This window comes from Pseudoalteromonas sp. TAP-3C, assembly GCF_059888565.1.
Map to the genome: position 1 here is coordinate 57,672 of NZ_JCBFEM010000002.1, position 57,671 is coordinate 115,342.

At 40.6% G+C, this 57,671-nt stretch carries 48 protein-coding genes and 6 pseudogenes (2 of these 54 cut by a window edge); 29 read left to right on the forward strand and 25 right to left on the reverse strand.

Going from position 1 to position 57,671, the window contains the following annotated elements; all coding sequences use genetic code 11:
• Nucleotides 1-121, forward strand: the 3' portion of a protein-coding gene (udp, locus tag AC6H44_RS16220) for a uridine phosphorylase (protein WP_500738858.1). The gene continues 635 nt to the left of window position 1, outside the view; the window shows 121 of its 756 coding nt (coding positions 636-756); its start codon lies beyond the left edge, outside the window; the stop codon is at nt 119-121.
• On the opposite strand, the gene cdd is transcribed toward udp, so the two are convergent.
• Both cdd and ppc read right to left on the reverse strand, forming a co-directional pair.
• A complete protein-coding gene (cdd, locus tag AC6H44_RS16225) occupies nt 110-1,039 on the reverse strand; it encodes a cytidine deaminase (protein ID WP_500738859.1) in 930 nt (309 codons plus the stop codon). The two genes, udp and cdd, sit on opposite strands and share 12 nt — an antisense overlap.
• Before the next feature lie 122 nt (nt 1,040-1,161).
• Nucleotides 1,162-3,807: a phosphoenolpyruvate carboxylase gene (gene ppc / locus AC6H44_RS16230; RefSeq protein WP_500738860.1), complete on the reverse strand. Its 2,646-nt coding sequence runs from the start codon at nt 3,805-3,807 to the stop codon at nt 1,162-1,164.
• 120 nt (nt 3,808-3,927) lie between these two features.
• Between ppc and AC6H44_RS16235 the strand changes: the two genes are divergently transcribed.
• The 5 genes from AC6H44_RS16235 (at nt 3,928) to AC6H44_RS16255 (ending at nt 7,812) form a co-directional block, all read left to right on the forward strand.
• Nucleotides 3,928-4,326, forward strand: coding sequence for a thiol-disulfide oxidoreductase DCC family protein (locus AC6H44_RS16235; protein WP_500738861.1), 399 nt, complete (start codon nt 3,928-3,930; stop codon nt 4,324-4,326).
• Nucleotides 4,323-5,048 (forward strand): SDR family oxidoreductase, encoded by a 726-nt coding sequence (locus AC6H44_RS16240; RefSeq protein ID WP_500738863.1) that lies wholly within the window; start codon nt 4,323-4,325, stop codon nt 5,046-5,048. The genes AC6H44_RS16235 and AC6H44_RS16240 overlap by 4 nt, the downstream gene beginning before the upstream one ends.
• A gap of 11 nt (nt 5,049-5,059) precedes the next feature.
• Nucleotides 5,060-5,668 carry a flavin reductase family protein gene (locus AC6H44_RS16245; RefSeq protein ID WP_500738865.1) on the forward strand — a complete coding sequence of 203 codons (609 nt, stop codon included), beginning with the start codon at nt 5,060-5,062 and terminating at the stop codon, nt 5,666-5,668.
• Nucleotides 5,669-5,815: 147 nt separating this feature from the next.
• A complete protein-coding gene (locus tag AC6H44_RS16250; RefSeq protein ID WP_500738866.1) occupies nt 5,816-7,036 on the forward strand; it encodes a M24 family metallopeptidase in 1,221 nt (406 codons plus the stop codon).
• A gap of 116 nt (nt 7,037-7,152) precedes the next feature.
• Nucleotides 7,153-7,812 carry a DsbA family oxidoreductase gene (locus AC6H44_RS16255; protein ID WP_500738867.1) on the forward strand — a complete coding sequence of 220 codons (660 nt, stop codon included), beginning with the start codon at nt 7,153-7,155 and terminating at the stop codon, nt 7,810-7,812.
• Nucleotides 7,813-8,005: 193 nt separating this feature from the next.
• Here AC6H44_RS16255 and AC6H44_RS16260 read toward each other — a convergent pair whose 3' ends face one another.
• Nucleotides 8,006-8,506 (reverse strand): hypothetical protein, encoded by a 501-nt coding sequence (locus tag AC6H44_RS16260; RefSeq protein ID WP_500738868.1) that lies wholly within the window; start codon nt 8,504-8,506, stop codon nt 8,006-8,008.
• A complete protein-coding gene (locus AC6H44_RS16265; protein ID WP_500738869.1) occupies nt 8,506-8,901 on the reverse strand; it encodes an SPM autocatalytic domain-containing protein in 396 nt (131 codons plus the stop codon). Before AC6H44_RS16265 ends, AC6H44_RS16260 begins: the two co-directional genes overlap by 1 nt.
• A 213-nt stretch (nt 8,902-9,114) precedes the next feature.
• On the opposite strand from AC6H44_RS16265, the pseudogene AC6H44_RS16270 reads away from it, so the two are divergent.
• Nucleotides 9,115-9,282 (forward strand): annotated as a pseudogene (locus AC6H44_RS16270) (DsbA family oxidoreductase); the annotation flags it as partial.
• A 67-nt stretch (nt 9,283-9,349) separates the two neighbouring features.
• Here the strand turns inward: AC6H44_RS16270 and ppiC are convergent.
• From ppiC to AC6H44_RS16290, 4 genes are all read right to left on the reverse strand, one after another.
• Nucleotides 9,350-9,628, reverse strand: coding sequence for a peptidylprolyl isomerase PpiC (gene ppiC / locus AC6H44_RS16275; protein WP_500738870.1), 279 nt, complete (start codon nt 9,626-9,628; stop codon nt 9,350-9,352).
• 80 nt (nt 9,629-9,708) lie between these two features.
• On the reverse strand, nt 9,709-10,128 hold the full coding sequence (locus tag AC6H44_RS16280) for a thiol-disulfide oxidoreductase DCC family protein (protein WP_500738871.1): 420 nt from the start codon (nt 10,126-10,128) through the stop codon (nt 9,709-9,711).
• 9 nt (nt 10,129-10,137) lie between these two features.
• Nucleotides 10,138-10,665 carry a response regulator transcription factor gene (locus tag AC6H44_RS16285; protein ID WP_500738873.1) on the reverse strand — a complete coding sequence of 176 codons (528 nt, stop codon included), beginning with the start codon at nt 10,663-10,665 and terminating at the stop codon, nt 10,138-10,140.
• Entirely contained in the window at nt 10,662-11,900 is a 1,239-nt protein-coding gene (locus AC6H44_RS16290) for an ATP-binding protein (protein WP_500738875.1), read from the reverse strand. The genes AC6H44_RS16285 and AC6H44_RS16290 overlap by 4 nt, the downstream gene beginning before the upstream one ends.
• A 362-nt stretch (nt 11,901-12,262) precedes the next feature.
• On the opposite strand from AC6H44_RS16290, the gene AC6H44_RS16295 reads away from it, so the two are divergent.
• Both AC6H44_RS16295 and gloA2 read left to right on the forward strand, forming a co-directional pair.
• On the forward strand, nt 12,263-13,342 hold the full coding sequence (locus tag AC6H44_RS16295; RefSeq protein ID WP_500738876.1) for a ketoacyl-ACP synthase III: 1,080 nt from the start codon (nt 12,263-12,265) through the stop codon (nt 13,340-13,342).
• Between the two features lie 70 nt (nt 13,343-13,412).
• Nucleotides 13,413-13,806: pseudogene (gene gloA2 / locus AC6H44_RS16300) on the forward strand (SMU1112c/YaeR family gloxylase I-like metalloprotein).
• Between the two features lie 29 nt (nt 13,807-13,835).
• On the opposite strand, the gene AC6H44_RS16305 reads toward gloA2, so the two are convergent.
• Nucleotides 13,836-15,197: a leucyl aminopeptidase family protein gene (locus AC6H44_RS16305; RefSeq protein WP_500738877.1), complete on the reverse strand. Its 1,362-nt coding sequence runs from the start codon at nt 15,195-15,197 to the stop codon at nt 13,836-13,838.
• A gap of 83 nt (nt 15,198-15,280) precedes the next feature.
• The gene (locus AC6H44_RS16310) at nt 15,281-15,703 is read right to left on the reverse strand and encodes a hypothetical protein (protein ID WP_500738878.1); all 423 of its coding nucleotides are present in this window, start codon (nt 15,701-15,703) and stop codon (nt 15,281-15,283) included.
• A gap of 102 nt (nt 15,704-15,805) precedes the next feature.
• Here AC6H44_RS16310 and AC6H44_RS16315 point away from each other — a divergent pair, with 102 nt between their 5' ends.
• The 3 genes from AC6H44_RS16315 (at nt 15,806) to AC6H44_RS16325 (ending at nt 20,436) form a co-directional block, all read left to right on the forward strand.
• Nucleotides 15,806-15,964, forward strand: coding sequence for an oxidoreductase-like domain-containing protein (locus AC6H44_RS16315; RefSeq protein ID WP_500738879.1), 159 nt, complete (start codon nt 15,806-15,808; stop codon nt 15,962-15,964).
• Between the two features lie 336 nt (nt 15,965-16,300).
• On the forward strand, nt 16,301-18,871 hold the full coding sequence (locus AC6H44_RS16320; RefSeq protein WP_500738880.1) for a TonB-dependent receptor plug domain-containing protein: 2,571 nt from the start codon (nt 16,301-16,303) through the stop codon (nt 18,869-18,871).
• A gap of 122 nt (nt 18,872-18,993) precedes the next feature.
• Nucleotides 18,994-20,436: a tetratricopeptide repeat-containing sulfotransferase family protein gene (locus tag AC6H44_RS16325; protein WP_500738881.1), complete on the forward strand. Its 1,443-nt coding sequence runs from the start codon at nt 18,994-18,996 to the stop codon at nt 20,434-20,436.
• On the opposite strand, the gene AC6H44_RS16330 is transcribed toward AC6H44_RS16325, so the two are convergent.
• Complete coding sequence (locus tag AC6H44_RS16330; protein WP_500738883.1) at nt 20,405-21,313, reverse strand: alpha/beta fold hydrolase; 909 nt, start codon at nt 21,311-21,313, stop codon at nt 20,405-20,407. The genes AC6H44_RS16325 and AC6H44_RS16330 overlap by 32 nt on opposite strands.
• A 137-nt stretch (nt 21,314-21,450) precedes the next feature.
• Between AC6H44_RS16330 and rlmF the strand changes: the two genes are divergently transcribed.
• Both rlmF and AC6H44_RS16340 read left to right on the forward strand, forming a co-directional pair.
• On the forward strand, nt 21,451-22,383 hold the full coding sequence (rlmF, locus tag AC6H44_RS16335; protein ID WP_500738885.1) for a 23S rRNA (adenine(1618)-N(6))-methyltransferase RlmF: 933 nt from the start codon (nt 21,451-21,453) through the stop codon (nt 22,381-22,383).
• Between the two features lie 18 nt (nt 22,384-22,401).
• Entirely contained in the window at nt 22,402-22,986 is a 585-nt protein-coding gene (locus AC6H44_RS16340) for a threonine aldolase family protein (RefSeq protein ID WP_500738886.1), read from the forward strand.
• On the opposite strand, the gene AC6H44_RS16345 is transcribed toward AC6H44_RS16340, so the two are convergent.
• The 7 genes from AC6H44_RS16345 to AC6H44_RS16375 form a co-directional block, all read right to left on the reverse strand.
• Nucleotides 22,969-23,553: a thymidine kinase gene (locus AC6H44_RS16345; RefSeq protein WP_500738887.1), complete on the reverse strand. Its 585-nt coding sequence runs from the start codon at nt 23,551-23,553 to the stop codon at nt 22,969-22,971. The two genes, AC6H44_RS16340 and AC6H44_RS16345, sit on opposite strands and share 18 nt — an antisense overlap.
• Before the next feature lie 68 nt (nt 23,554-23,621).
• Nucleotides 23,622-24,095, reverse strand: coding sequence for a methylated-DNA--[protein]-cysteine S-methyltransferase (locus AC6H44_RS16350; RefSeq protein WP_500738889.1), 474 nt, complete (start codon nt 24,093-24,095; stop codon nt 23,622-23,624).
• On the reverse strand, nt 24,092-25,450 hold the full coding sequence (locus AC6H44_RS16355) for a DNA-3-methyladenine glycosylase 2 family protein (RefSeq protein WP_500738891.1): 1,359 nt from the start codon (nt 25,448-25,450) through the stop codon (nt 24,092-24,094). Before AC6H44_RS16355 ends, AC6H44_RS16350 begins: the two co-directional genes overlap by 4 nt.
• A 93-nt stretch (nt 25,451-25,543) precedes the next feature.
• On the reverse strand, nt 25,544-26,152 hold the full coding sequence (locus AC6H44_RS16360; protein ID WP_500738892.1) for a superoxide dismutase: 609 nt from the start codon (nt 26,150-26,152) through the stop codon (nt 25,544-25,546).
• Nucleotides 26,153-26,183: 31 nt separating this feature from the next.
• On the reverse strand, nt 26,184-26,690 hold the full coding sequence (locus AC6H44_RS16365) for a DUF2753 family protein (RefSeq protein WP_500738894.1): 507 nt from the start codon (nt 26,688-26,690) through the stop codon (nt 26,184-26,186).
• A gap of 91 nt (nt 26,691-26,781) precedes the next feature.
• A complete protein-coding gene (locus AC6H44_RS16370) occupies nt 26,782-27,273 on the reverse strand; it encodes a GNAT family N-acetyltransferase (RefSeq protein WP_500738895.1) in 492 nt (163 codons plus the stop codon).
• A gap of 54 nt (nt 27,274-27,327) precedes the next feature.
• Nucleotides 27,328-30,171 carry a UvrD-helicase domain-containing protein gene (locus AC6H44_RS16375; protein ID WP_500738896.1) on the reverse strand — a complete coding sequence of 948 codons (2,844 nt, stop codon included), beginning with the start codon at nt 30,169-30,171 and terminating at the stop codon, nt 27,328-27,330.
• A 191-nt stretch (nt 30,172-30,362) separates the two neighbouring features.
• Here AC6H44_RS16375 and AC6H44_RS16380 point away from each other — a divergent pair, with 191 nt between their 5' ends.
• The 8 genes and pseudogenes from AC6H44_RS16380 to AC6H44_RS16415 all read left to right on the forward strand — a co-directional run bounded on the left by AC6H44_RS16380 (nt 30,363) and on the right by AC6H44_RS16415 (nt 39,095).
• Nucleotides 30,363-30,716 carry a hypothetical protein gene (locus AC6H44_RS16380; RefSeq protein WP_500738897.1) on the forward strand — a complete coding sequence of 118 codons (354 nt, stop codon included), beginning with the start codon at nt 30,363-30,365 and terminating at the stop codon, nt 30,714-30,716.
• Nucleotides 30,717-31,074: 358 nt separating this feature from the next.
• Nucleotides 31,075-32,313: a TolC family protein gene (locus AC6H44_RS16385; RefSeq protein WP_500738899.1), complete on the forward strand. Its 1,239-nt coding sequence runs from the start codon at nt 31,075-31,077 to the stop codon at nt 32,311-32,313.
• Nucleotides 32,314-32,329: 16 nt separating this feature from the next.
• Nucleotides 32,330-33,622 carry an efflux RND transporter periplasmic adaptor subunit gene (locus AC6H44_RS16390; RefSeq protein ID WP_500738901.1) on the forward strand — a complete coding sequence of 431 codons (1,293 nt, stop codon included), beginning with the start codon at nt 32,330-32,332 and terminating at the stop codon, nt 33,620-33,622.
• Between the two features lie 15 nt (nt 33,623-33,637).
• A complete protein-coding gene (locus AC6H44_RS16395) occupies nt 33,638-36,835 on the forward strand; it encodes an efflux RND transporter permease subunit (protein ID WP_500738903.1) in 3,198 nt (1,065 codons plus the stop codon).
• Nucleotides 36,836-36,904: 69 nt separating this feature from the next.
• Nucleotides 36,905-37,816: a cation diffusion facilitator family transporter gene (locus AC6H44_RS16400; protein ID WP_500738904.1), complete on the forward strand. Its 912-nt coding sequence runs from the start codon at nt 36,905-36,907 to the stop codon at nt 37,814-37,816.
• Nucleotides 37,817-37,886: 70 nt separating this feature from the next.
• Nucleotides 37,887-38,069, forward strand: a pseudogene (locus AC6H44_RS16405) (YnfA family protein); the annotation flags it as partial.
• A gap of 41 nt (nt 38,070-38,110) precedes the next feature.
• Nucleotides 38,111-38,338 (forward strand): annotated as a pseudogene (locus AC6H44_RS16410) (cation efflux transmembrane domain-containing protein); the annotation flags it as partial.
• Between the two features lie 313 nt (nt 38,339-38,651).
• On the forward strand, nt 38,652-39,095 hold the full coding sequence (locus AC6H44_RS16415) for a hypothetical protein (RefSeq protein WP_500738905.1): 444 nt from the start codon (nt 38,652-38,654) through the stop codon (nt 39,093-39,095).
• Here the strand turns inward: AC6H44_RS16415 and AC6H44_RS16420 are convergent.
• The 3 genes and pseudogenes from AC6H44_RS16420 to AC6H44_RS16430 form a co-directional block, all read right to left on the reverse strand.
• Nucleotides 39,018-39,833, reverse strand: a pseudogene (locus AC6H44_RS16420) (IS1634 family transposase); the annotation flags it as partial. The gene AC6H44_RS16415 and the pseudogene AC6H44_RS16420 overlap by 78 nt on opposite strands.
• 18 nt (nt 39,834-39,851) lie before the next feature.
• Nucleotides 39,852-40,985 (reverse strand): ISAs1 family transposase, encoded by a 1,134-nt coding sequence (locus tag AC6H44_RS16425; protein ID WP_500737093.1) that lies wholly within the window; start codon nt 40,983-40,985, stop codon nt 39,852-39,854.
• 95 nt (nt 40,986-41,080) lie between these two features.
• Nucleotides 41,081-41,881 (reverse strand): annotated as a pseudogene (locus AC6H44_RS16430) (IS1634 family transposase); the annotation flags it as partial.
• Between the two features lie 491 nt (nt 41,882-42,372).
• On the opposite strand from AC6H44_RS16430, the gene AC6H44_RS16435 reads away from it, so the two are divergent.
• From AC6H44_RS16435 to bfr (AC6H44_RS16445), 3 genes are all read left to right on the forward strand, one after another.
• A complete protein-coding gene (locus AC6H44_RS16435) occupies nt 42,373-44,511 on the forward strand; it encodes a TonB-dependent receptor (protein ID WP_500738906.1) in 2,139 nt (712 codons plus the stop codon).
• Nucleotides 44,512-44,733: 222 nt separating this feature from the next.
• Nucleotides 44,734-45,207 (forward strand): bacterioferritin, encoded by a 474-nt coding sequence (gene bfr, locus AC6H44_RS16440; protein WP_500738908.1) that lies wholly within the window; start codon nt 44,734-44,736, stop codon nt 45,205-45,207.
• Between the two features lie 11 nt (nt 45,208-45,218).
• The gene (gene bfr / locus AC6H44_RS16445) at nt 45,219-45,683 is read left to right on the forward strand and encodes a bacterioferritin (protein WP_500738909.1); all 465 of its coding nucleotides are present in this window, start codon (nt 45,219-45,221) and stop codon (nt 45,681-45,683) included.
• A gap of 56 nt (nt 45,684-45,739) precedes the next feature.
• On the opposite strand, the gene AC6H44_RS16450 is transcribed toward bfr (AC6H44_RS16445), so the two are convergent.
• Nucleotides 45,740-45,934: a (2Fe-2S)-binding protein gene (locus tag AC6H44_RS16450; protein WP_500738911.1), complete on the reverse strand. Its 195-nt coding sequence runs from the start codon at nt 45,932-45,934 to the stop codon at nt 45,740-45,742.
• Nucleotides 45,935-46,006: 72 nt separating this feature from the next.
• On the reverse strand, nt 46,007-47,344 hold the full coding sequence (locus AC6H44_RS16455; RefSeq protein WP_500738913.1) for a putative bifunctional diguanylate cyclase/phosphodiesterase: 1,338 nt from the start codon (nt 47,342-47,344) through the stop codon (nt 46,007-46,009).
• A gap of 219 nt (nt 47,345-47,563) precedes the next feature.
• On the opposite strand from AC6H44_RS16455, the gene AC6H44_RS16460 reads away from it, so the two are divergent.
• On the forward strand, nt 47,564-49,177 hold the full coding sequence (locus tag AC6H44_RS16460) for an IS1634 family transposase (RefSeq protein WP_500737386.1): 1,614 nt from the start codon (nt 47,564-47,566) through the stop codon (nt 49,175-49,177).
• Here the strand turns inward: AC6H44_RS16460 and AC6H44_RS16465 are convergent.
• Together AC6H44_RS16465 and AC6H44_RS16470 are read right to left on the reverse strand one after the other, a co-directional pair.
• Nucleotides 49,074-49,847: a hypothetical protein gene (locus AC6H44_RS16465; RefSeq protein WP_500738914.1), complete on the reverse strand. Its 774-nt coding sequence runs from the start codon at nt 49,845-49,847 to the stop codon at nt 49,074-49,076. The two genes, AC6H44_RS16460 and AC6H44_RS16465, sit on opposite strands and share 104 nt — an antisense overlap.
• Before the next feature lie 28 nt (nt 49,848-49,875).
• Nucleotides 49,876-51,495 carry an IS1634 family transposase gene (locus AC6H44_RS16470; protein WP_500735278.1) on the reverse strand — a complete coding sequence of 540 codons (1,620 nt, stop codon included), beginning with the start codon at nt 51,493-51,495 and terminating at the stop codon, nt 49,876-49,878.
• 866 nt (nt 51,496-52,361) lie between these two features.
• Between AC6H44_RS16470 and AC6H44_RS16475 the strand changes: the two genes are divergently transcribed.
• The 3 genes from AC6H44_RS16475 to AC6H44_RS16485 all read left to right on the forward strand — a co-directional run.
• Nucleotides 52,362-53,333 (forward strand): calcium/sodium antiporter, encoded by a 972-nt coding sequence (locus AC6H44_RS16475; protein ID WP_500738915.1) that lies wholly within the window; start codon nt 52,362-52,364, stop codon nt 53,331-53,333.
• A gap of 125 nt (nt 53,334-53,458) precedes the next feature.
• A complete protein-coding gene (locus AC6H44_RS16480; RefSeq protein WP_500738916.1) occupies nt 53,459-56,752 on the forward strand; it encodes a bifunctional diguanylate cyclase/phosphodiesterase in 3,294 nt (1,097 codons plus the stop codon).
• Nucleotides 56,753-57,028: 276 nt separating this feature from the next.
• Nucleotides 57,029-57,671, forward strand: the 5' end (the start) of a protein-coding gene (locus AC6H44_RS16485; protein WP_500738918.1) for a SulP family inorganic anion transporter. It continues 842 nt past the right edge of the window; only the first 643 of its 1,485 coding nucleotides appear in the window; its start codon is at nt 57,029-57,031; the stop codon falls past the right edge of the window.

Here is a 57,671-nt window from a genome sequence, read left to right on the forward strand (position 1 = left end):
CTGTGTTGCGGGTGTGTTAGTTAACAGAACTCGCCAAGAAATTCCAAATGTAGACCACGGCGAAATTGAAAAAAAATCAGTCGCCGTGGTACTTGAAGCCGCTAAAGTATTACTCGCTTAGTAAAGCGCTTATTACTTCAAGTGTTGGTAAGCCCTCAAAGCTTGCCAACACTGCTTTTGCTACCTCTGCCTGATTTTCATGACCAGCCGTTTCTAATAACGTAATCGATTTTATAGTCTGCTTATCAAAGCTCAAACCGGCTAAAAATAGCTGGCTCAGTGCACTTTGTAATGGCGATAAACTTGGGCTGTATGCTGCATTTTCAGCATAACTGCCGTAAAAATCACCCTGTTCAAAGGTACTAATTTTAACCGCACTGTAATTTTGACTATAAGGCACATAAGCCGACAAAGCATAACTCTTCAGCTTATTATCAACCTCAGCCCCCTCGAAGCGCTTAGTGTGCTCAGCCGGATTAAATAAGCTGTGCTCATTGCCTAAATCCGTTGGCCCAAATGAATGCGGTAATAGCTCTGCTAACTTAAATTGTTGGCTTGGCAGTAAAATATCCAGCTCTTTGGCATCTGCCAGTTCATTCATAAATTGACGACAATACCCACATGGTGCATCGCTAATCGCTATTTTTAGCACTTTTTTAGCACCATTTAACCATGCATTATTAATTGCCGATTGCTCGCCATGCACCACCAAGCTCAGTGCTTGATGAGCAAATTCTGCATTAGCACCAAAATAAAAATTAACATTACCCTGTGCATCTTGTGCTTTTACAATTGCCCCGACATGAAATTGAGAAATAGGTGCAACCGCAAACTCAGCAGCCAGCGGGATTAAGCCTTGCAATAATGCATCGTCGTTCACATTAAGCAGGGTGCAAAGCGATGTAATATCGTTTGAGTATAAAATACCGCGTTGAGTTTTTAATTGACTGCGTAGGGCTTGCGTTTGCACTACGTTTAATGAAATGTGTGAATTGCTAAGTGCTGTATTATGTTGCACTTTAAAAGTTGCTGAAGCCATAATAGTTTTTAATTGTTCAATGGCCAGGTAGTGTAAAAGGTTGACAAACTAAATACCAGCCCATTTAACGTAAAAAAAGGGAACATGTCGCCTGCTCCCTTTTAAATTTAACCCATTACGGATTAACCTGTATTGCGCATTCCGGCTGCAATTCCCGTCATAGTGATCATCAAGGCATTATCTATATCGCTTTCATTGCCCTTATCATCGCCACGAGAACGGCGTAATAACTCCACTTGTAAAACATTAAGCGGATCGGTATATGGGTTTCTAAGCCCGATAGACTCCTTGATCCAAGGTTGATCGGCTAATAAGCTTTTTTGCGGGCTTAATGATTGCACTAGCGTAATGGCCTCGCCAAGCTCTTCACGTAAGGCAACACCTAAAGGCTTGTACATGTCTTCCACCAGCGCATTATCGTAATGCTCGCTTAACCAACTATCTGCTTTACTAAATACCATTTCTAGCATTTCTAAACGTGCTCTAAAAAATGGCCATTGCAAGCTCATCTCACTTAAAGTGTCAATACCGTACTTTTCAAGCGCCGCTCTAAGCCCACTTAATGCACCTAACCAAGCAGGTAACATTAAGCGATTTTGGCTCCAGGCAAAAATCCAGGGAATAGCTCGTAAGCTCTCCACTCCCCCGTTTGGATTGCGTTTAGCTGGCCTTGAGCCTAATGGCAACTTTGATAGCTCTAACTCAGGCGTCGCCATTCTAAAATAAGGTACAAAGTTTTCATCATGGCGCACCACATTACGATAATGTTCGCACGACACATCGCTGATTAAGGCCATCACTTCGCGCCATTGTGCTTTAGGCTCTGGCGGTGGCAATAGGTTACTTTGTAGCACCGCACCCGCGTATATGTTTAAGCTTTGTAATGCCACATTGGGTAAGCCAAATTTAAAGCGGATCATTTCGCCTTGCTCTGTTACCCTTAATCCGCCTTTTAACGATCCTGGTGGCTGTGAATGCAAGGCTTGCGCTGCAGGCGCACCACCACGGCCAACCGTGCCACCTCGGCCATGAAATAAAACAAGCTCAATACCGCGTTCATCTGCTAATTGCACCAGTTTATCCATGGCTTCATATTGTGCCCAGCCAGCGGCCATCATGCCTGCGTCTTTCGCTGAGTCTGAATAACCAATCATCACATTTTGGGTATTTTTAATATGCCCACGATACCACTCGTTATCTAATAATGTGGCAATGACATTATGCCCATCATTTAAATCATCTAACGTTTCAAATAACGGCGCAACCGGTAACTCAAAGCCACAACCAGACTCTTTGAGTAAAAGTTGCACTGCTAAAATATCTGATGCCGTTCGCGCCATAGAAATAATGTATAAGCCAAATGTTTTTGCATCTTGCTGCGCAATAACATCAAAGGTATCGAGTACTTCTTGTACCTCAGGGCTAGGTTGCCAATGCTTGGGAATAAGTGGGCGACGTGAATTAAGTTCAGTCAGTAAGAATGCTTGCTTGTCTTGCTCTTGCCATTGGCTGTAGTCACCAATCCCTAAATAACGAGTCAATTCAGAAAACACATCACTGTGCCTTGACGAATCTTGACGTACATCCAGTTTTGCCAAACGCAGGCCAAAGCTATTTATTCTGTGGATCGTATCAAGCAATAAGCCATCGGCCACCACCTGCATATTGCACTTTAACAATGAACGATAACACACCTCAATGGGATGCTTAATTTGGTTAATATCGGTAATTAAGTCTTGCGAGTCGGAGCGCTTATTTTTAATTTTAGCGCTTAAATGCATTACGGTTTCGGCTACTTGATTTTTAATATTTTTTAGAACGGCACGATAAGGTTCAAACGCTTGCCCTGCCAATTTAATTAGCTCATCGCTAGCATCAGACATAGAAAGTTCAGCACATAGCGTTTCTAAATCACGCTGGTATAAATCCAACGCCATCCAGCGGCCATGATCAAGCACTTGCTCAGTGACTTGTGCGGTAACAAACGGGTTACCGTCGCGATCGCCGCCCATCCATGAGGTAAATTCTATTGGGCTGTAATTAGTGGGCAATGCTAAGCTCAAATGCTGTTTAACCTGCTGGCTAAACTCTCTTAAAAACCGCGGCACGGCATCCCATAAACTATTTTCAATTACCGCATAACCCCATTTTGCCTCATCAACGGGGCTTGGCCGTGAACGACGAATGTCATCAGTATGCCACGCTTGGCTAATTAGCTGCGCAATACGGTTAAGAATAGCTTCGCGCTCTTGTTCAAGGTTATCAGTGCGTTCAAATGACGCCAAACAATCGCTTAGTTCAACATGTTTATTAATAATAGTGCGGCGAGTCACCTCAGTTGGGTGAGCTGTTAACACTAAATTTATGTGGAGTTTTGAGAGGGTGTCGGCTAAGTGGTTATGATTAAGCTGACCTTGTTCAGCCTTTGCTGCTAACGTTTTTAATGTTTGAGTGAGAGGATTTAGTTGGCAAAAACCAACATCATTAAAACGTGATACGGTATGAAACTGCTCTGCAACATTCGCTAAATTTAAAAAATGATTAAATGAACGGGCAACCGGTAAAAGCTCCTCGTCACTGAGCGCATGCAGTACATCTATAAGCGCTTGACGATCGGCTTCATTGCCACTGCGGGAGGATTTTGATAAAGCCCGAATTTCTTCAACTTTATCTAAAATTGCTTGGCCTTGGGCATCTTTAATCGTTTGCCCTAATAATTGCCCAAGTAAATTTACATTACCTCGCAAAGCGGCATATTGTTCACTCATTTCTATCTCTCCTTTATTAAATCCAGCACTATTAATATCATTATGTTCACTTATTTAATAGATCGATTTACACTGGCATGTCGTAAAAAGGCATATGTAAAATAAATACAAAGCGATAACATGATCATTTTTTACGATGGTAATTGCCCACTGTGCAATGCAGAAATGCAACACTTAAAACGCGCTGATGTTGATCATAAAATCAGCTTAGAAGACTTAAATGCTAACGACTTTAGCACTCGCTATCCTACCATCGATAAACAAAAAGCCATGAACCTATTGCACGCTCAAACGGCTTCAGGGCAAATGATTTATGGTTTAGACGTAACTTATCAAGCGTGGCGCACCGTGGGCAAATATCGCTGGCTAAAAATAATTCGTTTACCGGTTATTCGTTTTTTTGCCGATCATGCCTATACTTTCTTTGCAAAATATCGTCACCATATTAGCCGTTTTTTGATGCCTAACGCGCAGTGTAATAATGGTCAATGCAAAATCAAATCAAAGGATGAAAAATGAAAACCGTGATTTTATTTGGCGCCAGTAGCGCCATCGCACAAGCCTATGTTAACCACTTAAACCAACAAACAGAGCAAATTAATATATTGTGTGTCAGCTCATCGACGTTAAATCAAGGCGATGACAACATAACCTATTTTCAGAGTGACTATTCAGCGAAAAGCCTTGATGAATTTACCCAATGGTTAAAATCTCAGCCGATAGAGCTGGCTCAAGTGATTATATTTAATGGCATTTTACACAATAGCCAGTTTATGCCGGAGAAAAAGCTAGAAGAAATCAACAGCGAATATTTTATGCAGCTTTTGCATTCTAATACACTGGTTCCACTGTTGTGTTTACAGAGCGTAATGCCCCTACTCAACCATAAAACGCATTGCACTATTACAGCCTTAAGTGCCCGCGTTGGTAGCATAAACGATAACAAAATAGGCGGCTGGTACACTTACCGTGCTTCTAAGTCGGCACTTAACATGCTCTTTAAAACAGCTGCCATTGAGCTTGCTCGTCGTGCCAAAAATACCAAACTTGTTTTATTTCACCCGGGCACCACAGACACTAAACTCTCGAAACCATTTCAAAAAAATGTGCCTGCAGATAAACTGTTCACCCCCGAATTTGTAGCACAACAATTATTTGAACTCACATACAATAACCCACAATTAGAACTTAACGGCGAACCTGCCTACCTAGATTGGCAAGGCAACACCATAAAATGGTAAGGACTCAACACATGCATTTTTCTAAAGAGCGCATAGCCGCACTTGAAAAACACACGCGCACACATTTTATTAACTCACTGTCTGGTTTTAAAAGTGCAAACTTAATTGGTACACAAGATGGGCATGGCAACACCAACCTTTGCATTGTCAGCTCAGTCATTCATTTAGGCGCTCACCCACCGCTGGTTGGCATAATAATGCGCCCGCACAGCGTACCTAGGCATACGTTTGAAAATATTATCGAAACAGGCGTTTACACAATTAACCAAGTTAATAGCGACATATATCAACAAGCCCATCAAACTTCTGCCCGTTATGCCAAAGATGAGTGCGAGTTTGAGGCAACAAGTCTTAATAAAGAATACTTGAATGATTTTAATGCCCCATTTGTAGCGCAAAGCCGACTAAAATACGCGGTAAAATTTGTAGAAAACCAGCATTTGGCTGTGAACGGCACAGAACTGGTTATTGGTGAAATAATCGATGTTTATGTCGATGAAACAGCACTGCAAAGCGATGGTTTTTTAGACTTACAAGCCATTGATACCGTTGCCGTAACAGGATTAGATAGCTACCACACAGCAAATAAACTCAGCCGCTTACCCTATGCAAAAAAGTAGCCTAACTGCTGCCAAGTGTTTTTAGACACATTCACTTGGCAGCTCAATTATTATTTTCTCCCTCAAAACGCCTGCCCGCTAATCGCAATTAATTTGAATTAAAACCATAAAGCCTACACACTGTAAAAAATTTTGTAGGAGAAAAAAATGACCACAGTTGGTATTGGTACTCACCCCCCCGAACAAGCACTTGCTAGTTTAAGCAATATGACACACTCAGTAGCGCCTATTAAAGCGGATGAATATTTAGTGCGTATGGCCAAAGCGCAAGCCTATATGCAAGCTAATAATATTGATGCCATTTATTTAAACGCAGGTAGCAACTTAACCTACTTTACAGGTATGAAATGGTACGCCAGTGAGCGACTTGTCGGGGCTATTTTACCTGCTGTTGGTAAGGTGCAATACATTGCGCCACATTTTGAAATTGGCTCGCTTAATGGCTTTAAGGTGATTGATGGCCCAATACACGGCTGGCAAGAGCATGAAAACCCTTTTGAGCTGTGTGTTAGTGTACTTCAACAACTAAATATTAGTGATACTGCAACGGTTGGTATCGATGAAAGCGCACAATTTTTTATTTTTGATGGCATTAATAAAGCCAGTTCTAGCCTAAAACTTGTTAACGCACAACCTGTCACTGCACATTGTAGGATGCATAAATCAGCCAACGAAATAGCCTTAATGCAATGCGCCATGAATATGACTTTAGCGGTTCATAAAGCCACCGCCAGTATGCTTTATGAAGGGATCAGTACTGTTGAGGTAGAAGCGTTTATAAAAAAAGCGCATCAAAAAGTAGGTGCGCCGGGAAATTATTTTTGCATTGTGTTGTTTGGACTTGCCACCTCATTCCCACATGGTGTAAAAGATCCGCAAATTTTGAAAAAAGGCGACATGGTGCTTATCGATACTGGCTGTAAAGTACACGATTACCTCTCTGATATCACCCGTACTTATGTGTTTGGCGAAGCAACCAGCCGTCAACGCCTATTTTGGGATTTTGAAAAAGCGGCACAACTCGCTGCCTTTAATCAAGCCGCTATTGGCAAAACCTGTGAATCGGTCGATGAAGCCGCTCGCAATTACCTAGCCGCACAAGGCTTAGGGCCTGAATATCAAACACCGGGTTGCCCACACCGTACCGGCCATGGAATTGGTTTAGATATTCACGAATGGCCTTATTTAGTGGGCGGTGATAAAACCCCACTTGCTACAGGCATGTGTTTTAGTAATGAGCCCATGCTAGTGATACCTGATGAATTTGGTGTGAGATTAGAAGATCACTTCTACATGACAGACGACGGTCCGCGCTGGTTTACCCAACCTAGTCACAGCATAGACGACCCGTTTGGCCTAACTAGCTAATATGATAAGAAATTGAATAAAGAGCACCACCTTAGCGGCTCTTTTTGTATGCTATATTGATTAATAACAAATCATCCCAATATGTTTTATTAGACACAATGCTCAAAAGGATAAACATGACTAATTTTAAAATTGATATCGTTTCCGACGTAATGTGCCCATGGTGTGTAATCGGGTATAAAAACTTAGAAACCGCTTTGGCCGAGCTAAAAGACGAAATGAGCGCAAACATTACCTGGCACCCTTTTGAGCTTAATCCAGATATGCCCTCCGAAGGCCAAGAGTTAAACGAACACTTGCAGCAAAAATACAGCTTAACCGAAGAAGACAGCGCGCGAAATCGTGAAAACATGGCAGATGCGGGGGAACGAGCTGGTTTTACCTTTAATTTTGACGGTAAACGCATCATGATCAACAGCTTTGATTTACACCGCTTACTCATGTGGGCCCGCGAAGAAGGCAAGCAAACCGAGTTAAAACTGGCATTTTTTGACGCACACTTCACCGATTTAAAATATTTAAATCAAGAAGATACATTACTGGATATCGTAGAAGCAGTCGGCCTTGATAAAAACACAGCCCGAGATATTTTACACTCAGATAAATACGTACAAGCCGTTCGCCAAGCGCAAAATGACTTGAAACAAATGGGCATTACCTCAGTGCCAACGTTCATTATAAATGATAAATACGCACTTACCGGTGGGCAACCAAGTGAATCGTTTATTCAAGCACTTAAGCAAATAAGCGAAGAAGAAGCAAAGCAAAACACTTAAAAAATAAAGTTTAAAACCAAAAAAGGCTGCACATCATTGCAGCCTTTATTTATCTCAGTTAGCATTTTGTTAAGAAGCGTTTAAGCAGCGTGATCAATATTTAAAAATTTAATCTGACACTGAATTTTGAACGCCCACTCTATAGATGCTTAACAGTTAGATACTTCAAAATTAAATCTCCCTATGGTGCAAATTAAATAATGCTGCCTTTTAACGGACTCGTTCTTTTTCTGGATATACTAAATTTTTTATCTGTATTTTTAGCATAGTGATAGAAATTCAAGCTAGTCAGTGTGACATCTTCAATAAACCACCCTGGTATCTTAACTAAAGAATAACCATGTTTAGAAAAATGTATCTCAATTGATTTAATCACGGGCTTTTCAATAATCGTGATATGGTCAGCTTTACTTATATCTATAACTTCTCTACCACGAATCAATGTTTGCTCATTTAAATCGACAATAATCGGTTTATGATTAAAAAAATCAACGAGAAAATAAATAATAAATACCGGTACGAGAATAATTGATAATTGACGCATTGTTACTGCTCTAAAGTAGGTCGCTTCATGAGACCAAGTATCAGGCGTAGTAAACCACACTATTAAGATATAGACGACTACCGCTAGAGTCCAACGGTGCAGACGCAAAAGCTTTTTAAGATCAAAAGTCAATGTCATTTCTTTTAGCATTAATTTAATCTCACTTTCATTCGTATGCTATATGCGTTCCCCTCATGTGTAAGTGACTTAAATTTAAATATTTGATCAATTTCACTATCGAGTTTAAAGTTTATAGCACTTTTTAGTTCTTTTTCAGTAAAATACAAGTTAATTCCGAGGCTACTTAAGCTATTAATCTCGTCATATGTCTGCAATCCATCTTCGTTTTTGTCATTCCAAATAAATAACTTTTCAAAAATTGGATCCAAATTGTTTATTACGTTATTACTATCATAATCAAACGTCATTAAGCCCTCTAAATCAGTAGCAGATTTCTTCGGAGAAAATAGAGAAAACATAAATTCAGTGCGTTTGTCTATTACACTTTTGACTCTCAATTTCGATATTGCAGTCCATTGCAGCATAACTATTTACTGAGAGCAATGTAGCCAATGATAAAGCTGATAATTTTTTCATATTTAAAATCCTTTTTTATTATATCCATATATTAAATGTTTTTATTTTGTTTATTATGTTAATTCTATGCAACAAAGTAAAGCGGCAAATTAATACAATATCACAATAAGTACATAGAGATGATTTAAATTAGGGGGTATATCAGTATTATTTCCTCAACTCAAGAAGATACATTACTGGATATCGTAGAAGCAGTCGGCCTTGATAAAAACACAGCCCGAGACATTTTACACTCAGATAAATACGCACTTACCGGTGGGCAACCGAGTGAATCGTTTATTCAAGCACTAAAGCAAATAAGTGAAGAAGAAGCAAAGCAAAATAACTAGTCTCACATTGTTAGGCTGTATTTTACCGCCTAACATTATTAATTTTTTAAATTAATGTTTCGTTACTTTATGTACGATACAGTACTTTTATCACATGCCAACCAAATTTGGTTTTTACTAAATGCGGCTCTAAAATTGCGCCACTAAAAGCCACCTTATCAAACTGCGGTACCATTTGACCGCGTCTAAACTCACCTAAGTCTCCGCCTTTTTTACCCGATGGACATGACGAATACTTTTTAGCTAAGGTTTGAAACTTTACGCCTTTAGCCAATTGCTTGATGATGTCTTCTGCAATTTCTTTATGTTTTACTAAAATATGCAGTGCGTGCGCGGTATTTGCCATGTAAGTGCCTTTTAATACTTAAATTTAAACGCCGCGATTTTAGCACAGCCTAAGTGATCCAGCACTTGCTAAAAATGTGGTTATAAGAAGTGTTCTTCATCTTTTTGTTGAGGAATTCGACAGTATTGGTATCTACCAAATAATGTATAACGGTTTTTAGCCACTTTGTTATAAAACCAATCAGTCAGCCTTCGTGGTAATAGCTTAAATACGCTAAGCAACTTCCACGGATACCCTAACTGGCTAAACACTCGAAAAACGGCTTGGCTGCGGGTATATGGTTTTTGTGCTTCTATATAAACCATCGAAGTAAAATCGGTGGTGGAAAAACCAAATTGAGCAAGTAGCGTTTGCCCTGCTGGCGATTGAACGCTACATAATTTAAATTTTATAGTCGGGTCGTGAGCTATAATAAAGTTGCACCACGCACTGCAAAGCTTGCACTGGGCATCAAAGAGTATAATTTTTTGGCTTTGTATTAATGCGGTTGTATCAATCACTACAATCTCCTAATGCTGCACTGGCTTTTTTTGTAATTTTCGCTGTAGCGTCCGCCTATGCATATTCAGCTGTCTGGCAGTCATAGACACATTACCGTTATTGCTGTGCAGTACGTGCTGAATATGTTCCCACTCTAGGCGCTCTGGCGACATCACCTCTTCTATAATTTCAGCCACGGCTGTATTGGCAGGCTGTATTTTAAGTGCCTTTAACAAGCTTGCCATATCTACAGGCTTAGTTAAATAGTTATTAGCGCCCAAACGCATCGCCTCTACTGCTGTTGCTATACTTGCAAAGCCGGTGAGCAATACAATATGTGTACTGGGTAATAAGTGTCGCAGTGGTGCAATAAGTGCTAATCCATTCTCATCGGCTAATTTCATATCCAATAAAATACAATCAGGTTGCTGCTGACGAGCCTTAAATAATGCGTCAGTTTGGTTATGGGTGATCTCGCAGTTAAAACTGTGTTTAGTTAAGCGCCGCGATAAGGTTGTAGCAAGGTGTATATCATCTTCAATAATGAGCAGTTTCATGATTTATGCTCTGTCGTTAAAAGCGGCATTTGTATCTTTGCTACCGCCCCACCCTCAGGGTGATTGTAAACAGTTAACGAGCCATTTAAGCGCTCAAACGTAACATTTGATAACATCACAGCGACCCCCATTCCTTGCTCGCTTGGCATAAGTTGCCCGCCTAACTGCGCTAATTGCGAAGATGAAAAACCAGCGCCAAAATCCCGAATAATTAAAGCAATACTGTGCGTATGCGGTTGTTGCCAACTTAGATCTAACTGCATTTGAGCATTTTTTTCGTTAGCAAATACTGCATTTTGTAATAAGTTTAAAATAGCAGGTAACAGCATGGCATCACTTTTTAATCTGGCTTTAGGTGCCTCGTTAAGCCAATTTATTTGTTGATTAGGGTACTGTAATAGTAACGCATCATTTATTTGTACTTGTAGCTGCCTAGCCTCGATAGGCGTTTGCGTATTTTTATTTCGTAACTGCATTGAGAGCTTTCTAAAGTCATCAAGTTGGACGCGGCATTGCAACAAAGGCGCCTGCATGTGCCGAACAATGTCATTGCTCGGGTGCTCTTCTAATAGCTCTTCAAACAATAATTGTAAATTAGCAATTGGCGTTGCTAATTGATGGGTAATTTGCACCGCTGCGCCATCAAGGGTAACCAGCTGTTCACTGCGCAATTGCTTTTCTCTAACCTGAGCAATCGTGCGCTCACGTTGCTGTAAGGCACGGTTCATAGCACCAATAACCAACGCAATTACGCAGGCACTTATAACAAAATTAACCCACATACCAATAAAATGACCGCTCATATCCATTTGGTGCATGCTGTGTTCGGGCATTTTAATTAATAACAGGCTGTAGGCGGCAATAGCTAACACAGCAATATAAGCAAGCCCACGAGCGCTCAAAGTAATCGCCGCTATCATAATCGGCAATAATAATAACGATACAAATGCGTTAGTTGCACCACCACTTAAAGACAACAAAATAGTTAAAAAAACTACGTCAGCGGTGAGTTGCATTAGCATACCAGCAGGCTTTGCTTGGCTTACATGCCTGTAAGCAAACACACTTACTAACTGAAAAACCGCCTCAAGCGTAATCACACCGAGCAATGGCATAAGTGCAATTTGGTGATCCAGTAAAAAATAAACACTGAGTACCGCAATAAGCTGCACAGCAATGGCACCACTGCGCAGCATTAATAATCGGCTAATTGCAGGGTCGGTTTTAATTAACACAATAAAGTTCGCTTAACTGAATAAACATTGCTTTGGTATCCATTATAAATAATGCTTTGTTTTATCTTGCACAATAAACGCCTCATAGTAGCCGCACTCAAGCAATCTCACCATCAACATAATAGCTATTTCACAATATTTTGAGAGCGAACAGTTAAATTGTAAAAAACAACTCTTTTTAACTACCACTTTGTTAACACAACAAAATCAATCAGTTTACTTTTATAATAAAATGCAATAAAAATCCGTAAAATAGCAGTAATTACAGTGCTAAGCATGCTATAAACTAGTGTTAATGACCAATTTTTGATATAACGTCCCAATTAGATGAGCACGTCATACCACTTTTAAGAGAACACACTATGCCTTACGCACATATCACAGGTTGGGGTAAATGCATTCCACCAGCAAGCATCAGCAACGACGAAATAAGCAAAATTGTTGATACCACCGATGAGTGGATCACCACACGAACAGGTATCAAGTCGCGTAGAGTGAGCCATGTAAGCACCGCCGAGCTTGCTAGTGTGGCTGCAAGGCATGCCATTGCGTGTGCAGGCATAGACGCAAAAGATATCGATTTAGTTATTTTAGCAACCTGTACACCGTCAACAGTGGTAGCCAATACGGCGTCACTGGTGCAAAAAAACATAGGTGCTACTGGGGCTGCCGCAATGGACACTAACGCTGCGTGCTCTGGCTTTTTATATGCATTACAAGCAGCCACAGCGCAAATTCAAGCGGGAATGATAAAAAAAGCGGTGGTCATTGCAGCTGAGCGTATGACGTGGTATGTAAACTGGGCACGTCGTGATAGCGCGGTATTATTTGGTGATGGCGCAGGCGCGGTTGTGCTTGAAGCCGCTGAAACACCCGCCGGTTTACTCGGTACTAAAACCGGCTGTGACAGCGAAGATCGTGATATTTTACACATTACTAATTTTGGTAGTAATTTGAATAAATATGAGCCAATTGGCCCCTCTGATCTTTTATTTGAAGGCCGTGAAATATTTAAACGTGCCGTTAAAGGTATGAGTGAAGCCTGTGACGACGTGCTCGAACAAGCTAATCTGAAGTTAGACGATATTGATGTGCTGGTTCCGCATCAAGCCAACCTTCGTATTATTCACGCTATTCAAAATCGTTTAAAAGTTGAAGATGACAAAGTAATGGTGAACATTGATAAGTACGGTAATACATCTGCCGCCACCATTGCTATTGCACTGTGCGAAGCGGTTGAACAAGGTTTAATTAAACCCCATTCAAATATTATGTCGGCTGCATTTGGGGCAGGACTTACGTGGGCAGCAAGTTACATAAAATGGGGCGAACGCGTAACACCTATTGCAATCAGTGATGCACAACTTCCAACATGTGATAAAACCGGTTTAGAACTTGTTGCGCCTGCGGTTAAAGCGTGTAAAGACGCAGAGCCTAGCTAAATAGAAACGAATAAACGTATAACAAAAGCGCACTGCTAAAGTGCGCTTTTTCTTTTTTAAGGACACTTTTATGCAGTTACTAGGCATTCACCACGTAGCCATTATTTGCAGTAACTACCCACGCTCTAAATATTTTTATAGCCAAATATTAAAGCTCGCAATTATTAATGAACATTATCGAGCAGCGCGTCAATCCTACAAGCTCGACCTTGCCTTGCCTGATGGCAGCCAATTAGAACTATTTTCATTTAACAGTGCGCCTGACAGGCCAAGCTATCCCGAGGCACAAGGACTAAGACATCTCGCATTCAAGGTTAAAAGTGTAGAAAACAGTAAAAAGTAAAAAGTATTTAGAGTCGCATGGAATTGACGTAGAAAACATAAGAACTGATGAAATAACCGGCAAAAAATTCACTTTTTTTGCCGATCCTGATGGTTTACCCCTTGAGCTATATGCGTTTTAACTCATATAGCTCAGGTGGTTTTCTCGTGGTTAATTAAATCGATTTTGCAGGTAAGTAAACACAGCACGAATACCCAATGCTTCACCACCAACAGGGCGCCCTGGTAAAGCACGTAAATTCCATGCCATGACATCAAAGTGAACCCACGGCGTGGTTGGTTCAACAAACTCTTTTAAATAAAGCGCAGCAGTTATTGCACCACCAAATGGTGTGCTCGCGCAGTTTGTCATATCAGCCACATCGCTTTTGAGAAATGGTTTGTATTGCTCAAATAATGGTAATTGCCAAACGGGGTCATTTACCTGCAAACCTGAATCCATAATAGCATTCGCTACATCGCGATCAGTTGAGAAAAACCCAGGTAGCTCAGTGCCTAAAGCAACACGACATGCCCCTGTTAAAGTAGCAAAATCAATAATTAACTCAGGATCATCGTTTTGCGCTTCACTTAATGCATCACATAATACCAAGCGCCCTTCAGCATCGGTGTTATCTATTTCGACCATAATGCCTTTGCGGGTTTTTACTACATCGCCTGGGCGAAATGCGTTACGCGAAACAGCATTTTCAACAGCAGGGACTAATACACGAAGACGAATTGGCAAATTAGCAGCCATAATAAGTTGTGCAAGCGCAATAACATGTGCTGCCCCACCCATGTCTTTTTTCATATTACGCATGCCTGAACTTGGTTTTAAATCAAGTCCACCCGAGTCAAAACACACGCCTTTACCAACCAAAGTAATTTGTGGCGCATCAACCGCTCCCCATTTTAAATCGAGTAACCGTGGTTTATTTTCACTGGCACGGCCAACCATGTGAATAGTTGGGTAGTTTTGCTCTAACAACTCATCGCCTATCCACTGGGTAAACTCACCATCGAATGTATCTGCTAAATCACTCATTACTTGCGATAAATGTTGCGGCATCATATCGGCCGCAGGTGTATTAACTAAATCGCGAGCCAGATTAATAGCATCGGCTTGTTGTTTTACTTGTTCGTATAATGTTTTATCAGCAATACCGAGCTGGGCTTTAGCCGTGGCCTTTTGTTTATATTCGCTAAATTCATACCCGCCGAGTACAAACCCTAGTGCAAGATCAGAGACTCGTGACTCATCACCTTGAATTTGATAGCAGCCAATAGGTAATTTGCTGGCAAGCTCACCCGCGGCCCAAAAATCATTAGCCGTTTGCATAATACAAAATACGTGGCTTAATTCACCGGTTTCTGGGTTTGGAACGAGCGCTAACCCTGATTTTTCAAAATCTGTATTTGCAAGCCATTGCTTTATAAAGCTTGGTTGTTGGCTAAGCCAATCTGATAATTCATTTTTAACGATGAATGATAAAGGAATTCCTGAAGAGGTATGATGAAGTAAAGTGCTCATTAAATGACTCACATAATAGAAAATGATGTCCTAGCATAACAATAAGCATTATTAAAAGGTATAACTAATTCGGCAATAAAATATTACTTTTTTGTAGAAGGCGTCGAATTTGGCTTTTGATTTTGTTGAGCTATTTCTTCGTCGATTTCTTTAATCGGCTTATTCATATTAAATGAACTTGGCAGTACATCAACCCCAACTAACTGACCAAGCTTAACAACCAATGGAATAGTTAACGGCGCAAATGGTAATAACGCAAAAACGCCTAAACCCAGCCCCTTTAAAATGTCAACAAACTGCTCATTAGCACGTTTTAGCTCTATCTTAGTTGTTTTTCCTTGGGTATAACGTCTATATATTAAAAGCATTTCTTTGGTTTCTTGCTTTTCTTGGGCAAGTGCTATTTTAAGCGCAACCATTGCACGGCGAAAGCGCAGTTGCTGCCGTTTTTTACTTATTTTAGCAACCCGCCAGGGCGCACGATGTATAACTTTATATATTCGCATAAGCTACATTCTCACACAGCAGGCAAGGTTCACAAAGAATAATTTACACTCTTTATTTAATCATTTATTCTTAATATCATTTTCCACAGTTTTAATTAAAAAATGCAAAAAAACATACCGAACACTAAACCACAAAGACCAAAGCCTGATGAGTGTTGTGGTGGCGGTAGTTGTTGCCCATGTGTATGGGATGAATACAAAGAAAAACGTGCACAATGGAAAAAACACCATAGTGAAAATATCAATAACAACTCAGTTTAATTCAATAATAGAAAATAACTAAAATAGCTTATTTAGTTAACAACTATGTATTAAAGCCTGCTTTTAATCTCTTTCCCTGCCTTACTTACAATTAACCCCGCGTTATATTTAGATAAACCATTTGTTTCAAGTTGTTAAATAGTGGTTAATTAGCCATTGCCCTATTTAGGTTTTTTATCTATAGTCTGTGTTGAGGACTCACAGGATGTGGGCTTAATTAGTTAAGCTTTGAGGAGTCAATGAGTAATACTTACTCCCCATTGAATGTGAACCGTCCACAATAAAAAGTCTTTAAATAAAGACACTATAAATCAATTCTAACTGGGGATATTTAGAATGAAATTAAAAAGTAATGCGCTTCAACAAGCCATAAAATTTGCTCTAACTACAACAGCCGCAGGCTTGTTTGTTTCTGGCTCGGCAATCGCTCAAGAAGATTCAACAGAAATTAAAGTAAATAAAAATGTAGAAAAAATTGCCGTAGTAGGTACGCGTTCAGCGCCTCGTTCTATTGGTGATTCTCCAGTGCCTATTGATATTATTGGTGGTGAAGAGCTAAGCAAATCAGGTAATACTGACATGCTAGAGCTGTTAAAAGGGGCTATCCCTTCTTTAAATGTACATTCAATGCCAATCAGTGATGCGGCTTCTTTGGTGCGCCCAGCTAACTTACGCGGACTACCTTCAGACAGTACACTCATTCTATTAAACGGAAAACGTCGTCACCGCGCGTCTGTTATTGCCTTTTTAGGTGGTGGCATTAACGATGGCGCTCAAGGTGCTGACATTTCAGTTATTCCAAGTATTGCACTTAAACAAGTTGAAGTACTGCGTGATGGCGCTGCTGCACAATACGGTTCGGATGCAATCGCTGGGGTATTAAACTTTCAATTAAAAGATGCCTCTGAAGGCGGCTCACTTGAGGTTCGTAAGGGTGAATATTACGAAGGTGACGGCGACACCACACAAATTTCAGGTAATGTGGGCTTACCATTTACCGATGATGGGTTTGCAAACTTAAGCTTTCAATATAAAACCGCCGATGCAACCAGTCGCTCGGTACAACGCTATGATGCCGCACAACTAATTAGAGATGGAGTACCCGATATTCCATCTATCACCCAAGTTTGGGGCGCACCAGAGGTAGACGACGATATTTCAATTTTTGGTAATGTTGGTTTAGCACTTACTAACGATTCACAATTTTATATGTTTGGTAACTACTCAGAGCGTGATGTACGCGGTGGTTTTTATTACCGTAACCCACATACTCGCCCGGGAGCTTACTCAAATGATGGTGGTGAAACCTTGTTAGTTGGCGACTTAACTGGCGACATGAGCGGCAACTGCCCTACTATTTTCATTGATGATAATGTTCTTGATAACCCTGACTACATCAACGGTGTGGCGAATAATCCTGATTGTTTTGCATTTAACGAAATGCTACCAGGCGGTTTTACACCAAATTTTGGTGGTAATATCACCGATACATCATTAACTATCGGTACCAAAGGCGAGTTTACTGGGGGCTTTTTAGAAGGCGCCTATTATGACTTGAGCGGTACAGTGGGCTACAACGAGTCACGTTACTTTATTTACGACACCATTAATGCTTCATTGGGTCCTGACAGCCCGCGTGACTTTAGTCCAGGCAAATACGAACAATTAGAAAAAAACTTTAATTTTGATATTTCTAAAGGGTTTGATTTTGGTTTTGCTTACGATGTTAATATTGCCGGTGGTTTGGAATGGCATGAAGAAACATTTACTGTTGTCTCCGGTGATGAAGCTTCATTCATTGCAGGGCCGTTAACCTCTCAAGGCTTTAGCATTGGCTCTAACGGGTTTCCTGGTTTTAAACCCTCAGATGCTGGCGAGTACGACCGTCGAAACTACGCAGCTTATGTAGATATTGAGGCGCCATTTACTGAAGAATTTTTAATGGGCTTAGCAGTACGCTTTGAAGATTACGACTCATTTGGAACGGCAACCAACTATAAGTTAATGGGTCAATACCACTTAACTGAAGATTTAAACGTTCGCGGCTCTATTAGCACAGGTTTCCGTGCACCTACCGTAGGCCAAGCCAATGTAAGTAACGTACAAACTAACCTAAGCAGTGGTGTACTGGTTGACTCTGCATTATTACCACCAACAAACCCTATTGCCGTACAGCTAGGTGGTACGGAGCTTGAACCAGAAGAATCACAAAGCTATACATTTGGTGCGGTATACACTATTGGCGATTTATTTTTAACGGTTGATTACTACAATATTAAAGTTGATGATCGTATTAGCCAATCAGATAAAATCGAACTTAGCCAAGCAGACAAAGACACACTTGAAGCTGCGGGTGTACCTAACGTACAAAACCTAGCGCAAGTAAGCTTTTTTACTAATGACTTTGACACCACAACACAAGGTGTTGATTTAGTGGCTAACTACTCTGCCGAATTGTTCAGTGGCAGCTCTACATTTAGCTTAGCTTACAACTGGAACGAAACTGAAGTAACACGCTCAAGTGATATCACCGGTGCATTTAAAGTAAGTCGCCTTGAAAATGACTTACCCAATCACCGTGGAACACTTAGCTGGGCACAACAATGGGAAAGCTTCTCAGCATTTACCCGCCTTAATTACTTTGGCGAATACCAAGGTGTTCACGTAGATTATGATGAAACAGCTAAAACAGCTGACGCGGCAGTGACATTAGATGTTGAAGTAACCTACTTTATGAATGATTCGATTAGCTTCTCATTAGGTGCACAAAACTTACTGGATCAAGAAGCTGAGAAGCTTGATTTTACAGTCGCACCAAATAACAATTGGGGCGGTAAGTACTACGAAACATCACCATTTGGTATTAATGGTGGCTTTTACTATGCTAAAGCAACTTATACGTTTTAACATGTATTAACAATACACAAAGGCGAAATGTATGATGCATTTCGCTTTTTTATTACCCTTAAAAATGACCTTTACACTCACCGTTTTAAGGTTATAGTAAATAAAAAAATATTCATTGTATTATGCTACTAAAAAAAGCGGAACAGTTACTATCGCAAAACAAGCTAAGAGACGCTGAGTTTCATTACAAAACGCTTTTACAGGCAGAGCCTGACAATGGCGACGCCCTGTTTGGCCTAGGTAAAATAGCACTGCGTTTAAAGCAGTTTGATGCCGCTGTATATCTACTTCAACGAGCGTGTCAGCATCTCCCCTATGCTTTAGAACCTTTGTATGCACTAAGTGATGCTTTTAATGCGGTAAACTCCTTCGATGATGCGTTAAAAGTGCTGGAATATGCAAACAGCATTGCTACAGATAACCCCGACACTCACTATTATTTGGCTCAGCACTATTTAACCTTTGGCGAGCTTGATAAAGCTCATTCCACGCTTGAACAGGCATTAAAGCTTGGAATAGCGCCAGTCACGGCCTATATTTTATTTGAATTGGTACAATTAGGGCGCTTTGATAAAGCGAATAATTATATTGATCAACTGCACCACTTTTTAACGCAAACAAACAACGTGCGTTTAAAAATGGTCTGCTACTACGCTTTAGCTAAAAGTTACGACACGTTAGACGATACCAACCAAGCGTTTAACTATTTTGTGATTGCCAATCAGCAGCAACACAAACTCAGTGAATTTAATACTAAGGAGTTAGTTGCGTTTTATGAACAACTCATTGAGTATAACAATAGCAGTATACTTAATTTAGCCAGCCTAAAAGCAGAATCCCCCGTTACACCCGTGTTTATTATCGGCATGCCTCGCAGCGGTTCAACATTATTAGAGCAAATGTTGGCAGGGCACAGTCAATGCTCAACGCTTGGTGAAAATACTTGTATTAGTGATCAGGTAGTCGCTTATTTAGAATATAAAACAGGCTTAAACTACCCTCAATGCCTAGCTAAATTAAGCGCTCCTTTAATTAATCAAGCGCGGAGGATTTATTTAAACACGTTAGATACAGTTAAAGGTAACTGCCCATTTGTCATTAATAAACTACCGAGTAATTATCAGAGCTTGGGGTTAATTTATATTTTATTTCCCAACGCTAAATTTATTAATTTGAGTCGCGACTTTCATGCCACCGCTTTTTCAGTGTTTACAAACTATTTTGCTGAAAATGAACCTTATTTTTGTGACTTAAATGAATTTGCACTGTATCACCAGCTTTATGAAAAGCTGATGCAACATTGGCAACAATTTGATCGGTTAGCTATTTATAACTTAAGTTATGAAGAATTAGTTAATAATCCACAAGCGCAATTGACTGCCTTACTTAAATTTATCGGCTGTGACTTTGAACCAAACTGTTTAGCATTTTATAAAAATAAAGCGCCGGTCACAACGCTCAGTAAACATGCCATAAGGGAGCCTGTAAATAATCAAAGCATTGATAAATGGCAACGTTATAAAGATGCTTTTCTTAGTCTATTAACGCCGTCTCAAACCAGTTAAGTACATCCATAAACTGCTCTTGACGTGCGTGTGGGTGAGTAAGCATATTAATATGATCGTAATCTATTTTATGCCCATAGCGGCGACCATATATTTGCATTTTTTGCACCCCAGCGCCCGACTCATCCATAAACCTTTGAATATCGATAGGTTGCGCCAAGGCTTTATCTTTTACCGCCGCAATGTGTAAAGTAGGAGGAAGTGCTAGATTTGCCAATGTTTTCGCGTAGTTAAAGCCATCATCAGAGTCTATCCATGGGTTTTGCTTAGCCCACTGCATACTTTGGTAATGCGACTTTTGAGTTTCATTATCACTGCCCCACTTCAAGCGTTTTGCCGGTAAGTAACCGTGTTTCTTCGCAAGTAAAGGCGCCATAAAATACCACATTAAATTAGCCTGAAATAATTTTTTAGGGTGGTTATTAAATAGCGAACGCTTTGAGCCAAAATACACACACGCTTTTATATCGTTGATCAGCGCAGGAAAGCGGGCAAATACACTATTAAGTAATACTCCTCCCCAAGAATGGGCAACTAAAAAGTCAGGCTTTTTGCCCTCTTGTTGCTCAATTTGTTTGATAAAAGCGGGAATGTCTTCAACGATGGCTTCAGTCTGTCCATAACGAGCTTGCTTACTAATAGCAGGTTTACTGTTACCACGACCGCGTAAATCGGCCACATAACAGCAATACCCATGCTGTGCCAAAAAAGGCGCGAGTCCCTTATTACTATGGGTATAAAATATTTTGCCATTTTCTATGGCACCATGAATTAATAACACCACAGGGCCGCTTTGCTGTTGATTAGCAATACGTCGTAAATGAAGTGTTTGATGGTCATCTAAATTAATAAAAACAGACTGCTGAATAACTGCCAAAGCGAATTCCTTATAATTGCTATCAACTCATCCTACCAGTATTGACTAGGACGTACTAATCATTCGTGATTAATTATGCACTTTTTCTATCTGTATTTGTTACTATGAGTTTTTATTTCTGTTGTTAAAAAGGCCTCATGAAAGCAAAATCAGCTAGCGCTAAGTTACACCCACGCAATCAACATAAAAATGGTTACGATTTTAAGTTGCTTACCTCGCAAACGCCGGCGTTAACAGCATTTTTAGTTACAACCCCTGCAGGTAATCAAAGTATCGATTTTAGTAATAATTTAGCTGTTAAAACCTTAAATCAGGCGCTATTAAAAACTCATTACAAGATTAACTTTTGGGATATTCCTGAGCACAACTTATGCCCGCCAATTCCTGGCAGAGTAGATTACATTCATTATTTAGCTGACTTACTCAGCGACGATAATCAACAAGTTATCCCTACAGGCCGGCAAATTAAAGTCCTTGATATAGGCACTGGCGCTAACTTGGTTTATCCGCTAACGGGCAGTAACGAATATCAATGGCACTTTACTGGCAGCGACATCAACCCTACAGCAATAAAAATAGCCAAACAACTCGCTCAGTTTAATGATTTAAAAATAACCCTGAAACAACAAAAAAATGCGGCCCATATTTTTAAAGGGGTAATTAATGCTAAAGACTTGTATCACCTAACGATGTGCAACCCGCCATTTCATGCCAGTGCAGAAGAAGCCAATAAAGGCAGTGAGCGTAAATGGAAAAATTTAGGCAAAGCCCCCTCTAAAACACTCAACTTTGGCGGGCAAAGCAATGAGCTATGGTGTGAAGGTGGTGAGCTGGCTTTTATTTCTAACATGATCAAAGAAAGCGCTCAGTTTAGCGAGCAAGTAATTTGGTTTACCTCGTTGGTTTCTAAAAAAGAAACGCTGGCAGCTTTACAAGCTCAGCTAAAACAACACCCTATTAGTGAATTTAAAATTGTTGAAATGGCGCAAGGGCAAAAAGTCAGTCGCTTTATTGCATGGAGCTACTTTGACAAAACGACCCGTGAACAAATTTGTGATGAATTCATATAAAAACCATTAGGATACCTCATGATAGATTTTCGCTCAGATACAGTGACCAAACCTTGCAATCACATGCGAGATATTATGTACAATGCACCTGTGGGTGATGATGTATACGGTGATGATGAAAGTGTTAATAAATTAGAAGCCTATGCTAGGCTGCGCTTTAATGTAGAAGATGCATTATTTTGTAGCTCAGGTACACAAACAAACCTGCTTGCATTATTATTAGGTTCTGAGCAGTTAATAGCCAAAGCAAGACGCTGGCGAAAAGTGCTTGGCGGCGGTATGCGCCAAGCGGGTATGCTAGCTGCTGCGGGGCAATACGCTTTAGAAAATAACACTCAACGTTTAGTCGATGACCACGCTAATGCGCGTTATTTAGCGCAGCAGCTAAATGAAATTTCGGGCTTTGACGTAAACATGAACAACACCACAAATATGGTTTACGCTACGTTTAATGACAGCATAAATATCACAACACTCGCAGCCAATTTAAAAGTACAAGGTATTCTTATTAGCTCAAGTAAGCAGCTTAGGCTAATAACCCATTTGGGTATTACACAAGAAGATATAAATGCGTTTGTAAAGGCGTTAACGGCCCATATTTAATGCCGCTTTATAATGCTTGCGGCACACCGATTCATAACGGTCGTTGCCGCCAATTTCTACTTGATCACCATCTGTTATGGCATCGCCGTTTTCATCGCTGCGCAGTACATGATTTGCTTTACGCCCACAATGACACACTGTTTTAAGCTCTATTAACTTATCGGCCCAGGCAAGTAAATATTGCGAGCCGCTAAACAATTCACCTCTAAAGTCGTTTCTCAGGCCATAACACAATACCGGAATGCCTAACTCATCCACTACATCGGTTAACTGCATAACTTGGTCTTTTGATAAAAACTGACATTCATCAACCAGCACACAGTGGCGCTTTTTATCACTATTAAGTCGCTTAATTAGCTCAAATATGTCTTTATCGGCATCGTAAATGTGCGCATCTGCTTGTAAGCCAATACGTGATGATACTTTACCCACTCCGGCTCTATCATCGATGGCCGCGGTGAGGATCACCGGCTCCATACCGCGTTCTTTATAATTAAACGCTGATTGCAATAAGGTGGTTGATTTACCTGCATTCATTGCAGAGTAATAAAAGTATAATTGCGCCATGGCTATGCCTTCAAATAAAAAGTGCGCTTATGCTACCCTAAAGTGCTAAAAATACCAATTTAGATGCATTATTTAGCTATTGCTTCATGCTCTAGTAGCCATTGCTTACGATCAAGACCACCAGCATAACCTGTCAGCTTGTTATTTGCGCCAATAATACGATGGCATGGCACAATAATACTAATGGGGTTTTTACCACTGGCAGCCCCTACCGCTCTCACTGCTTTTGGGTTATTTATTTGTATAGCAATATCTTTATAGGTCGCCACTTTTGCATAGGGTACGTTACATAATGCCTGCCATACACTTTGCTGAAATGGCGTGCCGCAAGTATCTAGTGTTACATCAAACTCAGTTCGAGTATGAGCCAAGTATTCATTAAGTTGCGTTATACACGCTAAAATATGCGGATTAGTCACCTCAATTAGAGGTGTATTAGTATAACTGGCCGGTGGATAAAACCCCACATAACTAATACCGTTCTCGGTTGCCTGAATAATAATATCGTCAATCGGGCTAGGTAAACTAGTTTGAATTATCATAATTGCTGCCAAAGTTGAAACGTCAAATAAGATCGAAATGGCGCACAATGCGCAGGCTCAAAAGGGCTCGCAGCCGCTTGGGCTTTTTTAACCCCTAAGTCACCATCAAGTAAAATATCGGGCTGACTTTGACCGCGCAGTTTGGCGTAATTAACCGTCCAAGGGCCAATCCCTTTTAAAGTAAGCCATGAATCTAAATCATCCTCCTCGGGATGAGTAGCACAAAATTCAGCGAGGTTATGCAGAGCATTTTTACGTGCCTGTGGCATTTTAAAAAAAGCTAAATCACTGCCTGCCACTATTTCAGGTGTTGGAAAGTACACCTGCCCGGCTTGCTTTTCTCCAAGCTCTCCTACCAATTTAGTCACTAGGTTATGCGCCGCAGTTACACTCACTTGTTGGCCTAACACAGCGCGAATACCTGCTTCAAAGGTTGACCAAATGCCTGGTAACCTCAACCCTTTAGTCAGTGGAAATGCTTTGTTAATGTGTTCGGTTAAATGCGCCTCTATTAGATGCGTATCGGCATCTAAATCAAGTACACGGCGAATATTATTAATAACCGGCTGTAGATGTTGCGTGTTATCTATATCGATTTTAACCCGAAAATGATTTTTTTCTGCAATAAATTCAGCATGGAAACGACCTCGACATGATTTATAAGTAAAGGTACGACCATAACTGTTTTGAGTTAACCATTCTATTGGCTGTATTAAGCGTTTAGCTAAAAACCGATGCAGTGCTTGCCAATTATAAGGCGGACGAAAAGACAAAATTAAGGTCAACCCCAGATCGGTTTGATGTTTCGCGCTTCGAAGCGCTGAGGGCGCAATATTCAGCTGCTTTAAAAACGCATCATTAAAACGGCGAATACTGTTAAAGCCCGCTGCAAATGCCACTTGGGACACCGGCAAGCTGGTTTCTTGTAATAATTTTTTAGCAAAATGACACTGGTTAAATAACCGATACTGAGTCACTGAGATACCAAAATGTTGCTGAAAAAGCTGCCTTAAATAGCGGCTACTCACGCCTAGTCGCTCAGCTAACCGTTCACAGCTTTGCTGCTTTGTTAAATCACTGTCTATCAGCTGTTTGGCTCGCAGCGCTGTGGTTTTACTGCCTTGCCATGCGCTACTGCCAGGAGCACTATCAGGACGACAACGAATACACGGGCGAAACCCAGCCTGCGCAGCATTGTGGGCATATTGAAAGTATTCTACGTTTTGCTCTTTTGCGGTAGGGGCAGGACAAATTGGTCGACAATAAATACCGGTGCTTTTAACGGCAATAAAAAACAGTCCATCAAAACGATGGTCGCGGCTTTGTCTGGCAAGTTGCCAATGGCTAGTATCCATAAGGTGCTCTTAACTATACATCTGCTAATAGAGTACGTGAAAAAACACAGTTTACTAGCCATTTTCGGTACTCAACCTTTATTTGCTGATTGATTAACTGATAGCAGCTAAATAACGACGCTCAACCTCAGCCCAATTAATAACATTATAAAAAGCGGCAATATATTCAGGACGGCGGTTTTGGTATTTCAGGTAATAAGCATGCTCCCACACATCTAAACCTAAAATCGGCGTGTTACCGTGCATTAATGGACTGTCTTGATTTAAACTACTTTCTACCACAAGCTGGTTATCTTTATTAACACTTAACCACGCCCAGCCACTGCCAAAGCGACTCACTGCAGCCGCGGTAAATGCGTCTTTAAAACTGTCAAAGCCGCCAAGTTGCTCATTTATTACGGTTAATAACTCGCCTGCTGGTTGGCCACCATCAGGACTCATTACTGTCCAAAATAATGAATGGTTTGCATGGCCGCCACCGTGTTCTTGCACTACTTTTTGCAGTTCACTTGGCAGTGACTCAATATTACGTAGTAACTCATCGACATCGGTATTGGCGTAGTTACTGCTCTGAAGTGCCGCATTGGCTTTATTGATATACGTTTGATGATGCAATGTATGGTGTATTTCCATGGTTTTAGCGTCAAGGTGTGGCTCTAATGCATCGTACTCATACGGTAATGGGGGTAATGTAAACGCCATAATTGTTCCTTAAGGACATAGGGTTGATTGCTTAATGCAATGTAGATTTTTGATCGGGTATATAACTTAATGTCTGATTTATTCTGTCAATCAAATGGGGGAGATGGTTATGCACTTTGGCAAACTGTACTAATTCAAGGTAGGTTTTGTGGTGATGATGAACCACCACAGTGCGTACCGTCGTGCATGGATGCCCAATTAAGTGACTCAAGGTGATGTGTACATCGCATAACCACTGACAGGCTTGCCCTGTTTGATTCATTGCGCGGTAAGTGTCAGCTAGATTGTGCGCCGCAACAACCAATGCTGGGCAGCAATGTTCAATCGCAGTGATCACCGATTGACATATTTTAGCTTGGCTAAATTGGCTTAAAAGATGTGAGGCCAAAGTGTGTGCGATTGTGTATTTATCTCTAGCTTCGAGTAAAGCGCCTCGTTCAAAAGCGTAATTACCAGCCATAATATTAGCTTGCCAAGGACTCAGAGCCTGATCAACACATGGAAGTTCTGCGACCGCGGTACACTGAAGCTGTGTCATAAAAATCACCTGCACAGATTAATTGATGTGTTTAATTTACACACCAAAAAATCTTAATGCAAATGATTTTTATTTATATTACCTTTAAGTTTTATTTATCTGCAAAATCAAGCAATGCTTGCCCTGTTAATCGATAAATAATCCATTCGTTTTGTGGTTCTGCTCCCATGCTATTATAAAAATCAATCGCGGGCTTATTCCAATCAAGTACCACCCACTCAAAACGGCCGCAATCTTTACTAATAGCTCTGCTTGCCAATTCTTTCATAATCGCTTTACCCGCACCATTACCACGGTTATCAGGGCTGACATATAAGTCTTCAAGATACAGGCCATTCTTGCCAAGCCAAGTCGAGTAATTGTAAAAATACACAGCAAAGCCTATTGGCTCATCATTTTGTAAACATAGTAAACTGTGTGCTGTTGCACCGTCGCAAAACAGTGTATCTAAAATTGCTTGTTCATTGGTTTTTACTGCATTAGGCTCTTTTTCATAAATTGCCAACTCGGTAATAAAATGCAAAATAGTAGCAGCATCCGAAGGCTGCGCATCTCTTAAGGTAATCCTTTTTTGGTCTGTCATAAGTTCTCTTTTTTGTCTGTCATTCCGCCCCCTATTTTGAATTAAATTTATTCATTAAACAAACGGCTCAATCCATGCTTTAAACGCAGCTAGTCTAGCGTCATACACCCTAGCAACTCTGTCAAAGTCATAACCGGTATCCCACGGGTGTTGGCGTGGTTGATACATATAATCAGGGAAGCGATAAGACCAACCGTCAAAATGTAGTAATTGATGTAGCGGATACCACGTCTGTGCTTGGCGGATCTTGATCTGAGGATTGAGGACATAATGGCCACGTTTATAGCGCTTAAACAGCTTACGATTTTTCGGATTGTCTCGGTCTACTTCATTTTCCGACAGATAACGGCTGATATAGTTACGCTGCTTTTTCATCGGCGATAGTACATTATCGGGTAAGGTCGCCAGCATTTTAGCCAATGCGGCTGCGGTGATCGCCCCTTGTGAATCAGCAACCGTATTCGGTAAGTGTGTATGCCACAAGCTGAAAAAAACATTGATCAGAAAACCACACATATTGTTCTCGTCGATTTTTTCCAACCGCTCATCCACTTGTACAGCAATCGCTTTAGGTGCCAACAAACGATAAAGCTGGCTGACTTGAGAAATTTCACCGGGCGATAACAGCAGGCGAGCCAGCAACATTTGCCAAGCATTCAAGCCATTATCTGCCATCAAGGTGGTGTCGGCCCCTGAGTCACAAATCACTTCAACCACTGGCAAGTTACCAACAAATGCGGCGGTCATCAGCGGTGTTAAATTGAACAACGTTCGGTGATCGACCCCATATTTGTTGATCTCACGCAACATGCCGTTGGGCTGTTTCAAGTCATACAACATAAAGTGATTTTTATAAATGGCCTTAATCGCCTTATCGCTGTGTTTGCGAGCCTTTAATGCGGCGACAAACTCCGCCCTTTCAAGGGCGGTAAAATAACCCTGATACTGGTGCATTAAGCTGTATTCCATCAGCAACAACTGGGCCTTTTTATTGCCTTTTTCGAATGCTTGTACTTTAAGCTCAGCCACCGCTGCCCGGTCGTTCGGTTGCCAAGGGACTTGTTTTTCTTTGAGTATTCGCTGACGAATGTCGTCCGCCTGTTCTTGCTTGCCCTGCATGGCCAACTTGTGCGCTTCTTGCTGCCATTGTTCTAATGAAGACTCTTGCTTTTGCAAATTTAAATCACCGGTAAAGCGGGATAAATCAAGCAATGACAATATCGGGTGTTGTAATTGTGCCTCAACAATATATAGGTTGTTGACAGCACGGGTCAGCGCAACGTAAAGCGCGTTAATGTAAAATTTGTAGGCTTCGAGCGACTTATCGGTTTTGCTTTTAGCACGGGCATATTTTAACTCGTCGACTTCTAAATCGGCGATCTCGACACCGGAGGCAATATCGTTGAATACTTGTTGCTCGTCGCTAATAAAATTAAACAAGATGATGCTATCATATTCCAATCCTTTGGCCTCTTGAATAGAGAACACCAAAGGCGTATTAAATACCTGCTGGGCCGCCTTTTTTTGTTCGACGTGCATCACCACCACGGCAAACTTAGTCGAACGGCCGGTACTGTCATTCAGTTGGCGACGTACTTTGTCAGTGTCGGCCAACAGTTGCAACTGTCCGCTTTGTCCGCCAACACTGTTCATTAGATAATTACTTTCTTTGTCAACGGAGCCAAATCGGGCATGTTTGAGCTTGAGTACCCGATTAGCCACAGCGGCAACCAAAGGCGAGTTGCGGTAATTGGCTTGCAATATACGTAAGGCCCTATCGCCTGATTGTAAGTCGTACTGATCAAAGAATAGACTTTTAAGCTTCGACCAAGAGAAAAAGTTCGGGTGTACTATCTGGTTGGCGTCACCACAGAGCATAAATTGCCCCGGTTGACGCAAGGATTTTAAGATCAACATCAACTGGGTATTGGTGATATCTTGCACCTCATCCACCACCACAAAATCATAGCGGGCAGTGACCTTGGCTAAATATTGCTGGCTAATGATATTGCCATCGAACAATTGATGGTCTTTGAGAAAGTCCAAGTATTTTTCGAACAGACTATACACAATCGGGCGTTGCTCAAGCGCTATCAATGATTGCCTAACCCCTAGCTGCAAATAACTTTGCTGACTTAACCAAGGTTCATTCATTGATGGCCCAGTCAACACGCCTCTAAACTCTTCAAAGATTTTATGGGCCTGGAGGTTTTTGCTATTTTGACGCGAAAACCAGCGTTCGAAATCACGGCGAGTCACTTCCCGGCCTTGAGGAACGTGAATGCTTTCAAGGTATTCAGTAAAAGATAAGAAATCAACTTCTTCTTGATCTTCATTACTGTAGCCGTTGGCATAATAAAGATCTCGGGCATTTTGCACCAAAAAAGCGGAGTGACTGACATATAATACATCACCGATCGCTTGTTTCATTTTTTCTAGGGTTAAAGCGGTTTTACCACTGCCCGCTGAGCCGATGATCACTACCGGTGCAGGGGTGTCGTAAATCGCCTGTTGTTGCTCGTCAAACGAAAGTACTTTATCGAGAAAATAAAAATGGCTTCTCGCCGAATTAAGATAGACAACGGGCTGCGCTGTCACCTCGCTAAATTTAATCTGAGGCAATTTGTTTTCATCAATGTGACCGCTACCAAGCAAAAAACGCGACTTTTCATATTCATGGTTGGGCAGGTATTCCAACACCAAACAACAACAGATATCTTGGTATTGGTAAATGGAAAAAATCAACCGTGCTTTAGCATTCAGTTTGGCACGGTAGAGATTGTTGCCCACTTTTTTAACGTCGGTACGGGCAAAGTCGTCATCCGCCATGGCCTGTTTGAATTTGGCCAAGCCGCTTATTTTGTTTTCATTGAGGTTGTCGTATAACAATACTTGCATGGTGATATTAGATTAAGCCTAAAATAGTGGCCTTTAGTTTAGCAAGTATGGTCATTGTAATATAGCCAATAGAGTAGAAAATGCGCTAGCCGTGTTGATTTAAATAAATCTAGCTTTTTAAAAGTTTACTTTAAATTATATTGTGTTAGACTTACTAGGGTAGTTAAAAAACTGTAGGCTCTAATTTATAAATGAATATTCGTTGTTGTATAGTTATGCTTCTCGCTTCACTGATTTGTTTACAATCGGTTGAAGTGACCGCGCATGATTACCAATTTCAGCAACACTCAACGGATAATCTGGTATTTAAAGACCCACAAGTGTCAGACATTAACGATTTTAATCAATCAGTAGTATCCCCCGAGCAAACAGTACAGCCTCAGTTTGATTGTCATAATAGCGGACATTGCCATGGGCATGCATCGTTAGTAAAAATAAGCTCCTTACTTAGCCATGATATTTATTTAGAACAACATTATAGTCTTTATCGAAAAAATATACTCTCAGGTATCCCCGCCAACCCATTTCGCCCTCCTATCGCTTAAAACACGTAAGAAAAAGAAAGCAAAATATCAACTGCTGTAATCTCAGGTTACTGCCGTTACGTCTTACTTAGTTTAAAGTGAAAAAATGAAAAAATGAAATTAGTTTTATCAAGACTTATTATAGATCTCATACACTTTTATTCCGTACAGGTAGGGAATAAGTTGTCTGAGATAACAATCTTCAATGTTGAAAACCTAGAGTCGCATTTTCGTTTGGTTTTCGAAAAACACACCAATTCAATAATACAAACAGTCGAGTGGATTGCTGTCGCGATTAGTTATGGCTATGCCAAATATTTTGCACGCTCTGTTGAACAATTATTCACCCCACTTTGCAGAAAATGCTAGGAGTCTATTTATGGAAAGCATTTATTTCTCTCGAAAAACTTTATTAGTTACAGTGATGCTGTTCTTGCCCGCAGTTAGCTACGCGAAATCACCTGATTGGAGCGCCTGGTTGCAGTCTCAATTGCAACAGCACCCAGAAATAACCGCAGCGAGAGAGCAATGGCAAAGCTCGAATGCGAGCGCTGAGGCATTAGAACAACCGCTTTACAACCCTGAGTTGTCAACCGAACTTGAACGTAATGGTGACAATAATAACTATCGAGCGAGTATTCAACAAACTATTGATTGGTGGGACAGACAAGGCGCAAGAGGTCAGCAGGCGGTATTTTTACGCTCGGCGGCCAAAGCGTTTTACCATCAGCAATTAATGGAGAAAACTGCACAAGCATTAGCCGCACTCACTGACTGGCATGCCGCCAATCGTGCCGCTATCATCGCACAGGAGCAACAACAGCAACTTGACGCCCTGTTAAACCTAGTTGAAAAACGCCAACAGGCCGGCGATCTTGGCAGTATCGATGCCGAATTAACGTTTCTGTCATTAGCACAACAACTAGTACAGGTGGCGAATATAGAAGCTAACTTGCAAAAGGCTGAAATACAGGTTCGAGAGTTACTGCCGCAATGGTCCCCTGAAAAAGGCGGTATTCCCGAGGATTTTTGGCCATCCGGTACTACCTCTGTCACTAATGAAGAGTTGTTAACCCATCCAACTGTGGCCAGTGCACATGCTCGTTGGATGTCATTACAGCAAGAGGTTGAAGCTACACGACGTGCGGCAAAAGCAGCTCCGACATTTGGCGTTAACGCGGGACGTGATGGCAACGAAAGCGCAGTCGGTTTGACATTTTCAATTCCGCTGAACGTACGTAACACCTTCAGCGCAGAAACTCGTGCTGCCACGCAAACGGCACTAGAGGCAGAAGCGCGCTTTCAAGCTGTTTATCGCAAGCAACGTTTTGGCTGGCAGGCTGCGCAAGCTGCTTGGCAACGCTATCAACAACAATATCAACGTTGGCAATCTTTGGTAGAAGGACGAGTCGAAAACAGTGCTCAATTGCTCGAAAGTCAGTGGCGCAGTGGCGATCTATCTACTACAGATTATTTATTAGCCTTAAATCAACGTGCTGAAAGCTTGATAGCAGGCATCGAACTGCAGAAGCAAACACGTTTAGCACTTACCGAAGTGTTGTTGCAATCAGGTGCTTTGACAACTGCAACTATGCCCATAACAGCACAAACATATTGAGAATAAGAGAATGAATATGAATAAAACATTAATAGCAATTTTAATTGCTGGCCTTGGCACGGTAACCGCAAGTTATGGCCAATCATCTTCGCTAGAGCAGGTAAAAGAGCAATCAACTGTTGTAAAATCCCATAATGTTGACGATAAACATGACGAGCATCGCAAAGAAAACCATCAAGAACACGACGGTCACGATGAGCATAAAACTACCGAAAAACATAACGATGACGAGCATGAGGTCAAAGTAGGTGAGAACGGTGAACATGGCGAGCATAGTGATGAAGATGAGCATGGTAACGAAGAAGAAACCGCTTCTACCTCATTGAACACTGCGCAGATGACACTAGCAGATATTCAAGTAGCAGTGCTTACAGCTAAAGTAGTTGATTATCAGCTTTATGCACCAGGAGAGATTCTTTTTAATGGTTATACCAGTTATAGAGTATCACCACGAGTGCCTTCTGTGGTGTTGCGACGTCATGTAGCCTTAGGCGACCATGTCAAACAGGGTCAGCCATTAGTCACATTATTTAGTGAAAGAATGGCACAGGCACAAGCGCAATACCAAACGGCTAAGCCTGAATGGCAAAGAGTACAACAGCTTGGACGTAAAACAGTCGGTGATCAGCGTTATATTAGCGCAAAGAGTAATTTTGAGGCATCTAAGGCAACATTGCTAGCTTATGGCATGACTGACTCTGAGCTTGAATCTAAACAGTTTAAAACCATGGGCGAATATACTTTGTATGCTGAGATAGCTGGTGCCGTGCTTAGCGATGATTTTGAACAGGGTCAACGCATTGAGGCAGGCGCCCCCTTAATTACTCTCGCTGACGAAAGCCAACTTTGGGTAGAGGCACATTTACCAGCTGATCTTACCCTTACGCTAGATGCGGGAACGCAAGCAAATGTCGTTGTCGGTGATTCACGCATTAATGGCGTTGTTACTCAAGAAGCGCACACTATAGATCCGGTCACCCGTACGCGAACGGTGCGTTTAATGATAAATAACCCAGAGCACCAGTTACACTCTGGGCAGTTTGCTGAGGTGTTCTTTCGCTTTCGCACAGAAAATCCTGTATTTGCTGTACCTGAAACCGCATTAATGCGCGGTGCCGATGGTGATTGGACGGTTTTTGTCGAGGATCACCCTGGTGAGTTTATGCCTGTTGAAGTAGAACTTGGCCGTCCACTAGGCACATTGCGAGAAATCAGCGGTATTGAACCAGGCATGAAGATCGTTACTCAAGGTGCTTTCTTTGTTGCTTCGCAAATAGCCAAAGGCGGTTTCAACCCGCACAATCATTAAGTATTAGGAGAACTCATGTTTAATAAAATTATTGATTGGGCTATTTTCAATCGACTGCTAGTGGTATTAGCGCTGGTAACTTTGATAATAAGCGCTGTTTTTATTATCCCAAAACTCAATTTGGATGCATTCCCAGATGTAACAAATGTACAAGTGTCGATAAATACGGAAGCGCCTGGGCTGGCTGCTGAAGAGGTAGAGCAGTTAATTACTTATCCCGTAGAAGCGGTTATGTACGCTTTGCCAGATGTGGAGGAAGTTCGCTCGATCTCGAAAACAGGCCTATCTGGCGTTACGGTGGTATTTAAAGAAGGTACCGATATTTACTTTGCTCGGCAGCTGGTATTTGAGCGGCTTCAAGCTGCTAAAGAACTCATTCCAGAGGGGGTTGGTACACCAGCAATGGGCCCTAACACCTCTGGATTAGGTCAAGTTTACCAGTATCTATTGGTGGCAGAGCCTGATTCTGGATATGATGCGATGAGTCTGCGCAGTCTGAACGATTGGGTAGTAAAATTATTATTGCTTCCGGTGGAGGGGGTAACCGATGTACTTTCTTTTGGTGGAGACGTCAGACAATATCAGGTTAATTTGAATCCATCGCGTTTACTAGCTTATGGTCTGACTCAGGATCAAGTAATAGATGCACTAGAGCGTAATAACACCAATGTTGGCGGCTGGTATATGAATCGCGGGCAAGAGCAATTGGTGATCCGTGGTACCGGCTGGTTAGATAATGGTAAAAAAGGCTTGGAGGAGATCCGCCAAGTGCCGTTAAAAACCGTTGACGGTACTACTGTTACGGTAGCTGATGTGGCACAAGTAGCACTTGGCAGCGAGATCCGTCAAGGTGCGGTAACCATGACCCGTAAGGATGCTGAAGGCAAGGTGGAAAATCTCGGCGAAGTAGTTTCTGGCATCGTACTCAAACGTATGGGCGCCAACACAAAGACCACTATCGATGGCGTAAATGCACGCATCGAACGAATTAACCAGGCATTACCGGAAGGCGTGCGTTTTGAGGCGTTTTATGATCAAGCTGATCTCATTACTCAAGCCGTAGAAACAGTCATCAATGCCTTGATACTGGCTTTTCTTTTTATCGTGGTTATTCTTGCGCTATTTCTGATGAACCTGCGTGCTACATTTTTGGTATTGATCTCAATACCTATTTCAATTGGTATTGCGCTGATGGTTATGGCATGGTTTGGACTATCAGCTAATTTAATGTCTCTAGGCGGTATCGCCGTAGCCATTGGTATGTTGGTGGACGGCTCTGTGGTGATGGTGGAAAACATGTTTAAACACTTGTCTCACCCTGATGCGTTACATGACGGTCAAAGGCAGGCATTGGTAGACAGTGATGACAAAGACCCGACTGACGCGGTACATGATAGCCACGGTATAGCCTTGCGCCTACAAGAAGCAGGCAAAGAAGTGGCACGCCCCATCTTTTTTGCAACCGCTATTATTCTCGTGGTGTTTATGCCCATATTTAGTTTTGAGGGCGTTGAAGCAAAGCTGTTTCAGCCGATGGCGATCAGTATCATGCTTGCGATAGTATCAGCTGTATTTGTAGCACTTATTATTGTCCCTGCATTAGCTACATACATGTTCCGCAAAGGCATTCGCCAGCGGGAGAGTTTTATTTTAAAGCCACTGGATATACTCTATCGCAAAGGACTTCGCTGGGCAATGGAACATAGCAAAGTCGTTATTGGTATTGCTGCTATCTTGGTGGTTGCTGCGGCCTTAGTACTGCCACGCTTAGGTACCGAGTTTGTACCGGAGTTAGAAGAGGGTACGATTAATTTACGTGTGACACTCGCGCCATCCTCCAGTTTAGATACGGCATTAGAAGTGGCGCCTAAATTAGAAGCTATGTTGATGGAGTTTCCGGAGGTGACCTACGCTTTGTCTCGCATTGGTCGTGCTGAAATAGGTGGCGATCCAGAGCCGGTTAACAATATTGAGGTATATATTGGCCTTAAACCAGTACCTGAATGGACCAGTGCAGATAATCGCTATGAACTACAATCACTAATGGAGCAAAAACTCGAACAACATCCTGGGCTCTTACTCAACTTCTCACAACCTATCGCGACCCGTGTTGATGAGTTATTGTCAGGGGTAAAAGCGCAATTAGCTATCAAATTGTTTGGCCCTGACCTTGCTATGTTAGCCGAAAAAGGTCAAGAAATTGAGAATGTAGTAAAAGAGATTGATGGTGCTCGCGATGTAGCTATGGAGCAAATCGCTGGCGAGTCGCAATTAGTGATAAAACCGGATCGCCGTGCTTTGTCTCGTTATGGTTTGGCCGTAGGCGATGTAATGGAGCTAGTGCGTGAAGGTCTGGGCGGCGGCAGCGCAGGCCAAATCATCAATGGTAATGAGCGTTATGACATTTATGTACGACTTGCTGAGCGTTTTCGCAAAGATCGTCAAAGCATCGCTGATTTGAGATTACAAGCTCCTTCTGGCGCTTGGGTGCGTCTTGGTGATGTAGCAGAGGTGAGCATTGCCTCTGGCCCGCCACAAGTTCGCCGTGATGATGTGCAGCGCCGCGTTGTTATTCAAGCTAACGTTCAGGGACGGGATATGGGCAGCGTAGTTGCCGATATTCGCCAAGGAATAGCTCAAAAGATAGAATTGCCCGCTGGTTACTCTATTGAGATTGGTGGTCAGTTTGAGAATCAGCAGCGCGCACAAAAGCGTTTATCGCTAGTGGTCCCGGTATCGTTAGGACTGATCGCCTTATTACTTTATTTCGCCTTTGCGTCAGTCGGCCAAGCCATGTTAATTTTGGTTAATGTGCCGCTTGCCGTTATTGGTGGAGTATTTTCGCTATGGTTATCTGGCCAGTATTTGTCCGTACCCAGTTCCGTTGGCTTTATTACCTTATTTGGGGTCGCAGTGTTAAATGGTGTCGTCATGGTAGAAAGTATCAATCAGCGAGTTTCGGACGGCTTAGCAGTACGTGATGCGGTGTTCGATGGCGCAGTTTCACGATTGAGACCGGTATTAATGACTGCCATTACATCGGCACTTGGCTTGCTCCCTATGCTATTCTCTGATGGGGTTGGCGCTGAGATCCAAAAACCGTTAGCGAGTGTGATTGTAGGTGGTCTGGTGACAGCCACATTTTTAACGCTTTTTGTGTTGCCAGTTCTATTTGAGTGGTTCTCAAAAGGAAAAATAAAAGATATGAAATAAACCGTTTTGCCCGTCACTTATAATTTGAAAGTGACGGGCATATTTATCGCTAAAAAGTGGAGAAAACCTGTGCATAAACATGATCATTCAGGCCATCAAGATCTTAGCTCTAAACGTATCGCAATGGCATTTTTTCTTAATCTGAGTTTTACAATTATCGAATTTATCGGTGGCTGGTTAACTAATAGCACAGCCATCATGGCTGATGCCGTCCATGATCTCGGCGACAGTTTATCAATTGGCAGTGCTTGGCTGCTTAACAAGTTAGGTAAAAAACCTGCAAATACAGAATACACCTATGGCTATCGTCGGTTGTCACTGCTTGGTGCGCTGCTCAACGGCCTTGTACTTATTGCTGGCTCTGTTTGGGTGTTGATTACCGCTATTCCTCGTTTGGCTGACCCGGTTATGCCTCACACTGAAGGTATGATAGCGCTTGCTGTACTGGGTGTGCTCGTGAATGGTTTTGCCGCATACCGACTTAGTGGCGGTAATACCTTGAATGAAAAAATTCTCAACTGGCATTTGTTAGAAGACGTTTTAGGTTGGGTTGCGGTGTTAATTGTGGCAACGGTTATGCAGTTTGTCGACTGGCCAATCCTCGATCCACTGCTGTCTATTGGCTTCACATTGTTTATTCTGTTTAATGTGCTGCGTAATCTTTGGGTCACTGGGCGATTGTTCATTCAGGCAGTGCCGGATAATGAACTGTTGATTAATATCCGTAAATCACTAAAAGAACTGAATGAAATTGATAGTATACATCATTTACATCTTTGGTCACTTGACGGGGAACAGCATGTACTGACAGCTCATGTTAAAACGACGTTAGCAGATAACTTAAAGGGTTACACACAACTAAAAACTGCTATTCAATCAACTCTGAAAACATATGAATTGGCTCACACTACGATTGAAATTGAGTTAGCCGAAGAAATTTGTCGAGATCAATCCGCGCCTAATTTTACTGACCCACATTAATACGAGTCTTTTATATGTCTATCCCTTACACCTTTGGTTTATTCGTAATAACTGCTATCGCTGAAATTATTGGTTGTTATCGCTTCACCCTACTGCGGCAGGTCGTGTCTATGCCGCTTATGGCGGTGTTTATGTATCTGTGGCTATATTGTGGTTATGGGGGATTGATGGCATTCGCCCAAATTTGTGGGATGTTGCAGGGGTTCTATTTATTTTAGTTGGCGCAGGGATAATTATGCTTGCACCAAAGTAAAATACCGTTCGTAAAGCCTTGGTTTTAATCAAGCTAACGACCACTATCACTTTGGCTATAAACGCGCAGAAATTTTAGCCACATTATTAAACAGCACCACACTCATTATTATTGGTGGTTTTTTAATTATCGAGGCAATAGAAAGCTATTTTAATCCTACCCCAATCGATGGCTGGATTGTAGTGTGAGTGGCAGCATTGGCATTGGTAATTGATGTTGCGACGGCGGTGTTGACCTTTCACGCTGGGGCTAAAAATAGCATGAATTTGCCATTGAGCAATGTGTTATTGAATATAAACAGCCACAATAACAAACCATACTGCTAGTTAATAATTGCATTTAATCGAATTTTTATTGAAAACAGCTCGCGTTCTTATTCATCATCGCATCTATATTTTTATAAATATCATAAGATATCTGTGTTGTTAAAGCTGTGGCTACGTCGTACTCATTTAATACTAACGAAAACCGCTTAAAACGACTGGTGATCAAGCCAAAAGCTAAACTACGTATTTTGCTTTACCAACTCCATACCGTCATTGGCATGTATTTATCCCGCTTATTTTAATAGCCTTTACTGGTATGGCATTTAATTGGCAAGCACAAACCAAAGCAGTGCTTGAATTTGTAACACAAAATAATGTAGAGACACGCCCTACAGCGCCGGTACTCGAAGTGCCAAATATAAACAATGGCGATAACTTTGCAGTGGCTATACAAAACGCATTAGCCGTATTTCCTGAGGCTGTATTATTTCGTATCTATTTGCCTAAAAAAGCCAGCGAGCCAGTTGCCCTAAGAGTAAGAAATCCTGATGAAAGTCATGCCTATAATTGGGTATGGGCCGATCAATACACCGGTCAAGTCCTGCAATCTTACGATGCCTCAAAGGCCAATCTCACAACTCGCGCGTGGAACTTTAAATACACCCGACATTCCGCAACGCTTTCAGGAATAAATTTCTTGATAGATACTGCCCATGCAATCAATGATTGTCCTGTTCCTCTGCTCTATATTCAATACTAATTCCTGTGTTTCACTTAGCGTTAACACATGAATACCCTGGAAACAGAAAAATACCCATCGCGCTGTTGGGTTTTGACAGGGCTTGTATTTTAAGTTGGGAAAATGAGCTTCTTGCGCTTTTAACTCAGCCCTCATTTTATGCTCCAGTGCGGCGTAAACCATTAAACAGCACGTCATTATCATTAACAGTGCCTCTATCCGCTCTGGTTTTTTCAAGTAAAGTGATGAGGTTAAAAAGTCAGGGCTCTTTAAAAATCGAAATCCTTTCTCAACACTTTGTTGGGATTTGTATAAACTGAGCATTTTTTCCATCGACAGCGAGTCGCGTAAATCATTCGTCGCCAGTATAAACATGCCTTTGTCTTGTAACCTCGTTTTTCTCGCTGCTAGTGTCCAATAAACTGTGCCTGTAATTTGATATTCAATACTATCGGGTTGTTGTGTTAGCTTTGGACGACCACTGCGTTTAAATACGCCCTGCTCAATGATTTCATGCGCATATACTTCACTGTCAGGATGCCCTTTTTGCCACGTTTTTAGTGCTTGCTCTGCATCTAAACGACACGCAAATTTTTGTTTGTTTAATTTCTTAAAGGATTTTAGCGTTTCATTGCTTTCTTTTTCCATCCGCTTAGTGAGCGTATGTTGCTCTCTATTTTTGGCTTGCTCACTTTTGAGCAATAACCAACGCTGCTTGACTTCTCCATATTCTGATGTCAACCAAGCGCCGCTATACCCAGGGCAAACGGGTTGATTTTATACAGTTAGCCCAACGGTTAGCACTTTCATCATATAAACATTATCCCAACCCGCTTTCAAGCGCTTGCTTTTCACTCCAACCTTTGCACTTTTTTCGTTCTTCAATAGATTAAGTGCTATTTTATTAATTAACGCGATGTTTTGAGCTGCATACCCACTGCGTAAACGGTTTTGGTCTTCATTAAAGCTAACGTCGAGTTGCCAATGTAATTTATTCTCCACATGCCAATGACTACGGATAGCATCAGCAATAAATGCAGCGTCTTTATCTTTATGGCTACTAAGATAATACCGCTTCTCATTCGAACTTACACCATTTACCTCTCGTGTTGAGCATATTACGGCAATACTTTTTAAGCTTTTCCATCGTGGATGTCGTGCTACCAACCAATCTACTTCTGTCGTTAACCAAACCTCTCTATTTTCTATTCGCCCGTGATCACCATTTAGTGAACGATGCACGCTGTGTGGGATATTTTTAAATTGCGTGTTGAGCTGGGTATCTAAATGTAGTTTAACGTCATCATAAATCTCCCCTTGATTCCCCTTAAGTCCAAGCACATAGTTACCCTCGTTAGAGATTATTTGCTCACCGATTTTATACTGGCATCCCATGGCATCTGTTGTAATTGTTGCTCCTTTTATGTCAAGGAGCTCAAGCAAAATGGGGATAGCGGTTATTTCATTCGATTTATCAGCAACCTTAACTTGTCCTAAACAAAAATTATTCTCAACAGACCATGCACTGACTAAGTGAGTTGCGGGCATACCTGAGGCTTTATCTAATGTACGGCGCATTACTTTACCATCCAGAGCAATCACTCCTTCTTTATTCTTACTTATTTCAGTGACCCATTTGGTAAATGCGCTATTAAATTCAGTTGGGTTGAGGCGATTGAGTACGTCATTAAAAGTGTCATGACTAGGAATACCATTTTTCAGGTCTAAAAATTTCCGTAACCACTTTACTTTTGACTTTCCGTATTCTTCTATCTCGTTAAAATTATTGCAACCGCTGATAATAGCGCAAATAGCGATACTCAGAATATTAATAAGTGGATGGCGGACACTGGCAGAGTTTCTTGGATCGGTTAGTTGATTAAAAGCTTGGCTGATAGTCGTTTCTTTCATGTTTTGTACAGGCAAAGACTATTATAAACCACGATCATTAGGATCGGTCAAATGATCAAAAAGTACTTGTATGTTTTTTACCCGTTTGCCCTGCCGCTATACCCATTGTCCATCTGCTCGAAATCGAGTGTATGTTGTGCCTTGATTGCTTCTTTAACCTGTTTTAATTTTTGTGGCGCACGGGAAATAAAAAGCTGCGCTTGTTCGTGAAGTGATTGGATCGTTTCTGCGGTATAAAGCGCTGCATCGCCAATAAAGTAACGGCTATTCTGTGCCGCTTTGAGACTGCTTATATGCTGTTTTACAATCTGTTTAAAGCCTTCGCTATCATTGCTATTACCGCTGGCTGCTTGCATATAAATAGGGATCCCCGCTCTGTTTTCTGTGATCAAATTCAATATAACTTGATTTAACTCAGGGCGGTGATCTCGACTATAGCCTTTGACAAGTTTGATCGCTTGGCTATCAATATCATCCTCATACTTACCATCAACATGAATACTGGTTGAGTCTAAATTGATACCTTCACAAGGAAGGTTTAAGTGCTTTACAACGTGGGCTGATAAGGTTTGATAAATACCGGAAACACCGGCGTCATACAGTTTATCAAGGCAACGACCTAATGCATCATCATTAATGTGCTCAGCTTTTATCCCTTCTCCAATAAGGCGCTCAACGGGGCGCTCTTTAAAGTATTGCGGATACATATGCAGAGTGCGGCCAACAAAACCAAGCCCATTTAAAATCATGGCTTCAACAAGTTGACCATAAGAAATCAACTTATCAGGGCTTTGCTCAGGGAGTGATTGATCAATTAACTTAGCAATACCAAGTTCTTTGTTCATACCTGCGACTAAACCTAAATGATCAAGACTTTTTGTTGAATAAGACGCCATAAATTTTACACCACTTAAAGATAAGTAATAGATCAAAAATGGAGATCGTCGTCAAGCTTTTTTATTAATTTTTTTGGGTGCGGAAAGACGGATACACATTTCATATTGGCGATTATGCCGGTTTTCTGGTGCAAATGTTATGGCTATTAATTGTACTACTACCTGCTTTTTTTACTATTAACGGGGGTTACTTTTGGTATAAACGTCATTATAGATAACTGCCGTTCCTGACTCGATGTAAATATACTTTTTGCCTTGTGACAACCCATGTTTTAAACAAATAACGTTGCCTTATTTTTCCTATTTTAGATCCTAAAATTAATCGCACCAATTGTAAGCATAATGTTGATGTTTAACTTTTTTCAATAAACAATAATAAAAACGCAATTGATAATAACTATCAATAACCTTGCCTTTACACTTCTTTACACTTATTATTGCGCTAATAAAAATAGCAATGTTTCATAATTACATAGTCGTAAAGGATCTTCATGTTTAAAACCTCTTTCACTTTATTAGCCCTCGCTGTAAGCACGGCCACTTTTGCCGATGAAGCAATCAATAAAGACCAGTTAACCGATGCACAAATGGAGCGTGTGATTGTCTCTGGTAGCCGTATTTTTGAAAGCATTGATGAGGTTCCTGCATCAATTACTATTATCAATCAACAGCAAATCGAAGAGCATTTAAAAGTAAATCCTGAGCTACAAAGCTTGCTTGCGCAAATGGTGCCAGGCCTTGCTCCCGATACAGGTAGTTCGAGCAATACCGGGCAAACACTGCGTGGTCGTGCTCCACTTATAATGATTGACGGCGTGCCGCAATCAACCCCACTGCGTAATGGCTCTTTAGGTATAAAGAGCCTCGACCCAAGTGCCATCGGTCGCATTGAGGTGATCAAAGGAGCCACCTCTATTTACGGTAACGGTGCATCAGGCGGTATTATTAATTACATCACTAAACAAGCAAAAAGTGATGGTAAAACCGCAGGTGAAATAAGTTTATCGAGTCGCTTTAATGCGGTAAAACTTGAAGAAAGTGCAGGTACAAGGCTATCAGCAGCCATTAATGGCCAAGCTGACAAATTTAGCTATTTGGTAACCGCCAGCTATGAAGAAAATGGCGTACAACGCGATGCCCAGGGCGATATACTTGGTTTACAATATGGTTTATCTGATGCAGTTACACAAAACTACTTTACTAAATTAGGCTATGATTTTGATGACGAAAAACAACTACAATTTACTTATAACTACTTCAGTTCACAGCAAAAAACCGACCTAGGCGATGTTGCTGGCGATATCAGCTTAGGCGAAAAAACCTACGCAATCCATGTACCACCTGAATTACAAAAACAAGGTAAACCGCAAGGTCCCGAAGGTAACGAAAATATCACCTTAAAGTACACCGATTACGCGTTATTTGAAAACACTCAAATGACCTTAGATCTTTATATGCAAGATATAGAAAACGTGTTTTTCTTCTCCCCTAATCTAGCCAACCTAGACGAAGGCTACGAAGGAGGCCAGTCAATTATCAGATCAGAGAAAAAAGGCGCCCGTGCCACGTTTAATAGCCAAATAGACTTTAACTCTGTCGAAGCTTCATTTATTTATGGTATCGATGCATTAACCGATGTGACTTCCCAGCCACTTGCTGATGGCCGTATCTGGGTGCCAGAGATGGATATGCAAAGTGTTGCTGGCTTTTTACAAACCAAGTGGGTGATTGCTGATGACCTTATCGTCAAAGCCGGTGTTCGCCAAGAAAGCATTGATTTAACTGTAGACGATTACCGCACACTTAAACTATGTAAAACGCCAACTCAGTGCTCAGTGCCTATTAACGTTAAAGGTGACACCATTGATTACGATGCTACAACCTATAATATCGGGATTAAGTACAATCTTGATGAAAAATTCAGCCCATTTTTAAGCTACTCACAAGGCTCTGATATTTCAGATATTGGTCGCTTGCTGCGCGCCGCCACGGTGAATGATATCGGACAGATCCAAACACAAGCCTCGATCATCGACAACTACGAAATTGGTTTTAATTCACAATTTGATAATATACGTTTTGAAGTTGCCGCCTACCGTAGTACTTCTGAACTTGGTACAACCAATAAATTTAATGAAGTGACCGGCGTCTATGAACCAGTGCGAGCACCACAAGAAATTTGGGGCTACGAAACACTGGTAGATTACACAATTTCTGCAAACCTGAAATTACTGGCAACGTATAGCTATGTTGAAGGTAAAAACACCGCAGCCGATGTTTATTTAGGTTCTAAACAGATCAGCCCACCAAAAGCGACTGCTAACCTAAACTGGCGACCTAGCGATGCTATGTCACTGACATTAAGTTACCTGTATGTCGGCGACAGAAAACGCTTTGCAGCAAATGACGAGGGCAAATATGTGGGCGATCAAGGCCCTGTTGAAAGTTATAATATTTTTAACTTAACTGGCCAATATCAATTTGCTGATAACTGGCAAGGGTTTGCAGGTATCGAAAACTTATTTAACGAAGATTACTTCCCTGCTCGTGCGCAATCATACACATATGGCGGCTATAACATCAAAGGGTTAGGAACAACAGCAACAGTTGGCGTTAAATATAAATTTTAAGCATCATTAAACTCGTTCATTGCGCTGTGTAATGAACGAGCCTTTCTTAGTTTAACCTTTAAACTTAAATACAAATAACTACATGTCAATAAATTAACCCGCAATACAAACTTAAACGATAATCAAACTCAATATTAACCATATGATTTATAAGCAAAATACTTGCAATTTTGTACTATTGCACTAGACTAGTGATAATTAGAATTTTTAAGGTAAGCCATCATGAAAGGTAATCAAAAAGTAATCGACGCCTTCAATACATTGTTAGCGAATGAATTAGCTGCCATTGATCAGTATTTTATCCACTCACGCATGTACGATGATTGGGGCTTAAATAAACTTTACGAGCGCCTTAATCATGAAATGGAAGAAGAAAAAGACCACGCTGATTGGTTAATTAAACGTATCCTTTTTTTAGAGGGCATACCCAATATGACCAAACGCCGTGACTTATTGATTGGTAACGATGTTAAAAGCATGATGAAAAACGACTTAACACTCGAATTAGAAGTTGTTGCATGTGTAAAAGACGTCATTGCTATTTGTGAACAGCAACAAGATTACCAATCGCGTGAAATTTTAGAAAAGCTACTGTTTGATACCGAAGAAGACCATGTTTACTGGTTAGAGCAACAGCTTGGCCTGATCGACAAGATTGGTACTCAAAACTATCATCAAGCGCAAATGGGCGAATAAGGACTGATATTATGAAAGGCGATAAAGACGTTATTGCAGCGCTAAACAAAATTTTAGCGAATGAGCTTGTTGGTATTAATCAGTATTTTTTACATGCTCGCATGTTTAAAGACTTCGGTTTTAGTAAACTAGACAAAGCCGATTATAAAGTATCAATACAAAAGATGAAAAACACCGATCGTTTAATTGAGCGAATTTTATTTTTAGAAGGCTTACCAAACTTGCAAGATTTAGGTCGCTTACGCATTGGCGAAAACAGCGAAGAGATGATTGCTGCTAATATGAGCTTTGAACTAGATACGGTTGACGAGCTTCGCTCGGCTATCAAGTTAGCTGAAAGTAAAAAAGATTATATCAGCCGTGAAACGCTCGATAACATTTTAAATGAACAAGAAGAACAAATTGATTGGCTTGAGACTCAGCAACTGCTGATAAAAAACACCGGTCTTGAAAATTATTTACAGTCACAACTGTAGAGCAACAAATAAAAAAAGCAGCTAAGGCTGCTTTTTTATAGCTATAATTTCACTTACTAAGCAACCTGCTCAGTGACATCTGCAATTTGAATCAGTTTACGATTGAGAATTTTTTTAGTGCAACAACAACACTTACCACATTGGCTGCCTACTTTAAGTTCTTTAGTTAGCTCGCGCATGGTAGTAGCACCATCGTCGATGGTTTGCTCAATTTTTTTATCGGTCACGCCGTGACAAAGACAAATATACATGAATACAAACAACTCTCAATTACATTTAGTAAGTACATACTAATCTAAACGAAAATAGTTATCAATTGGTTTTTAATCAAAATTGCAGTTTTTTTGTATTTTTATATAGTCTATCAATTGATCTATAGGTAACGGTTTTGAGAAAAAGTACCCTTGAACCCTTACCCCTTTGAATTTAGTTAAATGTTTAATTAACCTTTCATCTTCAACGCCTTCAACTATTACTTTTTTTTCTAAGTCAAAACACGCTTTAATGATGGTGTCTAACAGCTTTTGCTCTTTAGTATTTACGTTAGCGTCAATAGTAAATTCACGATCTATCTTAATAATATTTGCTGGCTGATGGGCAAGGTATGACAAGCTCGAATAGCCCGTTCCAAAGTCGTCTATCGCTACATTAAGCCCGGAATCAATTAATTCAATTAGTTTTTCCTCTATGCTTGTTTTCTCCTGAAAAGATGACTCTGTAACCTCTACGGTAAAATTTTTATATGTGATGTTATGCTGAGCTAACAAGGCAAGTAAATTACGTGAAAAATTATCTTTGATAATTTGCTTGGTTGAAAAATTAACAGCAACAGTAATATTTTGTAGTTGAGGGTATTTTTTTATATCTTCAATCACCCTATTTAGCACTTGTTCACCTACTTGGATTATTTGCCCTGTTGTTTCAGCAACCGGTATAAATTTCGCCGGTGAGATCCACTTATCACCGTCTCGCCATCGAACTAATGCCTCGACACCTGTAATGATATTTTGAGTTAAACAATGCACCGGCTGATAAAAAACGTCTAAGGCATTATTATTAAGCGCACTTTGTAGGTTATTTCTTATGGTGACAGTTTCATTGTGCTTATCTTCCATAAACTGCTGATAAAACTGAACTTGATTACCTCCAAGCTGCTTGGCCTTTTCAAGTGCGATATTTGCTTGCTGAATATTTAATTGCATATCGAATGAATCTAACTGTTTATAACTCACAACCCCAGCACTTGCAGTAAGGTTAAACGCCTGATCATCAATAAAGTGAACGTGTGAAAGCGCCATTATTAATGACTCAACTTTTTGTTCTAATAGTTCAGAAGAGGTATCAAAAAAATATAAAACAAAACTATCATCCGCTCCCTTAGCTATTAGCGCTAAGTCATTCATGCTTTGATACAGTCTGTCTGATACACTTTTGATCAATGCATCACTTATTTTATAACCTAACGCGTTGTGGATGACGTCAAAAAAATCCAATCTCAAAATAACGGTTGAAAAATGACTGTTTTGTTTTTTAGACCTTACTTTTAAAAATTCAACTTCTAAAGCCGTTAATTTAAGCAACCCGGTTAGCTCGTCATGCCTTGCTCTGAACTTGATAACTCTTGAAGAATCAGCAACTTGAATAAAAATAAATATAAACATGAAAGTAAGCCAAAGTATTGACTGATCAATTATCGTATCTATATGTATGCTTGTATAATCATCGATAAAGCTGTAAACATTGTGTTCAACCTGTCATTCCGCACCCTAAATCTGAATTAAATTAGTTCATTAAATGAGCGGTTGATCGAATTTTGTTAAAAAACACTTGACGGCGATCCCCATATTTGATCTATTACTCTCTTTTGAGAGCGCGTATTTATGTCTATCCCTTATGCCCAAAAACTCGAACACCACGGCTTAGTTGCTGGATTTTGTCACGATCTAGGTTTTGTCGATATTATTGATAACGCACTCGGTGGCGTGGCGCCTGAGCGCAACATCAGTTGTGGTCAATTAGTGTTGGCTATGGTGCTAAACGGCCTAGGTTTCACTGGCCGCACACTGCATATGTACAGCGAGTATTTTCAAGGCAAGCCGCTTGATAGATTAATTGGTGAAGGCGTAAAGTCCGAGCACATCAACGACGATGCGCTTGGTCGCTGTTTAGACACCTTATATGAATACGGCGTATCGAAGCTGTATCAGCAATTGGGTGAGGCGGTGGTAGAGAAATTAGGGTTACAAACCGAAGCTTTACACCTTGATTCAACAAGCTTTCATTACGATGGCAAAGCGACAAGCGAGCCTGATGATGGTGAACCAAAATCTATCCGTATCGCTAAAGGTTATTCGCGCGACCATCGCCCTGAGCTCAACCAAGTGATACTCAATCTTATCTGTGAGAACCAATCCGGCATACCGGTTTATATGAAGCCTGCCAGTGGCAACAGTAATGACATGGAAGGCTTTAAACAGATTGTAAAGGCGCATATTGGCAGTTTAAAAGCCGCGCAAGCCAGCCGCTATTTGGTGGCCGATGCCGCCTTGTATGTGCAAGAAACGATTGTAGATTTACATACTCAAGGCCAACTGTTCATTACGCGGGTACCGCAAACCCTCAAAGAAGCTAAAACCCTTGTTAAGCAAGCGCCTAACTTGAATTTCACCCCTATCTCACCAGGCTATGAAGGCGTGAGTTATGACAGTGAATACGGGGGGGTGAAACAAAAATGGCTACTCATTCGCAGTGAGCAGGCGTATAAGCGAGAGCAGCATAACCTGAACAAGCGTATGCTAAAAGCCGGAGAAGTTGCCCGCAAAAGCTTTAAAAAACTGTGCCAACAACGCTTCGCTTGCCAAAATGACGCACAAAGCGCCCTTATAAAATGGCGAGGTAAACAAGCGGTATGTGATGTGGATGCAAATGTTGTTGAAGTAGCCATTTTTAAGGGAGCAGGACGCCCTAAAGCAGGGCAGTTACCTGAGCGTATCGAATACCAGATTACGGGTGCATTATGCACACCACTGGCATCCAGAAAAGCCGCTTTACAACAACTGGGGTTATTTATTATTGCCACCAATGATGTTAGCGACCATCTTGATATGGCCAGCTTGCTGAGCAGGTACAAAGCGCAGCAAAACGTGGAAAAAGGCTTTCGATTCTTGAAAAGTCCCGACTTCCTTACGAGCGCTATTTACCTGAAAAAGCCTGAGCGCATTGAAGCGTTACTCATGGTAATGACTTGCTGCCTAATGGTGTACGCGGGGTTAGAGCACCAAATCCGTAAAACCTTGGTGGAGAAAGACTGCTACTTCCCCACGATGAAATACAAGCCGGGCCAACGCCCCACAGCACGCTGGGTGTTCCAGTGCTTCGAGCATATCATCATCATGTACATACCAGATAAACCACCCATAGTGGCGAATATGCAACCGCGCAATCAAACCATTGTTGATTGCTTGGGTGAAAAATATCAGCGGATTTATTCTTAAAATGGGTGCGGAAGATCGGTTCAACCAAATCCATAATATTTATTTTTTGAGTGATGAAGTGATTATAGCCTTTACTTAATTCAATAAGGCTTGTCTTATTTTCATTGCTCTTATCTACCGAAAAATAGATATTTGGCCCTAACTCTAAATAAGTATCGTATTGACTTAAGTATTCTAGATAGCTTTTTTCTAGTAATAGATTGATATTTAATAAATTTAATATATAAAACTGCTGCTTATCAACTAATTCAATCGACGCTAAAAGCATAATGATGGGTGTATCTGAGTCTAAAGTTAATGAATTTGCCGCAAACTGAATATCATTTTTATTTTGTGTTAGCCACGCTTGTATTGTCGGCTTTTCTAACATGCCTTGCGAATAAAAATTCTTTGAAAAGGCATTACCGGTTACAAAATTAAGCCCACTATCAAGCACTAAAACACCTTTTATTATACTATAATCAGCCGTATAGGTTTTTTGGTCTATGCGAACAAGGCGCCTAAAGTCATCAATACTCGCACCATCAACTCTTGCTTTAATTCTAGAGAGTGCTTTTTGATGTGTTTCTATCGATTTATTGATCATTATCTCTATTAAAGAAACTTTTGATCTGGCATTAGCCTCTTGGTTTTTTACTACACTTAGTGAAGCTTGATGCCAAACAGCCACGCCAATAAAACAGACATTGATCAGACCCCTATACCACTTTTTCTATTTTATATAAATGCATAGCGTGACCGCCAATGAATCTTATTATTTTTTCTCGTAGCTCATTAAACCCATCTAAGTAGGTTTTATCTCCATGCTGAACTAAATTGATACCTTCAAAACATTGAAATATCCACCTTAATGTGGGTCTTTCTATTGGCTGATTAATTTGGTTTGGAATGGTTGCTTTTACTTTCTCCATGTTCGCCCTTAATCGTCTTTGAGCTATTGAATATACTAATAAAGAGAGTGTCATTATCATCAACAGTGCATCTATTCGGCTTGGCTTTTTTATAAATAATGATGAGACAAAAAATAACGGATCTTTTAAAAATCTAAAGCCTTTTTCTACTTCAGACTGTGCTTTGTAATGTGTGAGTAAATCTTCTGGACTTAGGTCTTTTTCATCTGCATTTGTTGCTAATACAAAGCATGACTTTTGCTCTATTGCCTTTTTAATTGCAGTGCCATTCTCTTCAATCTCTGCGCTTATTTGCCATTCTATACATTTCACTGGCGCACCTTTTTTAGGTCGGCCTTTCCCTTCGTATACTTTATGTTCATTGAACTGCATCGTTGCCACTTTATGATATTTAAATTTTTTCGTTAACTTATTAAGTTCACGTTGTGCATCGGTTTGACATGCAAACCGCTGTGCTTGTAGGTGATAAAGGGCTTTTTTAATCTGGGTATGCGCACGCTCGACTTGTCGAGCGATGCTTTTTACTGCACGGTTATTTGCTGCATTTGAGTAAACAACCATCCATCGCTGATTTATTCCCATGTGCTCAACATTATTAACAACATAGTGATAGTTATCATCAATTTTTATCCAACTGTTATTTTTAATAGCGGTTGAGATGGAGGATTTCTCGAGCGAAATTGTCGAAGGAATGAGTGTTATAAATTGAATCTTAGATAAAAACTCGGCGTTATTTTGATGATATAATTTACAATCAGCGACAAGAAATTTCGGGGTCTTGCTTTTCTTGAACTCATTAACAAGGGCTTTGCTGCGTGCTTCAAAAATAGCGGTATCAGCACTATTGCCATCCCAGTTTTTACACGCAAGTGGCACACCACCATCTTGGCTAACGATAATTTCTTGTACTACTTGTTTCAAATCAGGACGATGAGCTTTGCTATAGCCGTGCGTGATTCTTATTATATTTTCATCGGTATTTTCTTCGTCAACGGCATATTCACCAGTAAGAGAATGACTCGTTGTATCTAATGATTCAAATGTACGATCAACCTGTTCAAGTTGACATGCTTGCTCTGAGACGAGTGAAAATAAGCTTTCACAACCAAAATCAAAGCATTGGTCGAGGGTTCTTCCCAATTTATGACGATTAAAATGCGATGCTTGAACACCTTTACGGAACAAATGTTCAAGAGGCAAATTAGTAAAAAACTGAGGACTGAGAGATAAAGGACGATTGGCAAACCCAAGGCCGTTCATAATCATGCCTTTAACCGCTTCACCTGGGGTAATTTCTTGCTTTTCATCTTGAGGTAAATATTGGTCTAAAAGGGACACTATTTTTAAGTCTGCAATGACACCTGAAACAATACCATGATGATCTAACCGTTTGATTTTTAAGTTCATAAACACCTCGAAGTTGAGGTGTTATTGTATCAAATTACAGCAAACTTAGGATTTTTTTAACCTAACATTAAATAAAAGTTTATGAATTTGGTCTAATCAATGTCTGATAAAAACAAAAATGAAAGCGATTATTTTGATCTTCTTCATTTCAGTTATTTGAATATTTTTATAAGACGCTTTAACTAAAATTGCTGCAACAAAGGTAAACAAAAAAACCGGGGATAAAGATAAAGTAAATGGGTTAGAATCAATCAGCCTAATATGAAAGCTATGCTGCATATGAAACCAAAATGACAGCTGCAGCAACAAAACGCACAAACACCCTGCAATAATCAGTGACACTTTATATTTTTTTGACTTGGTCTTTAAATTAAGCCGCTGTAAGTTTGATAAAATAATAGTCATTAATAACGCGTTTATTGCTGTCAGAGGGCTAATCACTTCCATCAATTGATATTTAAAAAATACCAACTCAACAATGCCTAAAATAAAAACAATAAAATGAAAATAAATGATCGCACTGTAAAATATATTCGCAGCACTTTTTGTTACGTTAAATTGCATACACTCATTTATTTTTTAGACCAATATTAACCCAGTCTAAAAGGATTACGGTGTTATTACAATCAGTAACAAAAAGTATTACGTTGCAATTCGCCCTTTCCTTGATGCAATAAATTAATCTCGTCTTCATGTTTTTTAAATCACTGTTATTATATTTTTCCTACGTAAACAATGTCAGAATATGAGGCTGTACTGACTATTAATTATTTATAAAGCAGCTAAATGATATCTAGACATAAAAATAATCTATTGAATATCGTTAAGCATTAACATTTTTGTTATTTAAAATTTAAGGTAACCTTATGACACTCGCAATTTTAGCCATTTTAGGTGGTTTTATATTATTAGTTTGGAGCGCCGACCGTTTTGTTGAAGGTGCTGCAGCTACAGCTAAATATGCAGGCATGCCATCGTTACTTATAGGGATGGTTATTGTTGGTTTTGGTACATCGGCACCTGAAATGGTGGTTTCGGCAATGGCTGCAATTGATGGTAATCCAGACTTAGCATTAGGAAACGCATTAGGTTCAAACATTGTTAATACCGGCTTAATCCTTGGACTAACAGCGATTATTACGCCAATTTTGGTGCAATCAAAAATTGTAAAAAAAGAAATTCCTTTATTATTACTAATTGGCTTAGCATTAGGTTACTTTCTTTGGGATGGTGGATTAACACGTTTTGAGTCGGTGCTTTTATTAATCGGTTTTTTTCTATTGATTGGTTGGAGTATTTTTTCGGCAATGAAAGGCAAAGGTGATGCCTTAGAAAGCGAAATGGATCAAGAACTGATAGAACATGCTATGCCAATTAAAAAAGCCGTTTTTTGGTTAGTGTTGGGTCTTGTGTTGCTCATTATAAGTTCTCGAGTATTGGTTTGGGGGGCTGTGAGTATTGCAGAATCTCTTGGTGTAAGCGATTTAATTATAGGTTTAACAATAGTTGCATTGGGTACATCACTGCCTGAGTTGGCAGCATCTATCATCGCGGTTAAAAAAGGAGAACATGACATTGCCATTGGTAATGTCGTCGGTTCTAACATGTTTAATTTATTAGCCGTAGTCGGTATTGCTGGTGTTATTTCACCCATGACAAGCTTATCTGCTGATGTATTATTGCGTGATTGGCCTGTTATGATGGGAATGACGTTAGCGTTATTATTTATGGCCTACGGATTTCGTCGAGCAGGGCGTATTAATCGACTAGAGGGGGCCGGCTTACTCATTGCCTTTTGTGCTTACAATATTTGGCTCGTGTTTTCTGTTATTGGATAGTTCTTTATAAGGAATGACATATCAGTACATACTGGCTGCTATACTGCAGTATGTACTGGCACTGTAATTTTTTGCCCGCGTTATTATACCTAACCGTAAAACAGTTCATTTAGGAGAGATTAAATTTGGATGCACCTGGCTACCCTGTAAATGAAGCTTCACGCTTATTAGCCCTTAAAAGAACTGCACTACTTGATTCGCCTGCTGAGACACGTTTTGATCGTATTACTGGTCTTGCAGCTCGCTATTTTAATGTAACAACTTGTTTAATTTCTTTAATTGATAGCGATAGGCAATGGTTTAAATCTAAACATGGGCTTGGCGCTTGTGAAACAGCTCGTGATATTTCATTTTGTGGCCATGCAATTTTACAATCAGGTGTATTTATTGTTGCTGATGCCACAAAGGATGCTCGCTTTTTTGACAACCCGTTAGTAATAGCCGAACCCAAAATTCGTTTTTACGCTGGCGCCCCTGTGCATGAACCAGGCGGACAAGCTATTGGCACTCTATGCCTTATTGACCCCACTCCCCGCGTATTATCAAATGATGAAGCGCAAGCGTTACGTGACTTTGCAGACATGGTTGAGCATGAAATTGCTAATTTAGATCACGATGAGCTACAAAAAAAATTATTATCTGACAGCAAAAGAACATCATCAATATTGGCGACACTGCCTGATATGGTATTTGTAGTTGACCGTCACTTTCGTTTTTTAGTGTGTAATGAGCACCCTGATTTACTCAAACCCAATCATGAAATTTTAGGACATAGTATAAGCGATATACTTGATAATCCCTTAAGCCATCAACTTATTGATAATGTAAAACAGGCCTTTGAAACTGATGAGGTGATTCATCATAACTATACCTTTAAGGAATTAAATAAATCATTTGAGGCACGCTATAAAAAAATTGATGATGATGAAGTACTCATTATTATCCGCAATATCACTCAACAAATAATGGCTCATGCACAAATGCGTCGTCTTTCAGAGGTTGCAAGGCAAACCACAAATGGGGTGGTGATAACCGATGTTAACGGCTTAGTTACCTGGGTAAATGAGGCTTTTACCACTATCAGCGGCTACAACATAAAAGAGATGGTCGGTAAAAAACCGGGCCAATTATTACAAGGCAAAGACACCGACCCCGAAACGGTTAAAAACATGGCGCAGGCACTTTCTAAAACAGAAAGCTTTAACGTAGATGTGCTAAATTATTCAAAATCAAAAAAACCATACTGGGTAAGAATAGCCTGCAACCCACTATTAGATGATCAAGGCATGCTCAGCGGCTACATCGCAATAGAAACAGACATTACCAAAGAAAAACAAGATGAAGAAACCATCCTTAGTAACTCTAACTTACTTAAGGCGGTTATTGATGCAAATACAATTGGTACTTGGCGTCTTAATTTACAAAACAATCAGCTGGTAATAAACGATAAATGGGCGGCATTATTAGGCTACGAGCTCAGCGAGTTAATGCCAACAACTCGCAGTACATGGGAAAACCTCACGCACCCTGACGATTTGGCTTATTGTCTGGCAGAAATTGAAAAACACACACATGGGCTTACCCCTACCTATGAAGCTAATATACGAATGAAACATAAAAATGGCGAATGGGTGTGGATAAACACACGAGGGCGGGTATCATCGCGAAGCAGCAATGGCTATGCTGAGTGGTTATTAGGTACTCACTTTGATATTAATGATCAAATAAAAGCTGAAAGCTCACTAGATGATAAGTCAAGGCAGATGCAAGCCATTGTCGAAAGTATGCTTGATGGCGTGATTAGAATTGATAGCAAAAGTAAAGTATTAACATTTAACAATGGCGCAGAAGATATTTTTGGTTACCAGTGCGATGAAATTATCGGTAAAAATATCAGTATGTTAATGGCCTCTCCTCATAGCAAGCATCATGATAGCTATTTATCAAACTATATAAATAATGGCATTAGTAATATTACTGGTCGTATACGTGAGCTCGACGCACGGCATAAAAACGGCACACTTTTTCCTATCGAGCTTAGCGTTGTAGAACTAAAAATGACCGAAGAGGTTAATTATATTGGTATTGTTAGAGACATTACCCAACGTAAAGAACGCGAACAAGAAATACACCAATTAGCCTTTTATGATTCATTAACACAGTTACCAAATCGCCGCTTACTATTAAATAAACTACAAAGCACTATTGCCCACTGTTCTCGAAATAACAGTTACGGTGCATTATTGTTTCTTGATTTAGACAATTTTAAAGATTTAAATGACAGTGCAGGTCACGATATGGGGGATGCGCTGTTATGTCAGGTCGCTGAACGACTCACACAATCTGTCAGGCAGGTTGATACCGTATCACGTTTAGGTGGAGATGAATTTGTTGTCGTACTTGAAGGTCTTAATAATGACAAACAAACCGCAGCAAACCAAGTTGAATCATTTTCACAAAAAATAATTAATCGCTTAACCCAAGAGTTTAACCTTGAGGAAGTAACTTATAATACTTCTGCCAGCATTGGGGTAACTATGTTTAATAATGCTGACATTTCTAAAGAAGAGTTACTAAAACAAGCCGATATGGCTATGTATAAAGCGAAAGAAGCCGGCCGCAATGGCGTACAGTTTTTTGACCCACAAATGCAGGTTGCCGTAAGCATAAGAGCAACTTTAGTCCATGACTTGTATGAAGCTTTTCATAATAATCAATTTGTGTTGTTTTATCAAAAACAGGTTAATCAGCATGGCCAAGTTATCGGTGTTGAAGCACTACTACGCTGGCTTCATCCTGATAAAGGCATGATTTCACCTGCTAAATTTATTCCACTGACCGAGGAAATAAGCCTTATTGTGCCTTTGGGTGAGTGGGTATTAAAACAAGCGTGTAAAACCTTAGCACGCTGGTCAACAGAGCCCGCTAAAGCCGCGCTTAGTATTGCGGTGAATATCAGTGTTGTACAATTTAGTAAAAAAGATTTTGTGCAGGTCGTTCTTAATGCCTTAAATAATACTGGGGCAAATGCGAAACGATTAAAACTAGAAATAACTGAAACACTTTTAGCCAGCAATGTACCCGATGTAAATGCTAAAATGAAAGAACTGCAACAACATGGCGTCACATTCTCAATTGATGATTTTGGCACAGGTTACTCTTCACTGGCTTACCTTAAAAAGCTTCCTTTAAATCAACTAAAAATTGATCAAGGTTTTGTGAAAGATATTATCAATAACAGTAACGATAAAGCGATTGCTCAGGCTGTTATTACGCTAGCAAGTGCCATGAATCTTGAGGTGATCGCTGAAGGCGTTGAAAATGAAGCACAACGGGCTTTACTACACAGTATGGGTTGTAATACTTATCAGGGCTATTTATTTGGTAAACCCTGTGCGCTTGCCGATTTGCAACTTTAAGTTTATTAGCCATTGACTTGTAAATAAAAGTAAATAAAAGTAAAATGCTGTTTTTAATTACTCTAGCTTTAAGGAAACACGCTTTGCGTATTACGCCACCCTAGGCGCCCGCTCCCCCAAAGTCACCTCACGTGACACATTCTATGCCGTTTACACGGTAGGCTTTTTGCCAAAAAAATATTACTTAATCACAATTGCTAATACTTTGAAACAATGTTTTTTACTCACTCATTGTGCTCACTTGTGTTGCTATTAAAACTATTTAAAAGGTTATCTATGCTCGAAAAAATAAAATTAGATTGGTTTTCCAATATTAGGGGAGACTTATTAGCCGGTATTGTGGTTGCCTTAGCGCTTATACCTGAGGCGATTGCTTTTTCTATTATTGCTGGTGTTGACCCTAAAGTGGGTCTGTATGCATCATTCTGTATTGCCGTTGTAATTGCTTTTGTTGGCGGACGTTCAGGTATGATCTCAGCAGCAACCGGTGCCATGGCCTTATTAATGGTAACACTAGTTAAAGATCATGGTCTGGAATACTTACTCGCTGCTACGCTGCTTACCGGTGTGCTGCAAATTATTGCAGGTTATATCAAGCTTGGTAACTTAATGCGCTTTGTGTCGCGCTCGGTAGTCACCGGATTCGTTAACGCACTTGCCATTCTTATTTTTATGGCACAATTACCCGAGCTCACTAACGTAACATGGCATGTTTATGCTATGACCCTAGGTGGTCTAGCAATTATTTACTTATTTCCTTATTTGCCGCTAGTGGGTAAAACAATTCCTTCACCGTTGGTGTGTATTGTGGTTTTAACCGCAATCGCAATGAGTATGGGGCTAGATATTCGCACTGTGGGTGACATGGGCGAACTACCCGATACCCTGCCTATCTTTTTATGGCCAGATGTCCCCCTTA

Coding starts and splice junctions, on each gene's coding strand:
- cdd (WP_500738859.1), bottom strand. CDS start 1,039: ATGGCTTCAGCAACTTTTAAAGTGCAACATAATACAGCACTTAGCAAT.
- ppc (WP_500738860.1), bottom strand. CDS start 3,807: ATGAGTGAACAATATGCCGCTTTGCGAGGTAATGTAAATTTACTTGGG.
- AC6H44_RS16235 (WP_500738861.1), top strand. CDS start 3,928: ATGATCATTTTTTACGATGGTAATTGCCCACTGTGCAATGCAGAAATG.
- AC6H44_RS16240 (WP_500738863.1), top strand. CDS start 4,323: ATGAAAACCGTGATTTTATTTGGCGCCAGTAGCGCCATCGCACAAGCC.
- AC6H44_RS16245 (WP_500738865.1), top strand. CDS start 5,060: ATGCATTTTTCTAAAGAGCGCATAGCCGCACTTGAAAAACACACGCGC.
- AC6H44_RS16250 (WP_500738866.1), top strand. CDS start 5,816: ATGACCACAGTTGGTATTGGTACTCACCCCCCCGAACAAGCACTTGCT.
- AC6H44_RS16255 (WP_500738867.1), top strand. CDS start 7,153: ATGACTAATTTTAAAATTGATATCGTTTCCGACGTAATGTGCCCATGG.
- AC6H44_RS16260 (WP_500738868.1), bottom strand. CDS start 8,506: ATGCTAAAAGAAATGACATTGACTTTTGATCTTAAAAAGCTTTTGCGT.
- AC6H44_RS16265 (WP_500738869.1), bottom strand. CDS start 8,901: ATGCTGCAATGGACTGCAATATCGAAATTGAGAGTCAAAAGTGTAATA.
- ppiC (WP_500738870.1), bottom strand. CDS start 9,628: ATGGCAAATACCGCGCACGCACTGCATATTTTAGTAAAACATAAAGAA.
- AC6H44_RS16285 (WP_500738873.1), bottom strand. CDS start 10,665: ATGAAACTGCTCATTATTGAAGATGATATACACCTTGCTACAACCTTA.
- AC6H44_RS16295 (WP_500738876.1), top strand. CDS start 12,263: ATGCCTTACGCACATATCACAGGTTGGGGTAAATGCATTCCACCAGCA.
- AC6H44_RS16305 (WP_500738877.1), bottom strand. CDS start 15,197: ATGAGCACTTTACTTCATCATACCTCTTCAGGAATTCCTTTATCATTC.
- AC6H44_RS16310 (WP_500738878.1), bottom strand. CDS start 15,703: ATGCGAATATATAAAGTTATACATCGTGCGCCCTGGCGGGTTGCTAAA.
- AC6H44_RS16315 (WP_500738879.1), top strand. CDS start 15,806: ATGCAAAAAAACATACCGAACACTAAACCACAAAGACCAAAGCCTGAT.
- AC6H44_RS16320 (WP_500738880.1), top strand. CDS start 16,301: ATGAAATTAAAAAGTAATGCGCTTCAACAAGCCATAAAATTTGCTCTA.
- AC6H44_RS16325 (WP_500738881.1), top strand. CDS start 18,994: ATGCTACTAAAAAAAGCGGAACAGTTACTATCGCAAAACAAGCTAAGA.
- rlmF (WP_500738885.1), top strand. CDS start 21,451: ATGAAAGCAAAATCAGCTAGCGCTAAGTTACACCCACGCAATCAACAT.
- AC6H44_RS16340 (WP_500738886.1), top strand. CDS start 22,402: ATGATAGATTTTCGCTCAGATACAGTGACCAAACCTTGCAATCACATG.
- AC6H44_RS16345 (WP_500738887.1), bottom strand. CDS start 23,553: ATGGCGCAATTATACTTTTATTACTCTGCAATGAATGCAGGTAAATCA.
- AC6H44_RS16350 (WP_500738889.1), bottom strand. CDS start 24,095: ATGATAATTCAAACTAGTTTACCTAGCCCGATTGACGATATTATTATT.
- AC6H44_RS16355 (WP_500738891.1), bottom strand. CDS start 25,450: ATGGATACTAGCCATTGGCAACTTGCCAGACAAAGCCGCGACCATCGT.
- AC6H44_RS16360 (WP_500738892.1), bottom strand. CDS start 26,152: ATGGCGTTTACATTACCCCCATTACCGTATGAGTACGATGCATTAGAG.
- AC6H44_RS16365 (WP_500738894.1), bottom strand. CDS start 26,690: ATGACACAGCTTCAGTGTACCGCGGTCGCAGAACTTCCATGTGTTGAT.
- AC6H44_RS16370 (WP_500738895.1), bottom strand. CDS start 27,273: ATGACAGACCAAAAAAGGATTACCTTAAGAGATGCGCAGCCTTCGGAT.
- AC6H44_RS16375 (WP_500738896.1), bottom strand. CDS start 30,171: ATGCAAGTATTGTTATACGACAACCTCAATGAAAACAAAATAAGCGGC.
- AC6H44_RS16380 (WP_500738897.1), top strand. CDS start 30,363: ATGAATATTCGTTGTTGTATAGTTATGCTTCTCGCTTCACTGATTTGT.
- AC6H44_RS16385 (WP_500738899.1), top strand. CDS start 31,075: ATGGAAAGCATTTATTTCTCTCGAAAAACTTTATTAGTTACAGTGATG.
- AC6H44_RS16390 (WP_500738901.1), top strand. CDS start 32,330: ATGAATAAAACATTAATAGCAATTTTAATTGCTGGCCTTGGCACGGTA.
- AC6H44_RS16395 (WP_500738903.1), top strand. CDS start 33,638: ATGTTTAATAAAATTATTGATTGGGCTATTTTCAATCGACTGCTAGTG.
- AC6H44_RS16415 (WP_500738905.1), top strand. CDS start 38,652: ATGGCATTTAATTGGCAAGCACAAACCAAAGCAGTGCTTGAATTTGTA.
- AC6H44_RS16425 (WP_500737093.1), bottom strand. CDS start 40,985: ATGAAAGAAACGACTATCAGCCAAGCTTTTAATCAACTAACCGATCCA.
- AC6H44_RS16435 (WP_500738906.1), top strand. CDS start 42,373: ATGTTTAAAACCTCTTTCACTTTATTAGCCCTCGCTGTAAGCACGGCC.
- bfr (WP_500738908.1), top strand. CDS start 44,734: ATGAAAGGTAATCAAAAAGTAATCGACGCCTTCAATACATTGTTAGCG.
- bfr (WP_500738909.1), top strand. CDS start 45,219: ATGAAAGGCGATAAAGACGTTATTGCAGCGCTAAACAAAATTTTAGCG.
- AC6H44_RS16450 (WP_500738911.1), bottom strand. CDS start 45,934: ATGTATATTTGTCTTTGTCACGGCGTGACCGATAAAAAAATTGAGCAA.
- AC6H44_RS16455 (WP_500738913.1), bottom strand. CDS start 47,344: ATGTTTATATTTATTTTTATTCAAGTTGCTGATTCTTCAAGAGTTATC.
- AC6H44_RS16460 (WP_500737386.1), top strand. CDS start 47,564: ATGTCTATCCCTTATGCCCAAAAACTCGAACACCACGGCTTAGTTGCT.
- AC6H44_RS16470 (WP_500735278.1), bottom strand. CDS start 51,495: ATGAACTTAAAAATCAAACGGTTAGATCATCATGGTATTGTTTCAGGT.
- AC6H44_RS16475 (WP_500738915.1), top strand. CDS start 52,362: ATGACACTCGCAATTTTAGCCATTTTAGGTGGTTTTATATTATTAGTT.